The sequence below is a fragment of the Pseudomonas sp. Leaf59 genome (genome assembly GCF_920984685.1).
Lineage (GTDB): Bacteria > Pseudomonadota > Gammaproteobacteria > Pseudomonadales > Pseudomonadaceae > Aquipseudomonas.
In genome coordinates, this window is record NZ_CAKLBR010000001.1 from 346,030 (window position 1) to 401,913 (window position 55,884).

Here is a 55,884-nt window from a genome sequence, read left to right on the forward strand (position 1 = left end):
TCCAGCGATCGAATATGTTCGAGTGTGTTGAGGACCACCGCGCCCTGCCCGGAGGTGGTGCGATCCAGGGTGTCGTCATGGATCACCAGCAGGGCGCCATCACGGGTGAGCTTGACATCGATCTCGACCCACTGCGCGCCCATCCGCGCCGCGAGTTCGATGGCCTCCAGCGTATTTTCCGGTGCGAAGGCACTCGCGCCACGATGCGCAATCAAATTGCTTTGAACGACGCGTGATTTAGCTTTCATAGCGAAACGTTATCCTGAACTAGGGATGAAGAGATGCGTTGCCCAGAGGCCCCATCGAACAGCAAGGCCTCGTCGGCTGGGAACCACAGGTTGAGGGTCGAGCCGACGGAGCACGGCTGCGAGTCGGATTGACTGACCAGTACCGGCTGCCCCGCAACCCGGCAATGAATGACACGATGACTACCCAACTCCTCGACGGCGTGAACGGTGGCACTCACGCCGGGGCTGGCGACTTTCAGGTTCTCGGCACGAATGCCCAGGAACAACGGGCCAGACGTCGCCATGGCGGCCTGTACCTTCAACGGCAGCACTTGGCCGTCGCCCAGGGTCAACACGCCTTCAGGGCTGCCTATCACCTCAATAAGGTTCATCGGCGTCGAGCCAAAAAAACGCGCAACAACGATAGAGTGCGGACGTTTGTAGAGCGCATGGGGCGTGTCGATCTGTTCGACACGGCCCTTATTGAGCACAACGACCCGATCAGCCAGGGTCATTGCTTCGGTCTGGTCATGCGTCACGTAGAGCACGGTGGCGCCGGTGTCCTGATGGATGCGCCGCAACTCTGTGCGCATCTCCTGGCGAAGGCCGCTGTCGAGGTTGCACAGCGGCTCATCGAAGAGCAGCACCGGAGGCTTGCGCACCAGCGCTCGACCAATGGCTACGCGCTGACGCTGGCCACCGGACAACTGCCCGGGCTTTCTTCCCAGCAAGGCGTGCAGCCCCAGTGTGCTGGCGATCGCCTGGACCCGCGCTGAGCGCTCTTCCCGGCCGATCCCGGCGAGTTTGAGCCCATAGCCGATGTTGTCTTCGACGGTCATGTGCGGATACAGCGCGTAGTTTTGAAAGACCATGGCGCAATGGCGCTCGCTGGGCGGGCGCCGTGTAACGTCGACACCGCCGATATGGATGCTGCCCGCATCGGGGCTGTCCAGGCCAGCGACCAGACGCAACAATGTTGACTTGCCGCACCCCGATGGGCCGAGGATGACGCTGAACTCCCCGGCGGGAAATTCCACGTCCAGCGCATCGATGATGGCCGGGCCGTGCTTGGTGTAACGCCTGGACAGCCCACTGACACGAATGTTTGGCGCTGCGTTGTCGCATGTGGACCGAGTCATTTACCTACCCCTACAAGCCCCTTCACGAACCAGCGCTGCATCACAGCGATGACCACAATGGGTGGAATCAGACTGAGCAAAGTGGCGGCCATCAGCAGCGACCACTGCGGAAGTTGAGTGGCATCAGCGGGCGCAAAGTTGGCGGCCCCCAGTACCAGCGTGCGCATGTTGGTGCGATTGGTGGCCACCAAGGGCCACAGGTAGTCCTTCCACGCCGAAATGAACACCAGGGTGCCCAATGCGGCGAAATTGGTTTTCGACAGCGGCAGCAGAATGTCGACGAAAAATCGCCAGGGGCTGGCGCCATCCATGCGTGCGGCCTCTACCAGATCGGACGGCAGCGTCTGATAGAACTGCCGGAACAAAAAGGTGCCTGTCGCCGACGCGATCAGTGGCAGAGCGAGCCCGGGATAGGTGTCCAGCACGTTGATATGCGGCACAGGGATCGCCCCTATGCCCAGCAGGTCGAGCAGCGAGCGCAGTGGCCCCAGGAGGTCGCCCGCCACTGCGTAGGTCGGGATGATCCTGATCTCCAGCGGTAACAGCAGTGTGCCGAGGACCGCGACAAAGATCAGCGATTTGAACGGCGTCCGGAAATACACCACTGCAAATGCGGTCAGTGCCGAGAGCGCCAATTTGCCGATCACCACCAGGCCCGTCACGATCAGGCTGTTGCCCATCAACGTGACCACATCGAGCTTGTGCAGGACCTCGCCAACGTTGACGAACAGTTGGTTGCCTGGCAGCCAAGGCATTCCGTGGGCAAGAATCTGTTCGTTGCTGACCGACGCTGCGCAAAGCGCCAGATACAACGGACCGAGCGCAAACAGCGCGCCCAGAAGCAGAAGGACGTAGGCCAGCGCCGTCGAGAGCGGGTGACGTTCAACCATGGTGTTCTCTCCGGCGATTGCGCCAAGACAGGTATCGATACTGAGTGACACTGAGCACGACGACCACCACCAGCATGAGCACCGACAGGGTCGACGAACCGGCCAGATCGATGCCGACAAAACCATCCTGATAGATCTTGAACGCCAGGATTTCAGTGGCATTGCCTGGCCCGCCGTGCGTCAGCCGGTCGACCAGGCCAAAGCTGTTGGACAGGCTGTCCAGCAACCCGACCACGAACACGAAAAACAGATAGGGCGCGACCATCGGCAATTGGATGTCACGCAACCGCTGCCATGGCGTCGCGCCATCGAGTGCCGCCGCCGCCAGGCAATCCTCTGGCACTGACTGCAGGCTCGCGACGATCATTACGATGTTGAAGGGCAACTGGCACCAGGCGTAGGCAAACACCAATAGCGTCATCGCCTGCCATCCTTTGGCAGACGGCGCCCAGGCTTCGGGGACCAGGTGATTGATCCACGCCAGCGGGCCGAAGATCGGATTGGCCAGCACTTGGAAGATAATTCCAAGGGTCGCCCCCGAGACCGCATAAGGCCAGATCAGCACATTGCCGAAAATCTTGTACCCGCGAACTTTCAGTTGCAGGCAGGCCGCCAGCGCCAGCGCCAGGCTCAATGCAAGCAGCGTGCTGCACAGGCTGAAGACCAGGGTTGTGCCCAGCGATGAGAGTACGCTTGGGTCGTGAAGGACCCTGACGTAGTTGGCGAGCCCCGCAAAGATTTCGCTGCCGCCAAACGGCTGCACGTAATGAAACGACCACCAGAACGCCTGCACGGTCGGCCAATAGAAGAACAGCAGAACCGCCAGCAATTGGGGCAATGCGAGGAACAAGGGCAAGAAGCGCTGGGAGAACTGCGCGTTGTGGCTCATGGATTGACGCCTTTATCCGTCTCGCGGGGGCCGTAGGTGTTCTCGAACACCCGCAGCAATGAGTCACCCTTCCCCGCCGCCTGGTGCAACGCAACGTCCATGGGTTTCTGCCCGGCGAGTGCGCTCCATACCGCCTGTTGCCAGGCGAGCCGCAGCAAGGTGGTAAACCCCGGACGTACCTCAAACGCCGTTGTTCGGTCACCTTGTGTCATAGCGTTAAGACCCACCACGGTCGCACTGTTGGCAGGTAATTGCGCCAGGTACGCCGTGGCCGCGCCCTGCGTCACGGGCAAATAACCGGTTGCGCCGCTAAACAACGTTTGTATCGACACATCACGCAGAAACATCAAAAACTCGGCGACTGTCTGGTATTGCGCATCGCTCTGCCCGCGCAACACCCACAACGCCGCACCGCCCGGGAGCGAAGCCGCACGTTGCTGACCGGCGAACACCGGTAAAAGGTTGGCTTTCACGTCACTGGGATTAACGCTGTAGATCAGCTTGGACGCGCCGGTCGAACCCAGCAGCAGCGCGCAGTCCCCGGCGGTGAACGCCAACTCCTGACCGCCGCTTCGGGTGGCGGCCTGATCGATCAGCAAGCCTTCAGCCACCCACCGCTCGACCTCTTCCATAAGGCGCAGGTGCAGGCCTTGGTCGAATGCCCAGTGCGTTGCGTCCTTACTCAGCAATGGCGCGCCCATGACCGCGCTGCTTTGTTCGAGCCAGACCCAGGGGCCTAAATCCGTCACTGCGGGGCATTTGCTGCCATGCGCCTTGAGGGCAACCAAGGCCGTGCCAAAGGCTTCCCAAGTCTCTGGGGCTTGAGTTATCCCGGCTGCCGCGAGCTGATCGGCGTGGCTGTAGAGCACTGCAGTGGACGTTGCAAATGGCTGTGCCCAGACGTTGCCGTCGGCATTGCTGTAGTAGGCGGCGACGGAGGGTAACAACGGGTCCTCAGACACCTTGTGCTGTGATTGCAGGAACCCATCCAGGCCCAGAACTGCTCCGCTATTGAGCATTTCCGGCGTGGCGACATCATAGATTTCAACCAGTGCCGGGGCCTTGCCCGAGCGGTAGGCGGCCACGGTCTTTTGCAGGTTCTGCTCATAGGAGCCCTGAGCAATGCAACGCATCGGCAGCGACTGCCGGTGAGTGGTGTTGAAGCGCTCGCAAATGTCCTGGATCGCCGCCCCGGCCGCGCCCGAGTGGCCATACCAGAATTCGACATCAGCATCGGCGGCGTAGGCCTGGCCGGCACCCGCCACCCAAACGATGGCCGCCGATAAAAGTGATCTGAAACGCATTGTTTATACCGCTGAAGTGAGTACTGGTTGCGTCAGTAAGGTGTGCGGCTCATGCAGCTTTCGCCTTACTGACTTTGCGTAATCACCGACAGCCGAGTGATCTCTGCCTTCTGCACGAGCGCCAGCACCTGAGCAACGCGGCCGTACCCCGTCAGGGTGTCGGCACGTAACGTCAGCGAAACCTCGGGGTCCCTGGTTTTGAGGGCAACCAACGCTTGCTCCAACTCATCAAGCGGCTCTGCTTTGTCATCGATGAACACGCCGCCCGCCGCGTCGATACTGATCGCCACCGGCTTGCTATCGTCCAGCGCCTGCGTGGCGACGGTCTGGGGCAGATTCAGCGGGATCGCATTGTTCAACAATGGCGCCGTTACGATGAATACAACGAGCAGTACCAGCATCACATCGACCAAGGGCGTGATGTTGATATCGCTGATGGTGCTCTCGTCATTGCTCGTGGTGAAGGCCATCTCAGGCTGCTCCGCTCAGTTGGCGCTGGGTCTCGGTGACGTGCCCGTCGCCGAGCTCAAAGCCATGACGTTGCGCGCGGTTCATGAGGTTAAGGGCGAAGCTCTCGAGATCGGCAATCATCAATTTCAAGCGACGACCGAGGAAGTTGTAGGCCAATACCGCAGGCACGGCGACCGCAATACCGATGCCAGTGGCGATGAGCGCGTCGCCGATCGGGCCCGCGACGACAGCGATGCTGGCTGACTTGGCGGTGCTGATCGCTTGCAGCGCATGGATGATCCCAAACACGGTGCCGAACAAGCCGATAAAGGGTGCAGTGCTGCCAATCGAGGCCAGCACGATCATTCCGTGTTCCATCAAATGGCGTTCGCCGTGAATCTGCTTCTGCAGGGAGCGTTCGAGCACTTCCTGACGGCTCCAGCCGTCGACCGGGCAAGGCCCTTCGCGGCCTTTGCTGAGCGCCAGGTGCGTGGCGTTGGCCAAACGCGCCAGTTGCCCCTGGTGCTCTTCTGCGGTCACGGAGGTCTTGAAGCTGGCGGTCGACCAGAAGAGTTCGGCGTACCGTTGGTTCTGGCGGCGCAGTTTTACCAGTTGAATCCATTTGGCAATCAGCACAGCCCAGGTGGCCAGCGAGAACAGCACCAAAATGCCCATGGATGCCTGGTGAATCAGAGTTGAATAATCGTTCATGGCAAAACCTCAACGAGATAGTTTGAACTCAAGCGGCACGGTGACCCAGCCATCAATGGCGGTATCGCCCCGTTTAGCGGGAATGAAAGTCCACTGGCGAACGGCGGCCAATGCCGCCTCGTCCAGCGCAGGAGAACCGCTACTGGACGCGATCTCCACGGTGTCGGGTCGCCCATTGGGCATAACGTGCACGCGTAATTGGGCGGTACCTTCCTGGTGTCTGCGCGCCGCCGCCGGCGGATACGCAGGTGCCGGGTTATTCAGGTAGCCCGCTCGCCCCACCGGGCCGGTGACCGGCAACGACGCGGTGGGTTTGGGCGCGGGCGTTGCAGTGGCACTGGGCGTGACAGCTTTTGCGGGCGCATCACGTGACGGCGCAGGGGCGGCGACTTGCCTGGGCTCGACAGGTTTGGGCGTTGCCTTGGCAACAGGCTTGGGCGTCGGACGCGGCTTCGCTACAGGCGGTGGTTCCACTGGAGGTGGCGGCGGGACAGGCGTCGGCTCTGGCTTAGGCGCCTGCACGGGTGCTGGAGGCGGCGGCGCAACCATCTGCATCGCAATGGCGAGGGGCTTGGTGGGCACCTCCAGTGGTTTGGACGGTCGATCGGTTTGCAACCAGACCAGCAGCGCGATGTGAGCGCCTACGGCCACCCCCACCCCAATCACATACACCTGCCATCTGACGGCGGGGCGGTTGGCGTCGGGTATCGGCAGCGCAGCAAATACCGCTGGCGACAACATTGCACCCGTGGCAGGCCTTCCCCGAAGCAACGGCGGGCGGCGCGATAAAAAATGCGAAAGCATGGCAATACCCATCTGTGAACAACGTGCGTAGCCGTTATTGGAGGCGGAGAACATATTACTACGCTTAATGTGTATTAATTATGACGTAGCGGCCGCTCCAGGTCTTCGCGACCATCGGACAGGCGCAGGCGACCGTCATCCAGCACCGTGAGCGGCATCGGATCGGTGATTTCGCCGATGAATGAACCGGTTTCATCATGGTTACGAAAAGCCATTAGACAAAGGCTGCCCCGGCCATCGACCAGCAGCTTCCCTGCGTACAGGCTGCAATGCGCGTCACCCTGCAGAAAATCCTCTTCCGGCAGGTGCCAGGGGCCCAGCGGATGCTCGGCCATCAGGTAATGGATGCCGCCCTGCTTGCCTTTCATATGGCGTTCGGCGTGGACCGGGTCAATGTGGGTATGCGCAACGCAAAACACGCAATACCAACGTCCCTGGTATTCCATAGGCTGGGGCACCTCCATGTGCCCATAGCGTTTGGAGCGGAAGATCGGCGGACCTTGCTCCCAATGCCGAAGGTCCGGTGAGTGCGCGTGCCCGATGACTCCACGAGCATTGCGCTCGCCCTGTGGCTCACGCGCGGTGAAAAACATGTGCCAGCCATCGCCCTTCGGATCGGGGAATACCCACGGATCACGGAAGGCCTGCTCATACCAAATGTTTAGATCCAGTGACTCGTAGTAGCGCAGATCGGCCTGTAAAAGCGGCGTTTTGGTGGGGCGGCGCCACACGATCAAGTCATCGGAACAAGCGACGCCGATACGCTGTACGCAACCGTCTTCGGCCTTGCTGGTGCCGGTATAGAACATCATCCAGTGCCCCGCTTGAGCGCGAACCACGCAGCCCGTCCAGGTGGTGTAATCGTCCCAACTGGGCGTGGCGGCTGGCCAAAGCGCGTCGGGGAGGATCTCCCAGTTTCTCAGATCCGCAGACCGCGCATGTCCGATCCGCACATTCCAGTGGCGCAGGTTGGGATCGTCCAGGCTGCGAGGGGCAGATAAATAGAACAGATGTGTGTGGTCACCGTCCTGGACGAACCAGAAGTCCCACACCCAATGCTCAGCCAAAAATAACGCCATCAATCACTCCAAAAAAATTACTACTCTTTATGAGTTATATTCTGGCGCAGTATTGTTTCGTTTTTGTTGCGGTGCGTTGGTCATTCGGCTTCCGCTTGAGATCACAAGCGCCACACTGGCAAATACGCAGACTCCTTAACGGTTGAGATGAGCTTTGCAGCACGCATAGCCACAAACCAGAGGCCTAGTGGTGGTCAGCGCGTGAAAAGCTATGAGCGCTGTCGATGCTACGGTCATGGGAGAGTAGTGAGCAGTGGCATCGTGAAATGCAGATATCGGCCAATAGCGGCTATGCGCCTATGCCGGTATACAAGGGGGAGTTGCGGTACGCGCGCTACATCGACTCCTGGCTCGGCCTGCAGGGGGCTGAAAGACGCGCGATCTTTCGTGCCAGCGGAAATGGTGGAACAATCTCGCACGGATCTTTAGAGCACCTTCAGTACACTTCCACCTATCCATATCCAATGGAGTTCACGACTCCCACGCTCCGAGCGCCCACGCATGAAGCCATTCAATCGCCGACGCTTCCTCACTACGACGTTGCAGGCCATGGTCCTCGCGCCGCTTTTGCGTGTTCGCCCCGCGCTTGCCGACGACACCTTTCGGCCCTTACGCGCAGTCGCTGCGCAACACGGGCTCTCGTTCGGCTTCGCGGTAGATCCCGCCCTGCTCGATACCAACCCGTCGTATCGGGACGTCGTGGCCCGGCAAGCGGGCATCGTGGTGCCGGAAAACGCGTTGAAATGGGCCCAGGTCCATCCCGCCCCGGACCGCTACACCTTCGCCCCCGTGGACCTTATCCTCGCGTTTGCGCAGGCGAACCATCAGCGCATGCGCGGCCACACACTGTGCTGGCACCGCGCCCTGCCCGACTGGGTCACCCGCACGGTGACACCCGCCAACGCGAAGGAGGTACTGACGCAACACATTGCCGCGGTGGTCGGCCGCTACCGTGGCAGGATTGCCTCCTGGGATGTCGTCAACGAGGCCATTCAAGTTGACGACGGGCAGGCAGGCGGGCTGCGCGACGCCTTTTGGTACCGGATGCTCGGTCCCGACTATATCGACTTGGCCTACGGAGCCGCGCACCGTGCCGATCCGGACGCCGCGCTCTGCTACAACGAATACGGACTGGAAAGCGACTCCCCCGCTGGCACGCGCAAGCGCGCCGCCGTGCTTGCCCTCCTGCGAACCCTGAAGCAGCGCGGCGTGCCGGTGCATGCGCTGGGCATTCAGTCCCATTTGCGCGCCGCGGACCCGCATGGCTTCGGCCCCGGGCTCGCCGCGTTCCTGCGGCAAGTGCATGACTTTGGCCTCAGCATCTACATCACCGAACTCGACGTCGACGACAGCCACGTGACGGGCGACGCGAATCAACGCGACGCCATCGTGGCCGGCACCTACAAGCGATACTTGGACCTCGTGCTCGGCACGGGCACGGTATCCGCCGTTTTGACCTGGGGTGTATGGGATACCGCGCACCGCACCGGTGCTACCCCTTCGATGGGACCACTGGCGCAGCGACCGCTGGTGTTCGGTCCGCAGGGCGTGATCAAACCCGCCAGCTGGGTCGTCGAGCATAGCCTGGCATGGCGGGCGAGCTAGGCCTCAGCCCCAATTTTGAAGGACGTGCCCACGCGGCGGGCGAGTGAGATTGCCGATCTGTGCGATACGTCCACCTGCCTTTGTTGCAGCAATCGATTGATTGATGCCGTCACCGCCTGCCACATCCAGCAGGAGATCCACTCCCTTCAAACGGATCACGTTGTCCATCGAAAAGCCCAGCAGCAAGTGGGCACTGGGCTTTTCGCGTTTTCAGACGGCAGCAGCGATGGCCTTGCCCAGCGATTCGGTGTTGCCGGTGCCACCGATGTCGGCGGTCAGGGGCGCGTGCTCCGGGCCCATCGCAAGCACGGTTTCGATCGCTGTCAGCACGGCGGCGCCGGCTTCGGGATGGCCCAGGTGCTCGAGCATCATCGCACCGCACCAGATCTGCCCGATCGGGTTGGCGATGCCCTTTCCGGCGATGTCGGGCGCCGAACCGTGCACCGGTTCGAACAGGCTCGGGAAGTTGCGTTCCGGGTTGATGTTGGCCGAGGGCGCGATGCCGATGGTGCCGGTGCAGGCCGGGCCCAGGTCGGAAAGAATGTCGCCGAACAGGTTGCTGGCCACCACCACGTCGAACCAGTCCGGGTGCAGGACAAAGTTCGCCGTAAGAATATCGATGTGGTACTTGTCGACGTTAACGTCCGGATATTTCTTGCCCATTTCCACGACGCGCTCATCCCAGTAGGGCATGGTGATCGCGATGCCATTGGATTTGGTGGCCGAGGTCAGGTGCTTCTTCGGACGGCTTTGCGCCAGGTCGTAGGCGAACTTGAGGATACGGTCGACGCCGACGCGGGTCATCACGGTTTCCTGCAGCACGATTTCGCGAGCGGTCCCGGGGAACATCTTGCCGCCGACGCTGGAGTACTCGCCTTCGGTGTTCTCGCGCACCACCCAGAAATCGATGTCGCCGGGCTTGCGGTTCGCCAGTGGCGCCTTCACGCCGGGCATCAGACGGCAGGGGCGCAGATTGACGTACTGGTCGAATTCACGCCGGAACTGCAGCAGCGAATCCCACAGGGAAATATGGTCAGGCACCACGTCCGGCCAGCCCACGGCACCGAAGTAGATCGCATCGTAGCCCTTGAGGGTGTCGAACCAGTCGTCAGGCATCATCTTGCCGTGCGCCAGGTAGTAATCGGCGCTGGCAAAGTCGAACCAGTCCCATTGCAACTCGAGGTTGAAGCGGGCAGCCACCGCGTCAAGCACACGCACGCCTTCGGGCATCACTTCCTTGCCAATGCCGTCGCCGGGGATCACCGCAATTTTGTACTGGGTTTTGCTCATGGATTCGACTCCTGGGTTGATTGGGGCATGGATCTCAGTGTATGCAGTGTCCTGGGATTAATAATTAGCCTTGCTGGAAAGCCATTCTTAGTTTTCAGGAAAGAATCCATGAGCATGATCGATGACCTGAGTTTCTTTCAGCAGGTGGCTACGCGCGCCAGCCTGACGGAAGTGGCACGCCATCTGGGGCTGTCGCTGCCTGCCGTGAGCAAACGGCTCAGCCACCTGGAGGCCAGGCTTGGCGTGCAGTTGCTGCAGCGCACCACGCGTCGATTGTCGCTGACCCCCGAAGGCGTGCTGTACCTGGAGGGAGGTCGGCCGATTCTGCGCCAGCTCGAGGAACTGGAGAGCGCGCTCAGCAGCCGCCAGCCCACGTTGCACGGCCGGTTGCGGATCAATGGCACGCTGGGTTTCGGCCGGCAGCACCTCGCCCCCGTGGTCTCGAGCTTCGCCCGGCTGCACCCGGAACTCGAGATTTCTCTCGAGCTGACCAGCCAGCCACTGAGCATCCTGGACGATCAATTCGATATCGGCGTGTGCATGGGCGAGCCGCCGGACTCACGGTTGATCGGCATCCGTCTGCTGGAGAATCCACGCATTCTCTGCGCGTCTGCGGGATATCTAGAAGCGATGCCGGCACTGACGCACGTGGCGGATCTGGCGCGGCATAACTGCATTGTTTTGCGCCAGTTCGGCAGCGACTATGCGATCTGGCGCTTCAGCAAGGATGGCCAGGATTACTCGCACAAGGTCAGCGGGACGCTGTCGAGCAATGATGGCGAGGTCGCGTTGAGTCTGGCGCTGGACGGCCATGGATTGATTCTGCGGTCGCGCTGGAATGTTCAGCAATATCTTGAAAGTGGTCGCCTGCAGGCGGTACTGACCGATCACCAGGCGCCGAAGGCTGATATTTTTGCGGTGTATCAGCATCGGCAGCATATCCCCCAGCGCATCTCGGTCTTCGCCCGCTACCTTGCGCAGGCGCTGGCGGAGCGTTTGCCGTTCGCCGCCCTCAAGTGAACAATGACGGGTGCGGCGTGTTGGTCGGCCAGGCCACTGCGCTAAGCAGGTGCAGCGAAAAAACCCAGCACTGCTTCGAGCAGCACGTCAGGCACTTCTTCGGCGATGTAATGGCCGCAAGGTAGCGCCTTGCCGCGAACATCCAGGGCGACTTTGCGCCACTCTTCCAGCGCGTCGAAACAGCGCCCCACTGTGCCCTCCTCGCCCCAGAGTACCAGCAGCGGCAGCGTCAGATGATTGCCCGCCAGGATATCGGCGCGGTCGTGCTCCAGATCGATACCGGCCGAAGCGCGGTAATCCTCACAAATGCCCCGCGCACTGCCCGGACGTTGCAGGCAGCGCAGGTACTCGCCAAACGCCTCGTCGGTGAAAGGCTTGAGGCCGGCGCTACGGGAGCCCATCACACTGCGCAGATAGAGCTCGGGGTCGGCTTCGATAAGCCCCTCCGGCAATGGCGCAGGCCGAATGAGGAAGAACCAGTGCCAGTAGGCGCGGGCGAAGGCTTCGTTCGTTTGCGCGTACATCGACAGGGTTGGCGCAATGTCCAGCAGCACCATCTGCTGCACCGCGTGCGGATGGTCGAGGACCAGGCGATGGGCCACGCGCGCACCGCGGTCATGGGCCAGCACCCTGAACTGCGCAAAGCCCAACGACTTCATCAACTCGACAGCATCGAGCGCCATTTCACGCTTGGAATAACCTGCATGCCCGGCGTCGGCTGGCGGCCTGTCGCTGTCGCCATAGCCGCGTAGATCAGCGGCGACTACGGTAAAAACGCCCGCCAGCTGCGCAGCCACCTTGTGCCAGATCACGTGGGTCTGCGGATGGCCGTGCAACAGCAGCAGCGCGGGGCCACTGCCGCCAATGCGGTAACTGATGTTCACGCCGTTTACCTGGCGTTGTGCTTTCTGGAATCCGGCAAACATGATTCGACTCCGTAAAGGTGAAGGCTAACTACATAGCCGCAGAATAACCCGGATTACGATGACAGTTCAGGCACCAGACGACACCGGTAACAAGCAGTGCAATCGCCGCTGTTTCATAGGAGTCAGGCAACCGCTGCTCCCATAGAAACCCAAAAACCAGCGCCGCCAATGTCTCAATCACGAGCACTTGTCCGCTGAGTGCCAGCGGTAGAAGTCGGCTCGCCTGGTTCCAGCATGCGCCACCCACCACTGAAGACAAGATGGCTACGCCTCCTGCCACCAGCAAAAAATGCAGCCATTGGGCGCTGCCATGGGTTGCGGCCTGCAAGCCCAGAACAGGTGCCGCCAAAAGCAGCGACTGAGCCCCCGTCATCACCCCTGTCAGCAGTGCCCAGTCATGCGAGGAGACGCTGGCGACCTGAACCAGCCGCCGAGCGTTGCTTACGGCATACCAACTCCACGTCACCAGAGCACCCACCGCGCATGAAATCCCGGCGATGGTTGCCAGCGTATCCGGCCTGTCGCCATTGATCAGTGCATGCCAACTGATGAGCATGACGCCACCCACCGCGCAGCACAGCGAAGGGACGAGCTTGCGCAGGGAAACGGCGTCGGCGTCATGACGACCTGCCAGGGTGACGATTACCGGGATGAGTCCGACAATCAGCGACGTTGTGGCAATGCCAACCAGCTGCACGCCGGTGCCCACCAGCGTGTAGTAGATGAGGTTCCCTATCAGGCTGAGCCAGAACAGTGATTTCCAGTCAGCCATGCTCAGATGGGCGCATACGCGCCGCCAGCGCGGTATCAGCAAAACCGCCGAGACCGCGCCATAACAAAGAAATCTCAGCACTGCGAATTCCAGGCCGCTTAGCCCCGGGGTCAGCTGGGGGCCAAGGAAAATCACGCCCCAGCACAACCCTGCGCACACGCCGTAAACAATGCCCTTGAGCAGTGACCGATCAGCAAACATTTCACCCGTACTCCATAGCCTGATGGATGAAGTCTGATGCAGCTGATTCGGCAAATATTGTCGGTAACTGTGCAGTCTTTTACCCAGGCTGTTTCTGCGCTTTGCGATAAGCAGCCGGCGTTATGGCGCTGATACGCTGCATGGTCCGGGTCAGTGATGCCTGATCGGAAAAACCTGCCCGCAAGGCAATCTCGGCTATGGGTAACGAGGTTGCGCGCAGCCAGCGTTGAGCTTCCTGCAGGCGTAATTCAGTCAACCACGCTTGAGGGGTCATCTCGAACAATTGGCGAAACCGCTGGTGCAGTTTGCTCAGGCTCATATTGGCGACTCGAGCCATGCTTTCGTTGCTCCAGTTCGCGCCAGGGTTGGCCTGAAGACGGACGATCAATTGCTTCATGGGGTCTGCAACGCGGGGAGCATCAGCGCCCAGGGACGAAAGAAGCAAAGGGCCCAGCTGTGAGGCAGCGAGGGACAGTTGCGCGTTTCCTATCAGCTCGGCGAACTCCATCAGCCGACGAGTCGCGGCAGGAATAGGCACATAGATGCTCCGAGCCAGACGCTCGATCTGCAGCGTTTCCAGCGTCGTCGGCGCGCAGTCCAGAACCAGAAAGCGGTTATCGGCGTGCGTATGCTGCGAGTGCACCGCGCCGGGTGTCACAAGTGCTGCCAGTGACTGATCGATGTAGCCACCGCGCCCCCCTACGTCGATTTCCATTCGGCCACGAATCGGCAGTACCAATTGAGCATGCTCGTGATGGTGGTGAGGGGCTTCCCGCTCGTAGCTGCGAACTTCAAGATTCAGAAACATTTGACGCTATCGCCCTTATCGAAAGTTCTTTCATGCACCAACGGTCGGCGTTTACCTGACCCATTTATTGCTTCGCAACTAGGTGCTCAACTGTTCCTGGAGCCACGCCAGTAGCGCTTGCACTTCAATCCGTTCATCCCCGCCATTTTCTTTATAAACAGAAATGGCATGGGGCAGAGGCACATATTCTGCACAAGGTCGCACCAAAGCGCCCTCCTCAATAAGCTTTTCGGCAGTTCGACGCCATCCCAATGCGATGCCATGTCCCGCGACTGCCGCCTGAAGCATCAGCGGGTAGCTATCGAACACCGTACCAGGCACATGATTCGCGATCGTCTTTCCAAACACCTGCAACCACTCTTCCCAGACCATAAAGTCCGGGGACGTAGAGCGATAGTGTAAAAGATGGTGCAGACAAAGCGCTTCAGGGCCAATCAACGTGCCTGTGGCAAGGTAGCGCGGACTGCACACGGGGAAGACTTCGTCAGCAGCCGTAAACGCCAGAGCATGCAAGCCGCTGGCGCGCCCGGTGCTTTGCAAGGCAACATCGAAGCGGTCGTTGAATTCGGCAATAGGCCGTGTTGAGGTCACTACTTGAACCTCGATTCCCGCCTGTTGATCCTGGAACGTGGAGAGGCGTGGCATCAGCCAGTAAAAGGCTTCACATAACTGGCAGAGTAAAACGACACGATTTTTGCGCTGTGATTCTCGAAGCGTAACAGCATGGTCGCTGATCTTTCCCAGTGCCGCGCTCACCACGCTTCCCAACTGCCGCCCCTCCTCCGTCAAAAAGACCGCCCGATTACGCCGGACAAAGAGCTTCACGCCGAGATCTTCTTCAAGACCGCGGATTTGCCGGCTGACGGCGGCTTGGGTGATGTGCAACTCATCAGCGGCCCTCGAGAAGCTTTCCAGCCGGGCAGCCGCTTCAAAAGGCAGCAAACTGGTCAGCGCAGGCAATGTCTTCCTGAGGTTATTCATAATCAGTCGTTATGCATTCAGACCCGAGAACTCGTTTTTAACACACTGCGACAAAACGCAATATGGGCTGAACATCTGCCGGACCTCAGCTAATGATCACCGCTCGCACCACTATCATCACCGGCACGCTGCTCGCCGTTTTTGCGACGCTGGCCTGGGCTCTTAACTTCGTAGCCCCTTACGTTACTGGCGCCTACAGCATTTACGACCTTACGATCATCAGATTTCTGATCGCGGGCGCCTTGGGGTCGCTGGGGGTGATCCTGTGCCGTACTCAGCGGCGGTCTTTGCAACGTTCCCAGCAGTTGCTCGCCGCAGCGCTGGGCGCAATGGGGTATCTAGGGTACAGCAGCTGTATTGCAGCGGGCGTGATCTTCGGTGGCCCCGTACTGACGGCGGCGTGTGTCGGATTCGTGCCTGTTCTACTCGCCCTGCTCGGCAATGCAAAAGAGAAAACGGTGCAGTGGCACCGCCTTGCGTTACCCCTGACGTTCATGGTGGTTGGGCTCTTCCTTGCAAATATCGGCAGCATGAATCTGGCGCAGGCAGGCAGGGCGTCCTGGCTGACGGGATTATTTTTTTCTGTCCTGGCAGTGACCCTGTGGCTAGCCTTCAGTCTGCTGAATCAGAGCGCCATTGGAAAAATCCCCCATGCTGCAACGGGCATCTGGACCAGCTTGATGATGGCGGGTGCTGGCATGGGCACCGTGTTCCTGATACCCGTTGTACACATGCTGGGGCTCTTTAAACTCCCGAGTATGGGTTTCAATATCACCTCGGCGGGACATCTTTATGCCTGGGCTCTGGTCATTGCGGTTATGTCTTCGGTGATCGGTGCCTGGGCTTGGAACGCGGCGACAAAACGGCTGCCAATGGTGCTTTCCGGTCAGTTGATTTCGCTGGAATCTTTGTTCGCCGCTGTCCTCGGCTTGCTCTTTATTGGGAGGTTCCCAACACCCATAGAGGCGACAGGGCTTATTGCCGTGGTCATAGGGGCAGCAATAGCGGTTCACAGCATTCTCGGCGCGAATGAAACCATTACCTCTTCAGTGGTCACTCGCGCCAACCGACCACGCCCTTGATTTCCAGGAAGTCGTGAATGCCCCACCCCGCGTACTCGCGGCCATTGCCGGATTGTTTGTAGCCACCAAACGGCGCGAACGTGTCCCAGCTTGGGTAGTTCAGGTACACCGAGCCGGCACGCATCTGTTTGGCCACGGCGCGGGCACGCTCGATATTACCGGACTGTATGTAGGCCGCCAGGCCGTAAACGGTATCGTTGGCCATTTCGATGGCCTGCGCTTCGCTGTCATAGGCAATGATCGACAGCACGGGGCCGAAGATTTCTTCGCGGGCAATGGTCATCTGCGCCGTCACGTCGCCGAACACGGTGGGTCGCACGTAGTAGCCCTTGTCCAGGCCTTCAGGACGGCCCAGGCCACCGCTCACCAGGGTGGCGCCCTCCTCGATGCCGATGGCGATCAGGCTCTGAATCTTGGCGAACTGTGCGTCGCTGATCACCGGACCGAGATTCGTGCCGGCATCCAGCGGGCTGCCGGTCACCAACTGCTCGGCGGTTGCCTTGGCAATTTCCAGAACACGGGCAAGCTGCGCTCGCGGTACCAGCATGCGTGTTGGCGCATTGCAGGATTGCCCGGAGTTAGCAAAGCAGCGCTGTACCCCCTTGGCCACCGCCACGTCAAAGTCCGCGTCTTCCAGCAGGATATTGGCCGATTTACCGCCCAACTCCTGAGCCACGCGTTTAACCGTATCGGCCGCCGCCTTGGCGACCAGAATGCCGGCGCGGGTGGAACCGGTGAACGAGACCATATCGACTTTCGGGTGGCTGGTCAGGTAATGGCCCACGTCCGCACCGGTGCCGTTAAGCAGGTTGAAGACCCCGGCAGGCACACCCGCTTCATGCATGATCTCGGCGAAGATGATACCGGTCAGCGGCGCGATTTCGCTGGGTTTGAGCACCACGGTGCAACCGGCGGCAATGGCGGGCGCGACCTTGCAGATGATCTGGTTCAGCGGCCAGTTCCACGGCGTGATCAGGGCGCACACGCCGATGGCTTCACGCATCACCTGAGTGATGCCATGCACTTCGCTGAACGGGAAGGTCTCCAGGGCACTGATGGTCGATTCCAGGTGCGCGCGGCCACTCCAGACTTGCGAGTCACGGGCGAAATGCAGCGGCGCGCCCATCTCCTGGCTGACGGCCTTGGCCAGGTCTTCGTAGCGCAGGTTGTAGACCCGCAGAATTTCCTTGAGCAGTGCCAGACGTTCGCTGACGGGGGTTACAGAGAACGCGGGAAAGGCCCTGGCAGCAGCGTTGACCGCGCTGTCCACGTCCGCCGCGTTGCCCACCGCGATGCTGATGAAAGCTTGCTCGGTGGAGGGGTCGATCACCTCCAGCGTGTTGCCCGACTGGGTATCGACCCACTGGCCATCGATGTAGAACTTGAGCGCATTGTTCATGGTTTATCTCTGGATAACTCGGAAACAGGTGCCCTCAGCGCTCCGTTTCAGGACACGCTGACGGGCCAATTCTCATGCGTGAGTAAGGTACCAGCGCCAGTCCTGCTCGCCGACCTCGGCATTGAAGGTGCGGAACTCACGCCACTTGATCGCCAGGAACACCTTCAGGAATTCGGCACCCAGCGCCTCGCGTGCCCAGGTTGAACCCTGCAATGCCTGCAACGCAGTCAGCCAGTCGGTGGGTAAAAAATCGGTCGCCTGCTCATAGCCGTTGCCCACAATCGCCGCGCCAGGATCGCTCTGATGCGTGATGCCGTGGTGAATGCCCGCCAGTAACGCGGCAGCGGCGAGATAGGGGTTGGCATCGGCACCGCAAATGCGGTGTTCGATGTGCCGACTGATCGCGGGGCCGCCGGGCACGCGAAATGACACCGTACGATTGTTGACGCCCCAGCTTTTGGCCAGCGGCGCGTAACTGCCGGTCTGGAATCGGCGATAGGAGTTGGCATGAGGGCAAAATATCGCCAGCGCGTCGAACAAGGTTGCCATCATCCCGCCAATGGAGTGACGCAACAGCGGTGTGCCCTGGGGGTCTTCGCTCGCATACAGGTTGTTGCCCTGCTCGTCGGCCAGGCTGACGTGCAGGTGCAGACCGCTGCCGGCCTGATCGCTGAACGGCTTGGCCATGAAACACGCTTGCAGCCCGTGTTTGTTGGCCACACCCTTGACCAGGCGTTTGTAACGTACGCCTTCATCAATGGCCTGGAGTGCGTCGAAACGATGCTCCAGCGTCAACTCGAGCTGGCCCGGCGCATACTCGGAGATCGCCGTGCGCACCGGTAAACCCTGCAGCGCACAGGCTGCGTAGAGGTCATCAAGAAACGGTTGAACCTGTTCAAGTTCGTATACGCCATACACCTGCGGCGCGACCGGACGTACGCCATTGGTTTGCTGCGCCGGCTGCGGTCGCCCATTGACGTCGCGCTGTTGGTCCAGCAGGTAGAACTCCAACTCCACGGCCATGACCGGATGGAAGCCATCGGCTTTGAGCCGCTCGATGGTGTTCACCAGCACATGACGCGGGTCCGCCGGTGCGGCGGGAATACCTTGGGTCGGGTGCATGCTGACCTGCACTTGACCGGTGGGATGGGTGCGCCAGGGTTGCACGGTCAAGCTTCCCGGCAAGGGGTAGCTCCAGCAATCAGCGTCAGCGACATCCCAGACCAGGCCAGTGTCGTCCACGTCCTCACCCTGCACGGTCAGGGCAAGAATGGAACTTGGCAGCGGCCGCCCAGTGTCGTAGATCGCCAGCAGCTCATTACGATGCAACAGTTTGCCCCGTGGCACGCCATTCGCATCGATAAGGAACAACTCGATGCTCAGCACTTCAGGGTGTGCGGCGAGATAATCCTCGGCCTCTTTTCTATCAGCAAATTGCATGTCGAACCTCTTGGCGCTCATTCAAGCGCCCTGGCAGTATTTGAAAAAAACGGGGCGTCACCGTCCACTTAAGCGGAGGCGACCCGGGCTCCCGGCAGGGCAAGCAGCGTGGTCAGCGCGTTTTCCAACTCGCCGAGCAGCCTGTCGATATCCGCCTCACTGGTTTGCGGGCAGCACAGGGTCATGTTGTGAAAAGGCGTGATCAGGATGCCGCGATTGATCAAGTAGAGGTGCAGCGCCATTTGAAGGCTGTCATGAAAAGCCGCCTCGGCTTGCGCACCGGTCCTGGGCGAGGTGGCACAGAATTGAAACTCACAACGGGCGCCCAGCTCGGTGACAGACCAGTTCAGTTGATGGCGCTTGAACAACGCGCGAAATCCCTGCGCCAATCTTGAGGCGACAGACAGCATGTGCTGGTAGGCAGACTCCGTCATGACCTCTTCAAGGCTGGCGCGCATGCAACGCATCGCCAGCGAGTTGGCGGACAGCGTTGTTCCCATACCGCTGTGTCCATGATCGCCGCCCTCTGCGCTCGCCTGCACCTCGCGCATGGCCAGGGCAACTTCCTCGGTCATGCCAAACACCGCGCAAGGCACGCCCCCGGCGATGGGTTTACCCACCACGAAAAAGTCGGGTTCCAGCGCCCATTGGCGTGTGCATCCACCCAGGCCGGTGGAAATCGTGTGGGTCTCATCAATGACCAGCAGGCTGCCATATTGGCGGGTCAACTCGCGGCACTTTTGCATGAACCCAGGATCAGGCAGAACCATGCCGATGTTCGTCATCGCCGGCTCGCACATCAGCGCGCACACATCGCCCTGGGCTAACGCAGCCTCCAGTGCGGCGACATCGTTGAACGGGATGGATCGGCTGTATTGGCTCAAGTCATAGGCCTGGCCCACAAGCCCTGGACGGGGCACTGTCTTGCCGTCGCGGTAGCGCACCATCACGTCATCCACGGTGCCGTGGTAGCAGCCGTCGAACACCAGCAAGACGTTGCGTTTGGTAATCGCGCGCGCCCAGCGCAGCACATAACGGTTGGCGTCAGTCGCATTGGCCGTCACCTGCCAGTAAGGCAAATCGAATCGCTGAGCCAGCAACTCGCCGCAAACCACCGCGTCCTCGCCGGGCAGCATGGTGGTCAAGCCATTGTTCGCCTGCTCGGCGATGGCACGGGCAACAGGATCAGGTGAATGGCCGAACATCGTGCCGGTGTCGCCCAGGCAAAAGTCGATGTATTCATGATCGTCAACGTCGGTGAAGCGTGCGCCTTTGGCGCGCTGCACGAAGAGCGGCGAAGGCATCGACCAGTCGCTCATCCAGTGCATGGGCACACCGTTGAACAGATTCGCCCTGGCACGCTTGGCCAGCGCCATCGACGTTGGGTTGCTTTCTATGAAACGCTCACGCTCGGAGGCGGTAAAAACAGCAATCGCTGATTCATTGATTCCACTTTTCGACATGATTAAACACCCTGCGTTGATGACAAAAATCGGTTAAACGTCGTTGCCGCTCGGACAGGAACACTCAACTGTCCTCTTTCCTGACCTCAGGCTCGCGGAGCCTTGTTCTCGATCAGGCAGTTGCCGCCATCCACTACAATGACTTCACCGGTGATGTAACTGGATTCAGGCGACGCCAGAAATGCAACCGCCGCAGCTACTTCGCGAGGACTGCCTGCCCGGCCCATCGGGGTGAAGCGCCCCGCCTCGGCTTCAACGGGTGAGGTTGACCCCGTCGTGATCCAGCCAGGCGCAACGCTGTTGACGGTGATCCCTTGCCTGGCGACTTCAAGTGCAAGCCCCATGCTCATGCCCACCATCGCGGCCTTGGCGGCGCTATAAGCCGCCTCGCCCGGATTGCTGCAGCGGGTGCCTGTGATGGAGCTGATATTCACAATGCGCCCGTAATTTCGCGCCCTCATACCGGCCAGAACGGCTCGCGTCAGAAGAAAGGCCGTGGTCAGGTTTCTGCCCAGTGAAAGATTCCATTCCTGCAGTTCCATCGTTGCCAATTCCGAGAACACCTCGGGGCTTCCTTGCATGGCCATGCCGGCATTGTTCACCAGAATATCGACCCGTCCCCAAACGGACTCTGCCCAGAGGCTGAATTCGCGCACCTGACGTTCGTCAGTGAGGTCGGCTGGCCGGCCTTCAACTTCAAACCCTTCAAGGCGCAGCTCTTTAACCCGATCCGCAATGCGCTTGCTGCTGGCAGTGATGATCAACTTCGCCCCGGATGCACCCAGCCTGCGAGCAATGGCCATGCCGATCCCGGATTCACTCCCGGCACCACTGACGAGTGCAACATGCCCTCTCAATTGCGTATCCAACATGGCGTGCCCCAGGTCTTTAATTTGAAAGAGAGTAGAAACTAGGCGAATAAATCTGATACATAAAGACAATCATCATCAGAAAATCTGACAACCCCCATGGCGTTTACCAGTGAGTCACTTAAAATTTTCCTCTCGGTCATCGACAGCGGATCCTTTTCGGCGGCGGCGCGAAAATTAGGCCGGGTCCCCTCGGCCATCAACATGGCGGTGTCGCAGCTTGAAGCCGAGCTGGATTTGTTGCTTTTTGACCGATCAACCCGCAAAGCCATTCCTACGCCAGCCGCCAAGGCACTCGAGCCCCAGGCACGACAGGTCGCCAGCCAACTGAACCTTCTGGACGCCCATGCGCTGCAGCTTCATCAGGGGTTGGAAGAGCGCTTGGTCCTTGCGATGGCGCCGGAGTTGCAAACAGGCGTATGGAATCGTCCGCTCTCCATTATCGCCAGGGAGTTTCCCACGCTTGAAATCGAGATTCGCTCCGCGTCCCATCCGGAGGCCATGCGCATGCTCCATGAAGGGCGTGTGCAATTGGCACTTGGATTTGAACGACCAGGGCTCGACGAGCGAGAAACATTTCTTGAAGCGGGGAGCCAGTTGTTAGTAGCGGTTGCTGCTCCAGATCACCCTGCGGCCGCCGGCAAGAAAAGCCCCTTGAGCGAGGAGCAACTGGTCAACGTTCGGCAGATTATCGTCGCCACAGGAGGGCCTGCAGACTCTGACCCACGTGTCGTGCTGTCGCGGCGGATTTGGCACAGCGACAATTACCTGGCCACGCTGGACCTGGTGCAGCAAGGATTGGGTTGGGCCTATCTTCCAAAATCGCTGGTACACCCTCTCATCACGTCAGGCGCATTGACGGAGGTGGTGTTTGACTACATGCCGAGTCAGATGCGGCTATGGGTCGATATCATCTGGGTAAAAAACCGGCCCCTGGGGCTGGGCGCGCTTCGTTACCTGAGCCTGATTCGCGAAATTACCCAGGGGGAGCCTCGTCGTATTTGATGAGTAAAAGTGCACATTGAGGCTTGCGACGACGCCCACTCGCAGTAAAAACAGGCACCGCCGACTCACCCATTCCGCCTTTCGACATGATCATAACCTCATGTCCAAGATAGGCATCAATGGGCCACTGTCAGTTTCCAGCGGAGACGCCGCAATCAATCGCCATGTCCGCGCCAGTGATGGATCGCGCACCGGGTTGGGACAAGAAAAACGCCAGCTCGGCAACCTCTTCCGGCTGGATAAATCGGGCGCGGGCACCTTGGGGGTACTTGTCCAACAGATCCTGATAGTAGGCCTGAGGGTCTCCCTGCCCATATTGAGTGGCTTGAAATTTGAGCATTGGGGTTTCGATATCACCTGGGGAAATAGCGTTGCAGCGCACGCCAAAGGGTGCCAGGTCCAATGCCAGGGTTTTTGTCAGCAGGGTCACGCCGCCCTTGCTTGCGCAATAAGCTGCGGCGTTTCGATTACCTTGCCGGCCGGCATCGCTTGAAATATTCAGGATGGAACCCTCTGATAATTTCAGATGGGGAATAGCGGCTGAACACATGAAGAACGTTGCCTTTAGGTTTACGTCCAGAACGAGGTCGAAATCCTCTTCGGTAAACGCTTCAACCGGACCTTCGCGCCATACTCCCGCAGCGTTGATCAATACATCCAGTCGGCCCATCGCCATAACGGCTGCATTAACGGCTGCAGCACACACAGCGGGTTGACGGATATCACCGCAAAAAATGCCTGACACCTGATATTCAACCTGTAAGTCTGCGAGCTTTTTCGCATCCAGATCTGTCGCGAAAACCTTGAAGTCTTCATTTAAAAAACGCTCAACCAGCGCGCGACCAACACCACCTGCTGCGCCAGTGATCAGTACACTTCGAGGGGCCATGGAACCTCCTGCCAAGATGGAATTTAAGAACGTGTGGGATGCGTCCAGCTCACCAGACCGCGATATGCGAATCCGCCCGTGGCTCAGTGCCGCCGCACAACACGCCGGTGACCGGGTCACGCAGGATGATCTGCCCACGCCCGTAGTCGGTGAGGTCGCTGTCGGTCTGCACCTTGTGCCCGCGCCGCGCCAGCGCATTGACCAGGTCGCGCGAAGCTCCATGTTCGATGCCGACCTTCATGTCGCCCAGCCATTGCCAGCGCGGGGCGTCGAGGGCCGCCTGGGGGTTGAGGCCGAAGTCCACCAGGTTCATCACCATCTGCACATGGCCCTGGGGCTGCATGTAGCCGCCCATCACGCCGAACGGTCCAAGGGCCTCGCCGTCCTTGCTGAGAAAACCCGGGATGATGGTGTGGAAGGTTTTCTTGCCCGGTGCCAGGCAATTGGAATGGGACTCATCGAGGCTGAATTCCTGCCCGCGGTTCTGCAGGGCGATGCCGCTGTCGGGCAGCACCACGCCGGAGCCGAAGCCGTGGTAGTTGCTCTGGATGAACGAAACCATATTGCCTTCGGCGTCGGCGGTCGCCAGGTACACCGTGCCGCTGGCGTGGGGGTCGCCGGGTTTGGGCGGCTGGGCCTGCTCGCCGATCTGGCCACGGCGGCGGGTGCTGTAGTCGTCGCTCAGCAGGTCGGCCACCGCTACGCGCATGTGCGCAGGGTCAGTGATGTAATGCAGGCCGTCGCTGTAGGCCAGCTTCATGGCCTCCAGCTGGCGATGCCAGGTTTGCTGGCTGTCGCGGTGATCGAAGTTGAAGCCTTCGAGGATTTTCAGCGCCATCAGTGCGACCAGGCCCTGGCCGCTCGGCGGGATTTCCCAAACATCCACGCCCCGGTAATTGATGTGGATCGGCTCCACCCACTGCGCGCGGTAATCCTTGAGGTCGCTGGCGCGCAGGTAGCCGCCGCTGGCGCGCGAATGCGCATCCAGGCGCTCGGCCAGAGCGCCGCGATACAGGCTTTCGCAGCCGGTGGCGGCGAGTTCTTCCAGGGTACGGGCCTGGGCCGGGTTGCGGAAAATCTCCCCCGCCTGGGGCGCGCGCCCGTCGATCAGGAAGGTGTCGAACCAGGCTTGCAGCACCTCATCGCGGTGCGGGCTGAATTCGTTCAAGGAGATCTGCCATTGATGGGCAACCACCGGCGATAGCGGAAAACCGTCGCGCGCCAAGCTGATGGCCGGCTGCAGCAAATCGGCAAACGGCAATTTACCGAAGCGTTTGGACAACTCGGCCCACGCCGACGGGCAACCGGGCACCGTGACCGAGGTCCAGCCGTACAGCGGCATCTGTTGATGCCCCGCCGCCTTGACCGCCTCGATACTCAAGGCGGCCGGCGCATGGCCGTTGCCGTTGAGGCCATGCAACTGGCCCTTGCACCACACCAGCGCAAAGGCATCGCCGCCCAGGCCACAACCGGTGGGCTCGACCACGGTCAGCGCGGCGGCGGTGGCGATGGCGGCATCGATGGCATTGCCGCCCTTTTGCATGATTTCGATGCCGGCCTGGGCCGCCAGCGGTTGCGAAGCGGCGACCATGCCCCGACGCGCGAACACGCTCTGGCGTTGCGAGGAATAAGGGTATTCGTGAGCGGAAAATTTCAACATGGCAAAGGCTCTTCAAAAAAGGTCATAACACGCGGCTGAGAAACGCCCGGGTCCGCGGATGGCTGGGGTGGCTGAAAATCTGTTCCGGCGGCCCTTGCTCGATCAATTCGCCCTGATCGAGCACCACCACGCGGTCGGCCACTTCACGGGCAAAGCCCATTTCGTGGGTGACCACCACCATGGTCATGCCCTCCTCGGCCAGTTCCTTCATCACCTGCAGCACTTCGCCGACGGTTTCCGGGTCGAGGGCGCTGGTGGGTTCGTCGAACAGCATCGCCTGGGGTTTCATCGCCAGCGCACGGGCAATCGCCACCCGCTGCTGCTGGCCACCGGAGAGCATCGATGGATAGTGGCTGGCCTTGTCCGCCAGGCCGACCCGCGCCAGCAAGCCCCGGGCCTGCTCCAGCGCCTGGGCACGCGGCACACCCAGCACCTGGATCGGCGCTTCGATAATGTTTTCCAATGCAGTCATGTGCGGGAACAGGTTGAAGCGCTGGAACACCATGCCAATGTCGCGGCGCTGGCGGGCGATGTTGCGCTCCGAATCGCGCACCAGACTGCCATCGGCGCGTTCGCGATAACCCATGGCGCGGCCGTTGACCCGAATGCGCCCGCCCTGGATGTCTTCCAGCAGGTTGATGCAGCGGATAAAGGTGGTCTTGCCCGAGCCGGAGGCGCCGATCAGCACCACCACTTCGCCACGCCGTACCTGCAGGGAGATGCCCTTGAGGATCTGCAATTCGCCGAACGACTTCTGGATATCCTGTGCGTCAATGATCAGCTCTTCACTTTGGTGCGCCATGGTTAACGTCCCCTCAGCAGTTTAAGGGTGCTGCGACCGAACATGCGGCTGGCGGCCGGAGGTGGCGCCGAAGGTCGATCGGACTGGCCGAAACGGTTTTCCAGCCAGCGTTGGAAAAAGCCCCACAGGGTGGTCAACGTCAGGAAGTAAATCGCGACGACCAGGTACAACTCGAACACGCGAAACGTCGCCGAGGTCACCATCTGCGTGCTGAGCAACAGCTCCTGCACGCCGATCACACTGACCAGCGTGGTGTTCTTGAGCATCACATTGAACTCATTGCCCAGCGGCGGCACGATCACTCGAAACGCTTGGGGCAGCACGATGCGCCGCATCAGTTTGCCGAACCCCATGCCCAGGGAACGTCCGGCTTCGTACTGGCCCTTGTCCACCGCGCCGATGCCGGCGCGAATGATCTCCGCCATGTACGCGCCTTCATTCAGGCCCAGGGCGATGATCGCCGCCTGGATATTGCCGGGGATGATCAGCCCGAACAGCTCGATGTCCTCGAAGCGGAAGATCCCGCCCGCTGCCAGTGCGGTGTACAAAAACACGATCTGCACCAGCAACGGCGTGCCGCGCATCAGCCACACGTAAAGGCGTACCGGCAGGTGCAGCAACGGGTTCTTCGACAGGCGCAACAGCGCCGCCGCCAGGCCCAGCGCGCAGCCGAGCAGCATCGCCAGCACGCTGATCAGGCACGTCAGCCACAGCCCGGTGAGGTAGACCCCACTGGGTTGCAGCAGGTATTGCCAGAACACATCCCAATTGAAATTCATCGTGGTAGAACCTCAGTCCAGTGTGTCGCTGCTGACATGCCATTTGTTGAGCAATTGCACATAGCTGCCATCGCTGCGCATGTCGCTGATGATCTGCTGCACGGCGGCGGTCAGTTGCGGGTCGTCCTTGCGCATGCCCAGGCCGGTGAGGATGCGGCTGAATGCAGGCACCCCTTCCTGGAACAGCTCCGGGGCCATCGCCGCGTAGTAACCGGCGGTTTCCACGGTGGTGCCATAGGCGTCGACCTGGCTGATGCGCAGCGCCTGGAAGGCATCGGTGTCGGTGTTGTAGACCACCAGTTTCATCGGTGGCTTGCCGGCCTTGGCGAGGCTCTCGTTCTGGGTGTCGAGCAGGGTCTTGATGGTGGAACCGTTGAGCACCGCCACCTTGTGCGCAGACAGGTCATCCAGGGTCTTGATGCCTTTGGGGTTGCCCTTGGGCACTACCACCGCCTGGCTGGAGTACATGTAGTTGACGATGTCGATCACCTGGCGGCGCTCGGGTTTGTCGAACAACTGGTCGACGATCATGTCGCACTGCTGGGCAAGCAGCGCCGGCACCAGGCCGGAAAACGGAATGACCCGCCATTGCACGGTTTTATTGCCCAGGCGCTTGGCGATTTCCAGGCCGAGGTCGACGGTGAGCCCGCGCGGTTTCTGGGATTCATCGAAGGACACCAGGGGCGGTGAATCCATCCCCGAGCAGTAGGTGAGTTTGTCGACGCTTTTGAGGCGCTCAGGCACCTGGACTGCGGCGCAGGCCCATTGTGTGCAGAGACCCAGGGTTACAGCCACCAGCAAGGCGCGGTGTTGTTTATGCATGACCAGACACTCCACTTCGTTGAATAACGGGGCAGGAATCAACGTCTAAACCTGGACGGGTTCGGACCCGCCTCTCTTATTTTTCCAGTTGCAGAAATTGAATCAGCAGCGGCACGGTGCTTTCGATGTGTTCGCGCACCACGGCTTCGGCGCGGGCGGCGTCACCGGCGCGAATCGCGTCGAGGATCACCGCGTGTTCCTGACGCGCGCTGAGGGGTTTTTCGCTGTGCTGCAGCCACAAGCGCATGGGCGCTTCCACCAGCGAATACAACGCCGAAATCTGCTTGAGCAAGCGCGGCCGGCCGCTGAGCCCGCACAGGTATTCGTGAAAGGCGCGGTGGCGACGGACCCACGCGGCGCTCTCGTCGCGGTAGTCATCCATCTCGTCCAGCAGCCGCTCCAGAGCCGCCATCTGGCGCTCACCGATACGGCTGACCGCGACGCGCACCGCCAGGCCTTCAAGCGCGCTGCGCATCTCGAACACCTCGTGCAGCTCAGCGATATCCAGGCCACTGACAATGGCCCCGCGATTGGGCCGCAGCGTTACCAGGCCCTGGGCATCCAGGCGGCGGAATGCTTCGCGCACCGGCATGCGGCTCATGCCGATCTCGCCGGCGATATCCTCGGCAATCAGGCGGTCGCCCTTGCGGAAACGGCCGCCGCAGATGGCGTCGAGGAGGAAGTTGTAGGCTTCCTCTTCTGCAGTGAGAGGCTGGCGGTCAGCGTAAGCGGGAGCAAATTGCATGGGCAGCCTCTTTGTATTTTTGTATCCAATTATCCATGGATGCAATAAAGCATGGGCCGTGCCAACAACCTTGGTGCAGCGTTAACTGACTGATTCGAATGTAATCTTTGGTTTGTAGGCAGGAGAGCCGTCGCAGGAACATGGGGCCATGTGCTACCAAATGGCACAGCGGCGACCTGTTTGTGTGCAGGGAGGTAGCGGGTGTGCGCCGAGTGGGTCTTTGCGGAGCGCTTCCAGCAGAGGCTGATGACGACGGACGTGGCGGGAAGGTTTACCGGAACATCCGCTTTTCAATCCTTGCTCAATTTGGGTATGGCCATACGACTACCCGCCTTGATTTCACGCAACGCCAGACTCGACTGAATAGACGCGATACCGACCTGGCGCCTCAGCACCTGCTCGATAAAGTCGCTATAGCTATCCAGATCCTCGGCCAACACTTGAAGCACGTAGTCGGCATCTCCGGTGATCTTGTGGCAGGCCAATACCTCTGGCAACTGCGCAATCACTGCCTCGAAGGCGTCCGGAGCGTGATCGGCATGGGTGGAAAAGCGAATGTGCACGAATGCCATGATATCCAGCCCCAGCATTCTTCGATCAAGGGTTGCCTGATAACCCTTGATCACGCCCGCCTCTTCCATCCTCTTGCGCCGTCGCCAGCAAGGCGTGAGGCTCAATGAGAGCCGCTCACTGAGTTCGGCATTGGAAATGCTCGCGTCCTCCTGCAACAGCTCGAGAATGGCCAGATCGGTCTCGTCGAGGCTGATGCGTTTGGATATATTTTTCTTCATTACGCCATTACCGAGTTAAATCGCCCGATAAATATACAGAAGCACGAAAACAAAGCAAAGAACGCCCGTCCTGACCAGAACAGAATATTTGCACTGGCTCACATTAACGGATGCGCAGAATGTTTACAGTTTTCAGTGATTCCCACCGTCTGCACCACGGCACCGAGTTGAAGGATGGCGTGCTCAAGCCGTCGTTCGAGCAGCCCAGTCGGGCCGACACCGTTCACAACCGCGTCAAGCAAGTAGGCCTTGGCCAGATAGTCGAACCGCGCGTGTTTGACCGCGCGTGTTACGTCAACGCGCACAGCGAGCGCTACGTGAGCTTCCTGGAAAGCGCCTGGTCGCAATGGAGCGCCACAGGCCGCACCCATGATGCGCTGCCACTCGTATGGCCTGTACGTGACCTGGCCAACGATCAGGTACCCACGTTCATTGACGGCAAACTCGGCTTCTATGCAATGGATGCAGGCTCGCCGATCACTGCCACCACCTGGCAGGCGGTCAAGACCAGTGCCGATATCGCCCTGACGGGCCTGGCGCTTATCGATGAAGGCCACGACAGTGCCTTTGCCCTTTGTCGTCCGCCGGGCCATCACGCGGCGCGTGAATACATGGGGGGTTACTGCTACCTCAACAACGCGGCCATTGCTGCACAGCAGGCAATCACCCAGGGCGCCAAACGTGTTGCGGTACTTGACGTCGACTTTCATCACGGCAACGGCACGCAGAACATTTTTTACCAGCGCAGTGACGTGATGTTTGTCTCGCTGCACGGCGAGCCGGCCGTGTCCTATCCCTACTATTCGGGGTTCAGCGGTGAAGTCGGCGCCGGCCCCGGCGAAGGGTTCAACATCAACTACCCGCTGCCGAAAAACACCGCCTGGGAAACCTACCGCGACGCCCTGCTGCATGCCTGCAGGAAACTTCAGCAATTTTCGCCGCAGGTATTGGTGATCTCACTGGGCGTCGACACCTTCAAGGACGACCCGATCAGTCACTTCCTGCTGGAAAGCGAGGATTTCATCGGGATCGGCGAGCTGATCGCGAGTGTTGGCTGCCCCACCCTCTTCGTGATGGAAGGCGGCTACATGGTCGATGAGATCGGCATCAACGCGGTGAATGTACTGCATGGCTTCGAGAGCAAACGCGCCTGAACACCCCTGCTTTACAACGTTTAACTGGATGGATTGGAGAATAAAAAAATGACGCTCTTCCTAGATGTCGATGATGCCGCACGCTTGTTCGCCAAGGTGGGTATCCGCCGGGCGATCCGTGAGATGGCCACCTACATCGAAGCAGACTATTTACGCTGGGCGCAGTTTGACAAGTCGCCGCGCACGGCCAATCACTCCGCAAACGGTGTGATCGAGTTGATGCCTACCGATGATGGCAAGCAGTATTCCTTCAAGTACGTGAACGGCCATCCGGACAATGGTCAGCAGCACCTGCTGACGGTGATGGCATTCGGTCTGCTGGCCGATGTCCACAGTGGCTATCCGACCCTGCTCAGCGAGCTGACCCTGACAACCGCAGTGCGCACCGCTGCAACCTCGGCATTGGTCGCGCGTACACTTGCCCGTCCAGGGGCCACCTCGATGGCGCTGATTGGCAATGGCGCTCAGAGCGAGTTTCAGGCACTTGCCTTCCATGAAATGCTGGGCATCAGCGAAATCCGCATCTTCGATATTGATCGCGATGCCTCACTCAAGCTGCTGCGCAACCTGGCGGCTTTCCCGACGATCAACGTGATTCACGCCGACTCCGTACAGGAAGCGGTCAAGGGCGCGCACATTGTCACCACCGTGACCGCCGACAAGGCCTACGCAACGATCCTGACGCCCGAGATGATCGAGCCCGGCATGCATATCAATGCCGTCGGCGGCGACTGCCCGGGCAAGACCGAACTGCACGCCGACATCCTGCGCAACGCCCGGGTCATCGTGGAATTCGAACCTCAAACGCGGATTGAAGGTGATATTCAGCAACTGGAGGCTGACTCGCCCGTCGTCGAGTTTTTCCGGATTGTGCAAGGCGACGTCCAGGGACGCGAGAGCGATGAACAGGTGACGGTCTTCGATTCCGTGGGCTTTGCCCTTGAGGATTTCTCGTCGCTTCGCTACCTGCAGGCGATGGCGCACGAACATCAGGTCGGCCGGCACATCCACCTGGTACCCACGCCTGAAAATATAAAGAACCTGTTCCAGATGCTGGATCAGCAGCCGGCCAAAGCCGCCCATCTGCGCACGGCCAGTTGACCTGCGAGTGACGCCCCCGGCATTTGAACTGGGGCCGTCACTGTCTACATAAAACAACACCGTCACCCGCCATTGCCTCCTGACAATGGCGCTGGATATCCACTTTTCTGCCAAAACTCAAAAACATAAGATCAAGAGGTTTTGAAATGAAATCGAATTCATCAGAGCGGGCTGAGCAGCCTGCGCTGCAGCGCACGCTCAGCAATCGTCACATCCAGTTAATGGCCATGGGCGGCGCCATTGGCACGGGCTTGTTCATGGGCTCCGGAAAGATCATCGCCCTCTCCGGCACCTCGATCATCCTTATCTACATGATCATTGGCCTGTTCGTTTACTTCGTCATGCGTGCCATGGGCGAAATGCTGCTTTCCAACTTGAATTTCAAGACCTTTGCGGATTTCGCCGGCGCCTACCTGGGCCCCCGCGCCGCATTTTTTCTCGGCTGGTCGTATTGGCTGAGCTGGAGCGTTGCGGTGATCGGCGATGCCGTCGTGGTGGGAGGCTTTTTCCAGTACTGGTTCCCCCACCTGCCCGCCTGGATACCGGCTATCGGGATGCTCGCGACACTGTTCGCCCTGAACGTACTGACGGTCAGACTTTTCGGTGAAGTCGAATTCTGGTTCGCGATCATCAAGATCATCGCCGTGGTGACGCTTATCGGCGTGAGCATCGTGCTGATTGCCAGCTCGTTCGTATCCCCCAGTGGCGTGACCGCGTCCCTCGGCCACCTGGTGGATAAGCAGGCTGCGTTCCCTCATGGCGTGCTGGGTTTCTTTGCCGGCTTCCAGATGGCGATATTCTCCTTTGCCGGCACCGAACTGATCGGCACCGCTGCGGCAGAAACCCGGTCTCCGGAACGGACCCTGCCCAAGGCAATCAACTCGATTCCGCTGCGAATCATTCTGTTCTACGTGTTGGCATTGGGCTGCATTATTGCCGTGACGTCCTGGCAACAGGTGTCACCTGTAAAAAGTCCTTTTGTCGAACTTTTCCTCGTCGCCGGCTTTCCCGCAGCAGCCGGCATCGTTAACTTCGTAGTCCTGACATCCGCCGCGTCATCGGCCAACAGTGGCGTATTCTCCTCCAGCCGTATGCTGTTCGGGCTGGCGAATCAGGACAACGCCCCGGGTATTTTTCGGCGACTGTCGGGCAACAGTGTGCCGCTGCTGAGCCTGGCCTTCACCACCCTGTTGATGCTGGCGGGTGTACTCGTGCTGTTCATCGTCCCGGAAGTCATGACGGCATTCACCATCGTTTCCACCGTGTCAGCGATTCTGGTGATCTTCACGTGGTCGACCATCCTCGCGTCCTACATTGCCTATCGCAAAAAGCATCCTGAGCTTCACGCCAAGTCGGCTTACAAGATGCCGGGCGGCGTGCCCATGGCAGGGTTCTCACTGGCTTTTCTGGGCTTCGTTCTGTGCCTGCTGGCATTGCGACCTGACACGCGCGTTGCCTTGATGGTCATGCCGGGGTGGTTTATATGGCTGGCAATTGCTTATCAGCTGACACGCAGCAGGAAGCCTGCTTGCTCGGGTGCTCAGGTGACGATAACCCGGGGCCTGTGACGCTAGTCGTCGAGCATCGTGCGGATTTTCCTCGGCAGGTCCTGCGGCTGATAGGGTTTGGGCAGCAGCTCGAACTCATTCACCTGTATATCCGCGCGTTCCAGCGAGTCTTTCGCGTAGCCCGTGGTGAGTAATACGCGGGTATGCGGGTACAGCCGGGCAACCTCACGGGCCAGTGCCGCGCCGTTCATGGCGCCCGGCATGATCAGGTCACTGAACACCAGGTCATAGCGGGCGTTCTCCAGCATCGCCAACGCCTGCTCCGCATGGGTCGCGGTCGCGGTCCGGTAACCGTAGTCAGTCAGTATCACCTGGACCAGCTCGGCCACTTCGGGTCGGTCCTCCACGATCAGGATGTGCTCAATGCCTCGCAACGAGGTGGTGTCAGACGGCGGCTGTTCGACCCAGGGCTGGCTGTCGTCGGCTGGAAAGTAGAGACGTATCGTCGTTCCGGCGCCCGGGGATGAGCGGATCCGCGCAGCTCCGCCCGATTGCTTGACGAACCCGTACACCATCGACAGCCCCAGTCCCGAGCCCTTGCCCTCCTCCTTGGTGGTAAAGAACGGCTCGATGATTTTTTCCTGTATGCCCGGCTCTATGCCGTTGCCATTGTCGGTCACCGACAGGCTGACGTATCGGCCCTCGGGCACCCCGTTTTCAGGCGACTCAACGTTGCAGGTAGTGAGGGTGATCGTCGGCTCGACGCACCCCTCCAGCGCATCCTGGGCGTTCGATAACAGGTGCTGCACCGCCAGCTCTGCCTGGGCAGGGTCGATGCGGCAGTTCCACAGGTTCGGCGCGAGGTCCATCTGCACATTGGCGTCATGCACGGCACGCCGCATGAAATCGGGGCGCGTGAGCAGGCAGTTCAAATTGATCACGCGGCTGTCGAGCCGCTGTTTGCGCGAAAACGCCAGCAACTGTTGTGTCAATGTCTGTGCTTTTTCAGCCGCCGCCCTGGCACGACCGGCGCTGTTGAAGATGCGCTGCAGATCGCCGTCGGGGCGCTTCGCGCTCTGCTGGATCAAGTCGAGATAGCCGACCATCACCTGCAGCAGGTTGTTGAAATCGTGGGCGATGCCGCCGGTGAGTTGTCCCAGCGCTTCCATGTCCTGGGCGCCACGCAGGCGCTGCTCGGCATCGTGGCGGCGGCTCACGTCCAGCTGTGAAGCAAAGAAGTACACCAGTTGCCCCGCTTCGTTGAACAGCGGCGCGATGAAGATTTCATTCCAGAACGTCGAGCCGTCCTTACGGTAATTGAGCACCTCCACACAGACTTCATGGTGACGCTCGATCGCCCGCTGCGCGTGCGCAAGGGTGCTCTTGTCGGTTTCGGGGCCCTGCAGGAACCTGCAGTTGCGTCCGATGATTTCGTCCTGTTCAAAGCCGGTCAGGTTCACGAAGGCCTGGTTGGCAAAGATGATCGGATTGTCGGGCTGCGCGGGATCGGTCACGATCATCGCGCTGTGGCTGGCGTCCATGGCTGCCAAGAAGAGGTCTTTGCGGTGGGAGGACAGCGTCGCTACAGCGACACTGTCGACCACGGGCGTGTTCTTTTTTGCCAAGGTTCACCTCCGGGGCAGTGGTGCGTTTTCCATGGACCATGAAAACGCCGCGGAGTGCGACCCTGTGCCTGGCCGCTCGGCCGCTAGCCCACCTGCGTGGCAAACCTGCCCACGGCATCCACCACCCGCTTGGCGCCGTCCTGAATCTCGACAATCACCTGGCCCGCCTGCGTGGCCAGCTCCAGGCCCTGCTCGGCCTGGGATTTGCTGTTGGCCATTTCGGCAACCGTTTCATCCACCAGCTTCTGGTTCTGCAACACCACTGAGGCGATCTCTTCGGTGGCCGTGCTAGTGCGTCCGGCCAATTGGCGAACCTCATCGGCCACCACGGCAAAGCCTCGACCCTGCTCGCCCGCGCGCGCCGCTTCGATGGCCGCGTTCAACGCCAGCAGGTTGGTTTGCTGGGCGATGCTGCTGATGGTCTGGATGATCGAGCTGATCAACAGCGACTGCTTGCCAAGGGCTTCGACGCCGCCGGAAGCGGCCTGCATGTCTACCGAGACCTTACGCATGGTATGCATCGTGTCATTGACCACCACGGCACCGCGCTGGGCCGTTACATCGGTCTGCCGGGAGATTTCAAAGGCAGTCTGGGCCGCTTCGCTGACCTGTTGTTCGCGGGCCACCTGGTCGGTGACCACCGTGGCGAACTTCACCACCTTGCACAGCGTGCCTTCGGTGTCATACACCGGGTTGTAGGTCGCTTCCAGCCAGACCGTCTGGCCGCGGCTGTCGATACGCTCAAAGCGGCCGCCGACAAATTCGCCCCTGTTCAAGGTGGCCCAGAAATCCTTGTACTGCTGCGACGCGGCGTCTTCCGGCTTGCAGAAAATACGGTGATGACTGCCTTTGGCCTGGCCCAGGTTGTAGCCCATCGCCTTGAGGAACTGTTCGTTGGCCATCAGCACATGCCCGGAGAGATCAAACTCGATCACCGCCGTCGAGCGCAGCAAGGCATCGATGAAAGAGGTGTTTTCCGAAGCTTTTTCCAGCCGGGAAGTGATGTTGGTCGCGTAGCACGTGACGTGGCTCAAACTGCCACTGGTATCGGTGATGGGCTGCCAATGGGCATGAATCCACACCAGCGAGCCGTCCGCATGCAGGTAGCGGTACTCGTCCGTGATCGACTTGCCGGCGGCAACGGCGGCGCGAAAGTTCTGATAGCACGGCAGCCTGGAAACGTACTGCGGAACGACATCAGTCATCGCCCGCCCCAGGAGCTGCTCCGGGGTGTAGCCCAGGGCGTGGGCAAAGTTGTCGTTGCAGGCGGTGATTTTAAACGTCGGATCGATACTCAACGTCAGCATTTCATGGTTCAGGCCGTCGCGCAGTTGGCGCAGCTGGGCCAGCTCGGCAGACTGGGCATTGAGCTGTTGCTTGATTTTGGAGTTGAACATTGGGCAGCGCCTCTTGGGTCATACCCACGCTATCGGCAAGGTCGGCAGCATATTGAGGCCCCGTGCAAAAGCGGCTGATGGACTGTCGGCGCACGTTGCAAGTGCGATTCTTTGCGCCTATCGTGTCAGACAACCTATACAGAGCGATAAATCTTGTACAAGAAAACCCAATGGCCTCTGACCCTCTACTTTGATGGCGATTGCCCACTTTGTGCGCGAGAGATCAAGCTGCTCAGTGCCAGGGCAACGCCGGATCGCCTGCTGTTCGTTGACATCAGCGCTGAGGCATTCGACGCGACGCCCCTGGGGTTCACCGCAGCGGACATGGCCTCGTCACTGCACGCCAGGTTCGCCGATGGAACCTGGGTCACCGGCCTCGACGCGACGCTCTGGAGCTGGCGGGCAGCGGGCCTGGGCGCCTGGGCCGCACCGTTGTCCTGGCGCCTGACCCGGCCGCTGCTGAACATCGGCTATCGCCTGTTCTGCCGCTGGCGCCCGCACCTGGCCTGGCTGCCGCACCCTGACGGCAGCGCTCGCTGTGGCGCGGATGGCTGCGCCGTTCCCGGCGGCCGCGCGACCAGTGCGGAAAAAAAGACCTAGACGTCCAACAGGCTATCAAGGAACGCGATGACCAGCCGGTTGAATGTCTCGGCCTGATCGTCGTGCACATAGTGGCTGGCGTCCGCGACTTCGGCGGTGCGCACCAGCGCGTTGCTGTCGCGCATGGCTTGCAGCGTCGCTGCCGGCAGGAAGTCCGAGCGCGCGCCGCGAATGAACAGCGTCGGGCAATCCAGGGCGCGCACCGCCGGCCACAGGTCGGTCGGCTCGATACTCAAGCGTGCCTCGGCGATGCCTTGCTGATCATGGCGCCAGGTGATCACGCCGGCGCTTTCTTTCATCGAGTGTGCCAGCCGGGAGGCCAGGCCCTGCTCCGACAGGCCGGGGCGTGAGATCTGCCAGAACGCGCGGGCGGCGTTCCAATTGTCGAACTGCAGCGGGGTCTGGTTCATCTCGCGGCGAATGCGCGCGGCGCCGTCCCCCTGGCTGGAGGAGCCGGGGCCGATGTCTTCGATGATCAGACCCATCAGGCGGCCGGGGTTTTGTCGGGCGTATTCGAGGGCGTTGGCGCCGCCCAGGGAGTGGCCCAGCAGGAGGAAGCGCTGCAGGTCGGCGTGGGCGACCAGGTCCTGCAGGTCGTCTACGTAGGACTGTGTGTGGTAGCTGGTGGGTGGTGCCCAGTCGCTCAGGCCGCGGCCGCGTTGGTCCAGGGCGTAGACGCAGTAGGTGGGGCCGAGCGCCTTGACCAGTGATTCCCAGGTTTGTGCGTAGGCGCGCAGGCCGTGGAGCAGGACCAGGGGGGTGCCGCTTGGGTGGCCCCAGCGCAGGATGTGCAGGTTGAGGCCGGTGCGGTTGGTGAAGAAGCTGCTGGTTGGGGGCATTGGGGGGTCCGCCGTGGGTTTAATGTGGGAGCTGGCTTGCCTGCGATAGCGGTCTGACGGTGTACATATGCGTTGTTGCGGTAACGGCTGATTACGGTTCCGCCCTTACGGCGGGTCACTTTGGAAAAGCCCCAAAGTAACCAAAGGGCTCTTGCCCCACCACTCGGCACCTCGCTCAGGCTCGGTGTGCCCGCACGCAGGCTTGAATCCGTGGGCCGCCGCAATGGGCCATCCATGGCCCAGTGCGGCTAACCCGGCGTCCTGCCGGGTTACCCACGGATTCAAGCCTGCGTTCGGCCAGCGTGGTTGGTGGGGCGCCTGAGATCAAGATCAACAGCAAGATCAACAGCTTGATGGTTAGAAACGGTCGAAGCGGTATGGGCTTGGGTCGATGATGGGGGGATGGCCGCTGATGAGGTCGGCGGCCAGTTGGCCGGCGGCCGGTGAGGTGCCGAAGCCGTGGCCGGAGAAGCCGGTGGCGACGGTGAGGCCGGGGATTTTTTCGACGGGGCCGATGACCGGGTTGGAGTCCGGGGTGACGTCGATGGTGCCGGCCCAGGCCTGGGCGATTCGGGCTTGCTCGAACACCGGCCAGGCGGCTTTGAGGTTGTTCAAGGCGTCGTTGTTCAGGCGTGGGTTGGCGGCCGGGTCCTGGGTACGCACGCGTTCGAACGGGCTGATGCTGTCGGCCGACCAGCGTCGCGACAGGGCCAGGTCGTTGAAGAAGTATTTGCCCAGGGACACGTTCAATACGCTGCGTTGCGCACGGAATTGGGGCATGTATTGCCGGGCCAGCAGCAGGTGGTCGAGGGTCAGGAACGCATCCAGCTTGCCGCGCTGGGTGATGATGAAGCCGCCGTCCTGGTGTTTGCGAAACGAAAAGTCCGGCGCGCCCACGGCAATTTCGGTGGGGCCTTGCATCGGATGGGTGCGCATCACCGAGCAGGTCAGGGCCAGGGTCGGCAATGACACGCCGAGGTTGCCCAAAAAGCGTCGCGACCACATGCCGCCAGCGAGCAATACCTGGTCGCAGCGGATTTCGCCCTTTTCAGTGACCACGCCGCTCACCTTGCCCGCCGACATCTGCAGCGTGCGCACTGCGCACTGCTCGATGATCACTACGCCCAGGGCCATGGCCGCCCTGGCAATCGCGCTGCTGGCCAGGGTCGGTTCGGCGCGGGCGTCGGACGCGGTGTAGATCCCGCCGGCCCACTCGCCCTGCCCGCCCGGCACGCGTTGCGCGATTTCGCGATGACTGAGCAACTGCGAGTCCAGGGAAAGGTGCTCGACCGACTTGAGCCAGCCTTCATGCATCGCCATCTGCGCCTCGTTGCGGGCGACGAACATGATGCCTTCCTGGCGATAACCGACATCCGCGCCGACCCGTCCAGGCATGTGCGCCCACAGGCGGTCGGCGGCCAGCGCCAGCGGAATGTCATGGGCGTGACGGCTGGTCTTGCGTACCCAGCCCAGGTTGCGCGAGGACTGCTCGCCGGCGATACGGCCCTTTTCCAGGACCACCACCGGGATATTGCGCTCAGCCAGTGCCAGCGCGGCGGTCAAGCCAATGATCCCGCCGCCGATGATGACAACGCCGGTCGCGGAGGGGAATTCGGTGGACGTGTTCACGGGCGCAATAGTCGGGGCCATGATCGAGACTCGCAAAACAGGAAAGGTCGGCCGCGCGAATACACGGCCGCGTAACGGATTACTGCGCCAGGCGAATCACTTCGACTTGAGCGTTGGAGGCGTTGCGGTAAGCCGTCACCTCCAGTTCCACCTTGTAGACCGTCGAGCCCAGCGGCGGGCAGGTCACGGTACTGGCCGGGTCGACGCCGCGAAACTTTTCGCCGATCAGCCCCATCACCGCCGGCACGTCCCTGGGGTCCTGGATGAACACCCGCGAGCACACCACATCGGCCAGGCTGGCATCGACTGCCTTCAAGGCCGACTCGATGTTGGCAAACACCTGGTGCGTCTGCTCCAGAACGTCTTCGGGGATCAGTTTGGTCTGCGGATTGCGGCCGGCGGTATTGGAGACGTAGATCCAGTTGTCGACCACCACCAGGCGCGAATAGCTGGCCTGGTCTTCAAACGGCGAACCAGTCTTGAGCTTGATGATTTTTGTCATGTCGAAGGTCTCTTCAGTTGGGTAAGGAGTGGTTCAGCGCAGCTCAGGGGTTTCCCACAGGTTCAGCTTCACGCCGATGCCCTGTTTGATCGCATTGCGGTACACCACCGTGCCCCACGCCACGTCCTCGACCGGCATGCCGCCGACCGACATGATGATGATCTCGTCATCGTTGCGACGGCCCTGGGCATGGCCGGCGACGATCTTGCCGATGTCTTCCAGCTCTTCGCGCTGCAGCGTGCCTTCGGCAATCATGTCCATGAACCGCACGCCAATCACCGGCACGCAATGGTGCGCAGGCTTGGGCAGTTCGTCGAACCAGGCTTCGTAAAGACCGGTGTTGTCCAGCACCTTGCGCACGTCGGCGCGCTCCATGCCCTCGTCCAGCGAGCAGGAGGCGGGCATTGCCATGAAGCAGCCCGGCTTGACCCACTCGCGCTTCACAATTGGGTAGTTCGAGGGGTCGCCTGTCTCACCGGAGCTACAATAAGTAACAAGGTCGGAATCACGGACCACCTCTTCAAGGCTGTCGACCACATTAATCGTGGTGATCTGCGGATAGGTTTGCTTCACCCAGCCCAGAAAATCATTCAGGCTTTTCTCGCCACGACCCTTGATCTTCAAGGTGTCGATATGCGGGCAAACGGCGATGAACGCGGCGAGCGTGGTCTTGCCCATCACGCCCGGGCCGAGCAGGCCGACCACTTTGGAGTCCTTGCGGGCCAGGTGGCGCGCGCCGACGCCGGGGATCGCACCGGTGCGATACGCCGACAACAGGTTGGCGGACATGTGCGCCAAGGGGGCGCCGGTGTCAGGGTCATTGAGGGTGAACATCAGGATCGAGCGTGGCAGGCCTTTCTCGCGGTTGGCGATGTTGGAGCCGTACCATTTCACCCCTGCGGTGCAGAAGTTGCCGCCCAGGTAGGCCGGCATCGCCATCATGCGGCGGTCGGCGGTGGGTTTGGGCATGTTGGGGAACGGCGAATCCTTCGGGAAAATCACCATCGCGCCATGGGAATCGTTGTTCGGCCCGGCCATGCGGTAGTCTCCGCTGTACAGAAGGCCGAACATTTCCTCCATGGTATTCACACAAGCGAGCATGTCGGTCACGCCGGCGCGGATCATGTCCTGCTCGGACAAGTAGATGAAGTCTATTCTTGCAGTAGTGGCCATTATTATTCTCGACTCAAAGAGATACCGCTGCGGTAGGCGCTGCTCCCACGCTATCGAGGTCGAGTATCGGGCTGCGTGGGTCGGCGGTATTGTAAATTTCGGACATCACGGTTCGGCGCACAGCCAGGAGTTGGCGCGATAAGTGCGTGAATATTCCCGCCTATTTCCCTGGTAAGGTCCGGTCATGCTCAACCTGTGTTCACCGCCCGTACGGCGGCACACCGCTTATGAACAACCGTGGTTCGTGCTCAACTCATCGCGGTATTCGGTAGTGCCTTGCGAACACCCGGCGATTTCGCATTTCTACGCCTTCGACGTCGCCCACTCGGCTGACCTGCTGGCGGTGCCGGATGGCTGCGTGGACATCGTGTTCGACTGCGATGCCATGCGCCCCAGCGTGAAGATCTGCGGTACGCCGCTGCAAGCCCAGCGGGTCGAACTGCTGCAGGGCCATCATTACTTTGGTGTACGCTTTGCGCCGGGGGTCATTCCAGGTTTCATCAATGTCATGGCCGAGGACCTGACCGAACAGGAATGGGACCTGCTGCAAGTGTCGGCATTTGCCCAGAGCATTTTCGAGAACATCGTCAATGCCCCGCTGCTGCAGGACCAGATCAAGCTGTTCAACGACTACCTGGCCCCGCGCCTGATGGGCCGCACCTCGAAGCTGACCGCCATCGTTATCCAGCAGGCGCTGGCCCATCGCGGCGACCTGCGCATCCAGCACCTGGAAGACCTCAGTGGCTACACCAGCCGCACGATTCATCGCCAGTTCAGCCAGGACACCGGCGTGTCGCCCAAGACTTTCTTCCGCATCATTCGCTGCCAGGCCGCCCTGGACACGCTGAACAACCAGCGCGACGTGTCGTTCTCGGACCTGGCGCTGGACCTGGGCTTTTCCGATCAATCGCACTTCCTGCGCGACTTCAAGAAGCTCGTCAGCACCACGCCCTGCGAGTACCAGCGCAAAATGCTGCAGAACGCCTACAACGAGCGCATCCGTTTCGCCTGAAACCCTGCCCTTCCCCGCTGCACGTTGTTTGCGGCCTCCATGCGTTCTCCATGATTCCTTCACTGATCCTGCACGCTTGCCAGGCATCATCGGCACCCGCTGAAATACCCAATGCGCTCCACAGGTGCCCCATGCCCTCCGTCACACCACCGATCCTTATCGTAGCCAGTGAAAAACTCGCCCAGCAATCCGCCAGCCAGACCCTCAAGGCCATTGCCCGGACCTACCCCGGCAAGTTGTTCGCCACCTTGTCGCTGGTCGCGCTGGAGAACGCATTACTGTTGGCCTACCCACTGTTCGCCGGCTTTGCGGTGGACTCGATCATCCGTGGCGATGCCGCCAGTGCGTTGCTGTATGCCGGCGTGGTGCTCGGGTTTTGGGTGGTGGGCGCGGCGCGCCGGGCACTGGACACGCGCACCTTCACGCGCATCTACGCAGACCTTGCCGTGCCGGTGATTCTCAACCAGCGCCTGCAACGCCACAGCACCTCCAAGGCGGCGGCGCGGGTAGTGCTGGCGCGGGACTTCGTGGATTTCTTCGAAAAGCATGTGCCGATCATCGCCACCGCGCTGGTCTCGATCATCGGCGCAGCCGGCATGCTGTTGGTGATCGAGCCGTGGGTCGGCCTGGCGTGCCTGGTGGCATTACTGCTGTGCCTCACGGTCATGCCCGGTTTTGCCCGACGCAACCAGCGTTTGCACGAGCGCCTGAACAATCGCCTGGAAAAGGAAATCGGCCTGGTCGAAGCCGTGGGTGAGCACACATTGCACCGTCACTACCACGTACTGTCGCGCCTGCGCATTCGGCTGTCGGACCGTGAAGCCGTGGCCTTCCTGTGCATCGGCGTAGTCTCGGCGCTGCTGTTCGTGGTCGCCATCAGCCAACTGGCGTTGGCGCCTGCGGTAAAAGCCGGGCATATCTACGCGGTGATGACCTACCTGTGGACCTTCGTCAGTTGCCTGGATGAGGCGCCGTCGATGATCGACCAACTGGCGCGCCTCAAGGACATCGGCAAGCGCGTGGACCCGGGACTGGCTTGAGCGCCTGACCAATAACTCAGGCCGAATCCGATCCAAATGTGGGAGGGGGCTTGCTCCCGATGGCGGCGGGTCAGTTGAGACTTCTTGGGCTGACACACTGCTATCGGGAGCAAGCCCCCTCCCACACTTGATCGGCTGTGTGTCAGTCAGCATTTTTTCAATGGCACTGGCGCAGCACTTCACCTTCTGCCACTGACACAACGCAGGCAAAAATGTGGGAGGGGGCTTGCTCCCGATGGCGGCGGGTCAGTTGAGACTTCTTGGGCTGATACACCGCTATCGGGAGCAAGCCCCCTCCCACACTTGATCGGCTGTGTGTCAGTCGGCATTTTTTCAATAGCTCTGGCGCAGCATTTCACGGTCAGCTACTGACACAGCACAGTCAAAATGTGGGAGGGGGCTTGCTCCCGATGGCGGCGGGTCAGGTGTATTTCTTTGGCTGACATCCCGCTATCGGGAGCAAGCCCCCTCCCACACTTGATCGGCTGTGTGTCAGTCAGCATTTTTTCAATAGCTATGGCGCAGCATTTCACCTTCTGCCACTGACACAACGCAGGCAAAAATGTGGGAGGGGGCTTGCTCCCGATGGCGGCGGGTCAGGTGAATTTCTTTGGCTGACATCCCGCTATCGGGAGCAAGCCCCCTCCCACACTTGATCGGCTGTGTGTCAGTCGGCATTTTTTCAATAGCTATGGCGCAGCATTTCACGGTCAGCTACTGACACAGCACAGTCAAAATGTGGGAGGGGGCTTGCTCCCGATGGCGGCGGGTCAGTTGAGACTTCTTGGGCTGACACACTGCTATCGGGAGCAAGCCCCCTCCCACACTTGGACTGTAGTGCATCGGATCTGTACCGATGGCCGGGCAACACTTCAGTTCGAGGCCCGGCGCGTTTCGGAGGGCGACTCGCCAAACAGCTCGCGGTAATGCGTTGCGAAGTGGCTCAGGTGGAAAAAGCCCATGGCCACGGCAATCTCGCCGACGTTCTTCTCGCTCGCCGACGTCGCGATCAACTGCCGCCGTACTGCGTTGAGGCGCAGGTTGCGCAGGTACTCGACCGGGCGCATGTCGGTCACCGCCTGGAAACTGTTCTGCAGGGTGCGGCGGCTCACGCGCAGTTGCTCGCACAGATCCAGGATGCTCAACGGCGTATCGCCGCTGGCGATGATCAGCTCCTGGCTACGCCGGACCAGGTACGCGCTGACCGCGAAATTGCCGCGGCGGCCGCGCACTTCATCGCCGGCGTGGCTGAACAGATCGAGAAACGCCCCGAGCAGTTCATCTTCCAGCATCTTCTCCGAGGCCGGGCTGATGGCGTGCGCATGTTCCAGAAAGTGACGAAACAGTGGGTGGATGCGCTGACGAATGCGCAGCAGTAACGCTTCATCCACGCTGAGCGCCGACACGCTGGTCAGACGCTTGAGCTGCTCGGCGGACAACTCGAACGCCGCCAGTTTGGCAAAGCGCACCGCATCGACGTTGAGCGAAAAAAAATGCGTGCCCTGGGGCGCATGCAGCACGAACTCCTCGGCATCGCGCAGCAGCACCACACTCTGCGCACTCACCTGCTGGCCCTGCACCACCGGCGGGCTGCCCAGCGACATCGCCGCGCACAGGCGGCCCTTGGGCGAGCGGCCATGCTGCACGACGCGCTTGTCGAGCACCTCCTGGAAAATCTGAAAACGATCCCCGGACAGCTGGCGCAGCTCGCTGTTCAGGCAGCCGCGACCGAGCTGGTCGTAGACCTGCTGCCAGCCCTGGATAGAGCCGGCGTGCTGTTGGGAGTCATTGAAGGTGCGCACTTCGGCAAGCATAAGTGTCATTCCTCGGCGGCCTGAAGCGGGGTTCAGTCGTCCGTGACGGCAGCGGACGTTGGCGCAGGCGCGATGCCGGCGTGAAAATCCAAAGCCAGTTCCGTGCCAAGCATGTGCAAACGATACGCTCCCGGTTCTATCGCCAGCGGCGCCAGCAACGCACCGGACAACACCACCTGCCCGGCCTCCACCGGATGACCATCAGCCAACAGGCGTCGCACCAGCCAGCACAGGTTGAACAACGGGCTGTCCTCCCGCGCCTGGGTGTCGCCGCTGCCCAGCAAGATGCCCCCGTGCTCCAGCCGATAGGCCACGCAGGCATGCCGCGTCGCGTCGAACGGCACGCGCGCGCCCACACAGTAAAGGCCTGCGGCGGCGTTATCGGCCAGAAATGCGCCAAGCCCGAACTGCCAGCCTTGCCAGCGGCAGTCGGCGATCTCGAACGCTGGCGCCACCTCGGCAATCGCCGCCAGAATCTGCGCATCGCTGTAGTCACCCGGCGCCAGCGTCTGCCCGAACACCAGGGCCAGTTCCACTTCCAGCTTGGGCTGGATCAGCCGCCCGCACGCCACCGCACTGCCCGGCGCCACCGCCATGGCCTGGGTAAGCGCGCCGTACACCGGCTCATCGAGACCAAAGCGCGCCTGCGCGGCGCGGCCGGCAAACGCCACTTTCCAGCCGCTCAAGCGCTCGCCGCCTGCCGTGCGTTGTGCCAGGCCCTGGCGCAGCAGCGTGTAGCCTTGCTGCTTGTCGAGCGCCTCGGCCGGCAACGGCGCAATGGCCTGCACAGCGTGCGCGGCCTGCTGCAAGTGCGCGAGCACAGCGTTAACGCCGCTCATGACAGTTGCTCCGCCAGTTTGCGCAGTACGCCGTCGAGTCGCTCAGGCGTAGTGATGGCGGCGACAAAACGGTCCGGACGCACCACCACGATGCAATCACGCACCCTGGAGAACCATTCACCCAGGCGGTTATCCACGTCCTCCACACTCAGGGCGTCGCTGGCGGTCAACGGCTGGTTGCGTCCCACACCGCTGCGCGAACGATTGACCTGAATGAAACGCGTGCCCCACCCGGCCCAATACTCGGCCATGGCAGCGCTCAAGTGCTCACCCGGGTTCACCCGATACCCGAGCACCGCATAGCCATCGCCGAGCATTTCGTCGAGGCGTCGGCGCTGGCCCTGGGCATCTTCTATGGACGGCTGGATAAACAACTGGCCGACCAGGTCGTCCTCGCGCAACTCGGCGCGCTCGTGGTGGACCAGGCCTTTGGTGATGGTGGCCTTGGGTTTGAACTTGAACTCCAGCAAATGCGAACGCAGGTTGTCGACGCTGTTGACCGCCTGGAACAGCCAGTCGCGCACCCCGGCCATCAGCGGGTTGGTCAAGCCGAGGACGGCGCCCATGTTGTCGGCCAGAGCCACCAGTTCGGTCGCGTGGCCACGGCGCTCCTGATCGTAACTTCCAAGGATCGACGGTGCCGCGCGGCCCTGGATGATCGCCGCGAGTTTCCACGCCACATTGGCCACGTCGCGCAGGCCGGAGTTGAGGCCCTGCCCGGCCCAGGGCGGGGAGATATGCGCCGCATCGCCGACCAGCGCCACACGGCCTTCGACAAAGCGCGCCGCGACCCGCGAGTGGTGGGTGTAGGCGCGAATACGGATGATATCGAGGTCGTTGACCGCATCGCCGATGTGCCCGTGGATCAGCCGGCGAATGGTCGCCTCTTCGCACATCTTCGCCTCGTCCTCGCCCTCCATCAGCATGAATTCCCAGCGTCGCTGCTGGTAAGGCAGGTAGATGCACACGAAGGGCCGCTGCGGGTCGGCATGCAGTGCGGTGAACGGCGCATCGAGGGTATCGTTGGCGGTGTCGACCACCACCCATTTGCGCGGGTGGGTCAGCCCGAGCAGCTCGATGCCCAGTTGTTTGCGCACCGTGGAGCGCCCGCCGTCGGCACCGATCACGTAGTCGGCCTGCAACGCATAAACGTCGCCGTCGGCACCGCGCACCTGCAGGGTCACGCCCTCCCCGTCCTGGGCCAGCTTGAGCAGTTCGTGGCCCTGGCGCAGCTCGACGCCAGCGTGCCGGCCCAGGTGTTCACGCAGGGTGCCTTCGAGCAACTGCTGCATGAAGATGTTGCGCATCGGCCAGCCGTAATGCGCGGTACTCGGCTTGACCTCGGCAAAGCACACGCCGCGCGCGTTGTAATAGCGCAGCGGCACGTCGCAGATCATGTCGCGCACAGCCAGGTCGGCCATGCCGATGCCCTGCAACACGCGCAACGCTTCGTCGTCCATGCCCACGGCGCGGGGATACGGCAGGATGCCGTCGGCCAGTTCGAGGACCACGCAGTCGATGCCGTACACCCCCATGTAATGCGCCGCCGTGATCCCGTTGGGGCCACCGCCGACGATGACCACCTGGGTCTTCTCCTGCTTCATCGCTATTCACCGCTGTTCTTGTTGTGGTTGGGGTCCGCCAGCGCTCACGCCTGCGCCGTTATCAATGCAGCCCGTCAAGGCCCTTGACGTCTTCGGCGCGCAGGCCGCCCAGCCGTGCATGCAGACGCCCACGGGTGGCGAAGGCCCAGATCACCACCAGCTCATCCGGCGAAGGTCCGTCGCCGAACGTTATGGAAAAACTGTCGTAGTGCGAACGCACGTACAGCGCGTCCTTGTGCGCCAGCGGCACGTCGATGGTCGAACCCGGGCCACCGCGCTTGCCGGTGGACGGCACCCACGACTTGCCGCCGCCCAGCGCCACACGAATCGGGTCGGCCGCCGGGTTGGTCAGAAACGCGTTGCCGTGCTCGTACTCGCCGGCGCTGCCCACCAGGATAGCCTTGCCATAGCTTTCAATCCGGCGTGAACCGGCAAGTGCCAGGATGCGCCGGCCGAACTCTTCACCCAGCAGCGGCGACGGCTCGATCAATTGCGAAAGGTCTTCACTGTAGCGGCCAGCATAGGGGTTGGCGATCACGGCGGCCACGGCGTATTTGAACACCGGCTCGCCATCGGCCAGTTGGCCGGTTTCATTGGCCAGGGTTTCTTCGACGAAGCTGTACCATTTGCGAATGTGGTAGCTGGCGAAATTTGCGGTTTTCATCAGGTGAACCTCGGTTCAAATCGGGTCAAGGGGGTCAAGCGTGATATTGCGACTCGGCGCACCGGCGGCCTTGAAGCGGGCCTTGCCGCACGCATCGTCATGCTCGGTCTCGAGAAAGAATTCCATGCGATTGTCATCGGGGTCGTTGAAATACAGACCGTTGCCGATTTCATGATCGGTAATTTTCACCACCTCCACCCCCTTCTCCAGCAACATGCCGTAGAGCTGGCGCAAGGTGGTCATGTCACCGTCGATTTCCAATCCGTAGTGTTGCAGGCCCAGCCCGCCCTGATGGGCGCCAGGCTCTGCACGAATCAAGGCGATGTCGTGATGCTTGGTGCCAAACGCCATCATGACCCAGCTTTCGCCCCGGGCACTTTCGTGCATGCCCAGGATGTCGGCGTACCACCGTGCCGACACATCAGGATCACTCACAAATAGCGATAAGTGGGTCCGAAGGATTTTGACTTTCATCACCGGTTACCTCAGTTCTTCTTGACGATGGATTGATGCCCGGCCTTGATCTGCGCCACGGCAGGCGTCCACAGCACATCGGCGATCTCGCTGAACTCGCGCCAGTGCTTCTGCCAGCCGTCACCGCCGTTGTCGGACGTGAACAAGTGCCCGTACTTGGTGCCGGCGACGATCTGGTGCGGGTTGGCCGGGTTGAAGGCAATCGCCCAGACGCAGGAATTGGGCTGCTGCGGCAGCGGCAATACTTCCCAGCTGACGGCGGCATCGCGGGAGATCAGGACCTTGCTGGTGGTGCCCGGCGTACCGTCGGAAATGCTCAGGTACAGCGTGTCCTCGCTGCCCGGCGGCGCGTTCATGGCGCGCAGGTAGTACAGGCCGAAGGCTTCGCGGCCGACGATGCCGGTCCAGGTCAGGCCTTCATCGACGCTGCGGTACACCGCGTTGACGCACACCACCACGATGACCTTGTGGCCATGGTTGGGCAGTACCACGATGTTGTGGATGTCCGAGTTGAAGTCCCACAGCAGGCGGTCATCGATACGGGTCCAGCTGTCGCCGCCGTCGCGGGAGTGGAACAGGCCACCCTCCTCCAGGCCGAACCACACCTGGTTGCGGTCGGTGGGGTCATAGGCGAAGGCCAGCAGTCGCGGGCGACTGACGCCGTCGCAGAATTCCGGAATTTCCACCGGTGCGCGGTCCCAGCTCGCGCCGCCGTCCAGGGTGCGCCACAGCACGGCGCGCGAGGGCGCACCGGTGCCGACAAAAATCCGCTGGGCGTCCTGCGGGTCCACCGCCACCTTCCACACGGTCTGGCCATTGAACGGTGAATCGACCTGCTGCCAGCGCCCGCCGGTGTCATGGCTGACGCACAAGCCGATGTCGGTGCCGGCGTAGATCACCTCGGGCGTGCCGGGGTGCATGCTCAACGAGCGGGTGATCGCATCGAATTCCAGGTCCTGCCCCAGGCCCAGGCGGTGCCAGGTCTTGCCATCGTCGGCGCTGCGGATCACCGCCTGGCCGACGGTGGCGACTAAAAGGGTGCCGTTACTCATCGCATTTGCTCCTCAGATGAAGATGCCACGGGTCAGGCCGCCGTCGATGCCGATGGATTCACCGGTCACCGCGCCTGCCTTGGGAGACGCCAGGAAGCCGATCAGCCAGCCCATTTCAATCGGGGCCAGGGTGCGGCGAATCGGCGTCGCGTCAATGTAGCCTTGCTCGACCTGCTCCGGGGTCTTGCCCTGCTTGATCCCTTCGCGCTCGTACAGCTCGTGGATGTGCGGAGTGTCCACCACGCCCGGATGGATCAGGTTGACAGTGATGCCGAAGGCGCCCAACTGGTCGGACAGGGTCTTGGTCATGTGCGCGATGGCCAGGTTGCGCATGCCTGACAGCACCTTGCTGCTGCGTCCGGTGAGGCCGCCGATATTGATGATGCGTCCGAAACCGCCGGCCTTCATGTGCGGGGTCACCGCCTTGGCGCAGCGGAAGTAGCCGATCACCTTGGTGTTGAGGTCCGACAGCAGCTCGTCGTCGCCGGCGTGCTCGATGTCATTGCGCACCACGCCGGAGGGCGCCGCCGCGCCGTTGACGAGAATGTCGATACGGCCGAAGTGCTTGTGCGCCGCTTCGACCATGTCCGACACCGCCGACATCTGGTTGGTATCGCAGTACAGCGGCAGTACTTCGTTGCCAGTCTGCGCGGTGATCTCGGCAGCTGCCTGCTCGAGGAACTCCATGCGCCGCGCGCAGATCACCACCTTGCAGCCTTCCTCGGAAAGAAACCGCGCGACTTCCTTGCCGATGCCCATGCCGCCGCCAGTGACGATTGCCACGCGGCCTTTCAATTCCAGATCCATTGCCATTTCCTCTTGTGATTATTCGTTTCAGGCCAGATCGACAAAGACGCTTTTGGTCTCGGTGTAGGCGTCGATCACGTTCTTGCCCATTTCCCGGCCCCAGCCGGATTGCTTGTAGCCGCCGAACGGCGAGGCCGGATCGACCACGTTCCAGCAATTGATCCACACCGAGCCGGCCTTGAGCTGCGCGGCTACGCGGTGCGCCGAGCGCAGGTCGCGGGTCCACAGGCCGGCGGCGAGGCCATAGGGCGAATCGTTGGCGCGCAGCACCAGCTCGTCGATCTCGCTCCAACTCATCACCGTCAGCACCGGGCCGAAGATTTCTTCGCGGGCCACGCAGGCCCGCTCGGCGCGGTCAAGGAAGATGCTCGGCTCAATGAAGTGGCCGCGCTCAAGGTGAGCGGGACGACCGCCGCCGCAGATCAGCTCGGCGCCCTCTTCCTGGCCGCGCTGCAGGTAGCCCTTGACCGTGTTCAACTGCCGACCGGACACCAGCGGGCCCATGGTGCTGGCCGGGTCCAGGCCGTTGCCGAGCACATGGGCGGCGGCATGGCGCTGCAGTTCTTCAAGCACCTGGTCGAGCACGCTGGCGTGCACATACAGGCGTGAACCGGCGGTGCACACCTGGCCCTGGTTGTAGAAAATGCCATCGGCGGCACCCTTGGCGGCGCGCACGATGTCGGCGTCGGGCAGGATGATGTTCGGCGACTTGCCGCCCAGTTCCAGCGAAACCTTCTTCATGTTGCCGGTGGCCACCTGGGCGATCAGCCGACCGACCTGGGTGGAGCCGGTGAAGGCGATCTTGTCCACGTCCGGGTGCTGCGCCAGCGGCGCGCCGGTGTCGGCACCCAGGCCGGTGATCAGGTTGACCACCCCCGCCGGAAAGCCTGCGGCCTCGATCAACTGCACCAGACGGATCGCCACCAGCGGCGTCTGCTCGGCAGGTTTGAGTATTGCTACACAGCCGGTGGCCAGCGCCGGGCCGAGCTTCCATACGCACATGGTCAGCGGGAAGTTCCACGGCACGATCAGTGCGCACACGCCCACCGGCTCGCGCAGGGTGTAATTGAGCATCGGCGCGCCACTGGCCGGCGATACCGGCAGCGTGCTGCCTTCGATCTTGGTCGGCCAGCCGGCGAAGTAGCGAATGATGTTCGCCGCGCTGGCCGCTTCGCCCCGCGCGTTGGCGATGGGCTTGCCGTTTTCCAGGGTGATCAGCTGCGCCAGTTCCTCGCGGTGCTGGTCCAGCAGGTCGGCCAGGTGCGACAGCAACAGGCCGCGCCGCGCAGGTGACTGCAAGGCCCAGGTGCCGGTAAAGGCAGCGCGGGCGGCCGCGACCGCTGCGTTCACATCACGCTCGTCGCCTTGGGCGACTTCGGTGAGGGTCTGCTCGGTGGCCGGGTTTTCCACGGCAAAGCGACGACCGCTGGCGGCGTCCTGCCAGCTGCCGCCGATGAACAGGCGACCGGGCTGGGCGAGGAACGTCTGGACGGCGGGTAACAAGTGGAACGTGTTCATGGTCGGCTCCTTCACAGCGCCATTTCGATCAGGCAAGGCCCGGCGTCGGCGGCGGCGTTGGCCAGCGCCCGTTGCAGTTCGGCATTGGTGTACACGGTGCAGGACGGCACGCCGTAGCCGGTGGCCAGGGCCTTCCAGTCAATGCGCGGGCTGTCGAGCACGGTCAGCTTGAGTGCCTGCGGGTCGAGTTCGGTCATGCCGAAGCGGCGCAGTTCGTTCTGCAGGATCGCGTAGCGATGGTTGGCAGCGATCAGGATCACCACCGGCAGTTGCTCGCGGGCGATGCTCCACAGGGTCTGGATGGTGTACTGGGCGCTGCCGTCCGATTGCAGGCAGAACACCCGGTTGCCGCGCTCGGCCAGTGCAGCGCCGAACCCCACCGGAATGCCCTGGCCGATGGCGCCGCCGGTATTGGTCAACACGCGGTGGCGGGCAGCGCCGGCTGAGGCGGTGAAAAACGGATAGCCGCAGGTGCCGCCTTCCACCGAGACAATGCAGTCGTGGGGCAGCGCGGCAGCCAGCAGTTGCCCGACCGATTGCGCGCTCAATGCCGCTTCGCCCGGCGGCAGCTCGATGTGCTGAGGCGTGGGGACATAAGCCGGCGCATTCAGCGCGTCGGCCAGCGCAGTCAGTGCACCGGCCACGTCATCGCCGACCTCGGCCAGCGACAGCAGGCGCTCGCGCTCGGCCAGCCGCGACGGAATGCCTTCGTAGCCAAAGTAACTGATGGGCTCCAGCACACCGGCGCACACCACCTTGTCGTATTGCTCGAGAATCTCGATGGCCACTTCCGGGAAGTACGGCAGGCGGTCCAGGTCGGGCAAGCCGCCGCCGCGATAGCTCAGGCGCGGGAAGGTTTCGGCGAACAGCCGCACGCCGGGCAGTTGCGCCAGGCGCCCCGCCGCTTCCAGGCCGGCCACCGACAGGCCCTGGTCGCCGACGATAAACACCAGCCGCTGGCCATCGCGAAGGGCCTGGGCCACCGCTTCGATGCGGTCGCCGGCAAAGCGTCGCACTGGCGCACGCAGCGGGCTGAACTGGCCGTGATGGGTGACTGGATTGGATTGCAGATCCATCGGCAGGATCAGGCTGGCGATCTGGCCCTTGGCTTGCCAGGCAGCGCGCATGGCTTCCTGCAGGTCTTCACCGACACCGGAGGCGGTGCGCGAGGTGCGCACCCAGCTGGACACCGTGCCGGCCAGGGCCTGGATGTCGCTGGCCAGCGGCGGATCGTAATTGACGTGCCAGGACGCGTGGTCACCGATCACGTTGACGATGGGCGTATTGGCGCGCCGTGCGTTGTGCAGGTTGGCAATGCCGTTGGCGAAGCCCGGGCCCAGGTGCGTGAGGGTCATCGCCGGTTTGCCGGCGATGCGGCCATAGCCATCGGCGGCACCGGTGCACACCCCTTCGAACAGCGACAGCACAGGCTTCAGGGCAGGTGCACTGGCCATGGCCGCCACCAGCGGAATCTCGGTGGTGCCCGGGTTGGCAAAGCAGTACTCGATACCGCTTGCCGCTGCCGCATTCACTATCAGTTGCGCGCCATTCATTGTCTGCCCTCTCGGTTGAGCGTTTTCTTTGGTGAGATTTATCACACACAAAAACATACCAAACAAGCATTTTTTACTTTTTATCTCTTAATTTGAGATTTATGCAATAATAAATCCTTCGACTATCTGTGGGAGTGCACCGTGGGATTTCCCACCTTGGATCCCTGGTGTTTTCGCCTATAGTGCTTACCCGCGAGCCATCCCTTCTCTAGGAACGAAATGAGCAGCCTGAGTAAATTGCTGAGTGTGCTGGACCTGTTCGGTCCGGCGACGTTAAAGATCGACCCGGAGACGATTGCCGAGCGCATGGGCCTGTCGCGCGCCACCGCGTATCGCTACGTCAAGGAGTTGTGCGAGGCCGGCCTGCTGACCCGCGTGGACGCCGGCCACTACGGCCTGGGGCCGCGCGTGATCGAGCTGGACTGGATGATGCGCCAGTACGACCCCATCCTCCTGGCGGGGCGCGAGCTGATGCACGAACTGTCGGCGCAGACCGGCCTGGCCGTGTTCGCCAGCGTTTTCTACGACGGACGCATCATCAACACCTACATTGCCGAACCCACCGACACCTACCACTTCTCTTTCGGCCGTGGGCACCCGCTGCCGTTTTTTCGCGGTGCGCAATCCAAGGTGCTGATCGCCTTCCAGAAAGGCCGCCGCCTGCAACGCCTGTTCGAAGACCACCTGGCTGGCGACCCGGACAGCCCCTACGACTGGGCGAGCTTTGCCAAGGCCACGAAAAAGATCCGCAAGGACGGCTACTGCATGACCCACGATGAACTCAACCTGGGCCTGACCGGCATCGCCGCGCCGATCATCCAGCCGGATATCGACGAAGTGATCGGCAGCTTGTCGGCCGTGGGCAGCACCCAGAGCTTCAAGCTGCTGCGTCAGGAGACCGTGATTGAAATGGTGATGGACACCACACGGCGCATTGCCGACAACCTGCGCAACCCGTCGCCGTCAGGCGCGGCGGACGCCTGAGTCAGAGTCGTCAGAACGGCACGGCGACGGTCAGCTGGCTGTAAACGTTGGTGCCGTTGCCCCCGACCTGATTGCCGCCGGTAGTGGCGTCCTGCTTGGGCTTATAGAGGCCGATCAGCGGCGTGATGATCAGGTGCGGGTTGACGGCCCATTCGGCATACACATCCAGCTCGCGCGCATCGAGGTTCAGCGCGTTGCTTTTGCGTACGGTGTCGAAGTCGAAGTACAGCGCGCCCAGAGTCAGGTTTTCCAGGGGCGTGGCCTTGAGCGCCACATGCTGGATGCTGGTGTTGCTGTTGAACGGCCCCGTGTAGTTGCCGGCGACTTCCCCCTGCAGCCAGGTGCCGTAGCCGCCGCTCACGCCGGTGAACAGCGAATCCCATTTCTGCGAGTAGCGTGTGTAGCGGTAGCTGACCTTCGGCGTCCAGGCGACGTCGGCAAAGGTGTAGCCGGCTTCGCCGTACCAGGCTTTTTCGGGGCCGCTGTCCTTGTCCTGCCAGGCGTATTCGAACGCCAGGCTGACGTTGGGCAGGCCGGCATCGCCTTCGCCGCGCACGCTGTACACGTTCATGCCCTTGCGCTGGCGCTGCAGATCAGTGGCCCAGCGCTCGTTCACATCGATGCCGTGCACCCAGGTCAGGCCCAGGGTGCCGGGTTTGGCGGTGTAATCAAGGGTGCCGGCGGCCACTTCGGTTTCTGCCTGGGCGCGGTTGTCGGACTTGAGCCACAGCAGGCTGCCATGCAGGCCATCCTTGCCGCCCAGGCGCAGCAACGCGGTCTGATCGAAGGCATGCCGCGCGGCTAGATAATACGCACCGCCACGGTTCATGCTGCCATTGGCCGGGCCCTTGCCCAGGTTGGGCCCGTCGTCGTTGACCAGAAAACCACTGCCAAGCTTGACCACCTGGCGCCCGCCGGAAAGGTCCACGCCGTCCTTGCCCAGAGCCGGGAACAGATCGCCGGAGCGCCAACCCAGGTAAGCATCTTCGATCTTGGTGGTGCGCTCGGAGCCCAGGGTATTGCCGGCCGGATCGCCCTCGCCCCAGGTCGCCGAGCTGACCAGCGCGAAGGCGCCGTAGGCGGTGCCGTTGCCCGCCAGCGTCTGGTCGCCGCTCAGGCCGTATTTGATATAGCCTTCGCGCCAGCTCGAACCACCCGGCGTGCCGTCGTAGTTCTTGCGGCTGTTGAACAGGCCGAACACGGCGGTCATGTCGGCATTCAGGTGCCGGCTGTCGTCGCTGTACAGCTCATAGGCCTGGGCCTGGCTGATGGCGCAGAGCGTCAAGCCACAGGCGAGCGTGCCGCAGAGAAATGAAGCGGATGAATGACGCATGGTCGAAGCTCCTTGGGGTTATTCAGCAGCGCGTTTATTGACGAACAACAATTGCTGGCCGGTGAATTCCAGCAGTCCCTCAAGGCCGAACTCGACGCCGAAGCCGGACATCTTGCTGCCGCCGAACGGCGTGTTCGGCTGGATACGCGCATGGCAGTTGACCCACGCCACGCCGCTTTCCAGGCGGCTGGCCAGGGCCTGCGCCTGCTCGCTGTCCGGCCCCCAGACCGAGCCTCCAAGGCCCATGTCGCCAGCATTGGCGCGGCGCAGTACGTCTTCCACATCCTCATAAGCGATCAGCGGCAATACCGGGCCAAACTGCTCTTCGTCCACCAGACGATGGCCGTCGGTGACGTCCGCGACCAGCGTCGGCGGGTAAAAAAACCCTGGCCGGTCCAGCCGTGCGCCGCCGCACAACACCCGTGCACCCTGGGCGCGCGCATCGGCAACCAGCGCCTGCACCAACTCCAGTTGATCGAGGTTCTGCACCGGGCCGAAATTAACGCCCGGCTCCAGGCCATCACCGACCACCTGGCGCTCGGCAATCTGCGTCAGCGCCTCGGCAAACGCCTGGTACTGGGACTGGTGAACGTACAGGCGCTTGAGCGCGGCGCAGGTCTGGCCCATGTTGAGGAAGGCGGCCTGGAAGATCTCTTCGGCCACCTCGTGCACGGGCGTGCCGGGCAATACGATTGCCGCGTCGTTGCCGCCCAGCTCCAGGGTCAGGCGCTTGAGGTTGACGGCGCCGCCGCGCATCACGCTCTGGCCGGTGGCGGTGGAACCGGTGAACACGATCTTCTGGATGCCCGGGTGCGCGGTG

At 61.6% G+C, this 55,884-nt stretch carries 53 protein-coding genes and 2 pseudogenes (2 of these 55 cut by a window edge); 11 read left to right on the forward strand and 44 right to left on the reverse strand.

The features are described 5' to 3' along the window. The 9 genes from LUB09_RS01345 to LUB09_RS01385 form a co-directional block, all read right to left on the reverse strand. On the reverse strand, positions 1 to 248 hold the 5' portion of the coding sequence (locus LUB09_RS01345) for a glycerophosphodiester phosphodiesterase family protein (RefSeq protein ID WP_231421353.1). It extends 514 nt beyond the left edge of the window; 248 of the gene's 762 nt are visible here — the first part of the coding sequence; its start codon is at positions 246 to 248; its stop codon lies beyond the left edge, outside the window. Beyond that, positions 245 to 1,366 carry an ABC transporter ATP-binding protein gene (locus LUB09_RS01350; protein WP_231421354.1) on the reverse strand — a complete coding sequence of 374 codons (1,122 nt, stop codon included), beginning with the start codon at positions 1,364 to 1,366 and terminating at the stop codon, positions 245 to 247. The genes LUB09_RS01345 and LUB09_RS01350 overlap by 4 nt, the downstream gene beginning before the upstream one ends. Next, a complete protein-coding gene (locus LUB09_RS01355) occupies positions 1,363 to 2,256 on the reverse strand; it encodes an ABC transporter permease subunit (protein ID WP_231421355.1) in 894 nt (297 codons plus the stop codon). The genes LUB09_RS01350 and LUB09_RS01355 overlap by 4 nt, the downstream gene beginning before the upstream one ends. Then, positions 2,249 to 3,145, reverse strand: a complete 897-nt coding sequence (locus tag LUB09_RS01360; RefSeq protein WP_057006920.1) for a carbohydrate ABC transporter permease — start codon at positions 3,143 to 3,145, stop codon at positions 2,249 to 2,251. The genes LUB09_RS01355 and LUB09_RS01360 overlap by 8 nt, the downstream gene beginning before the upstream one ends. Next, entirely contained in the window at positions 3,142 to 4,449 is a 1,308-nt protein-coding gene (locus LUB09_RS01365; protein ID WP_231421356.1) for an extracellular solute-binding protein, read from the reverse strand. Before LUB09_RS01365 ends, LUB09_RS01360 begins: the two co-directional genes overlap by 4 nt. A 65-nt stretch (positions 4,450 to 4,514) precedes the next feature. Then, positions 4,515 to 4,919: an ExbD/TolR family protein gene (locus LUB09_RS01370; RefSeq protein WP_209982226.1), complete on the reverse strand. Its 405-nt coding sequence runs from the start codon at positions 4,917 to 4,919 to the stop codon at positions 4,515 to 4,517. A 1-nt stretch (position 4,920) separates the two neighbouring features. Continuing rightward, positions 4,921 to 5,610 carry a MotA/TolQ/ExbB proton channel family protein gene (locus tag LUB09_RS01375; RefSeq protein ID WP_231421357.1) on the reverse strand — a complete coding sequence of 230 codons (690 nt, stop codon included), beginning with the start codon at positions 5,608 to 5,610 and terminating at the stop codon, positions 4,921 to 4,923. Between the two features lie 9 nt (positions 5,611 to 5,619). After that, positions 5,620 to 6,414 (reverse strand): TonB family protein, encoded by a 795-nt coding sequence (locus tag LUB09_RS01380; RefSeq protein WP_442964087.1) that lies wholly within the window; start codon positions 6,412 to 6,414, stop codon positions 5,620 to 5,622. 74 nt (positions 6,415 to 6,488) lie between these two features. Continuing rightward, positions 6,489 to 7,493, reverse strand: a complete 1,005-nt coding sequence (locus tag LUB09_RS01385) for a glycoside hydrolase family 68 protein (RefSeq protein ID WP_231421359.1) — start codon at positions 7,491 to 7,493, stop codon at positions 6,489 to 6,491. Between the two features lie 501 nt (positions 7,494 to 7,994). Between LUB09_RS01385 and LUB09_RS01390 the strand changes: the two genes are divergently transcribed. Beyond that, positions 7,995 to 9,098, forward strand: a complete 1,104-nt coding sequence (locus LUB09_RS01390; protein WP_231421360.1) for an endo-1,4-beta-xylanase — start codon at positions 7,995 to 7,997, stop codon at positions 9,096 to 9,098. A gap of 42 nt (positions 9,099 to 9,140) precedes the next feature. Here the strand turns inward: LUB09_RS01390 and LUB09_RS01395 are convergent. After that, positions 9,141 to 9,245, reverse strand: a pseudogene (locus LUB09_RS01395) (NAD(P)-dependent alcohol dehydrogenase); the annotation flags it as partial. A gap of 63 nt (positions 9,246 to 9,308) precedes the next feature. Beyond that, the gene (locus LUB09_RS01400; protein ID WP_231421361.1) at positions 9,309 to 10,388 is read right to left on the reverse strand and encodes a tartrate dehydrogenase; all 1,080 of its coding nucleotides are present in this window, start codon (positions 10,386 to 10,388) and stop codon (positions 9,309 to 9,311) included. A gap of 108 nt (positions 10,389 to 10,496) precedes the next feature. Between LUB09_RS01400 and LUB09_RS01405 the strand changes: the two genes are divergently transcribed. Then, positions 10,497 to 11,408 carry a LysR substrate-binding domain-containing protein gene (locus LUB09_RS01405; protein WP_231421362.1) on the forward strand — a complete coding sequence of 304 codons (912 nt, stop codon included), beginning with the start codon at positions 10,497 to 10,499 and terminating at the stop codon, positions 11,406 to 11,408. 41 nt (positions 11,409 to 11,449) lie between these two features. Here LUB09_RS01405 and LUB09_RS01410 read toward each other — a convergent pair whose 3' ends face one another. The 4 genes from LUB09_RS01410 to LUB09_RS01425 all read right to left on the reverse strand — a co-directional run bounded on the left by LUB09_RS01410 (position 11,450) and on the right by LUB09_RS01425 (position 15,096). Continuing rightward, positions 11,450 to 12,334, reverse strand: coding sequence for an alpha/beta fold hydrolase (locus tag LUB09_RS01410; RefSeq protein WP_231421363.1), 885 nt, complete (start codon positions 12,332 to 12,334; stop codon positions 11,450 to 11,452). A gap of 28 nt (positions 12,335 to 12,362) precedes the next feature. Beyond that, the gene (locus tag LUB09_RS01415) at positions 12,363 to 13,307 is read right to left on the reverse strand and encodes a DMT family transporter (RefSeq protein ID WP_231421364.1); all 945 of its coding nucleotides are present in this window, start codon (positions 13,305 to 13,307) and stop codon (positions 12,363 to 12,365) included. 79 nt (positions 13,308 to 13,386) lie between these two features. Further along, positions 13,387 to 14,115, reverse strand: a complete 729-nt coding sequence (locus LUB09_RS01420) for a helix-turn-helix transcriptional regulator (protein WP_231421365.1) — start codon at positions 14,113 to 14,115, stop codon at positions 13,387 to 13,389. 78 nt (positions 14,116 to 14,193) lie between these two features. Next, positions 14,194 to 15,096, reverse strand: coding sequence for a LysR substrate-binding domain-containing protein (locus tag LUB09_RS01425; RefSeq protein ID WP_231421366.1), 903 nt, complete (start codon positions 15,094 to 15,096; stop codon positions 14,194 to 14,196). A 92-nt stretch (positions 15,097 to 15,188) separates the two neighbouring features. Here LUB09_RS01425 and LUB09_RS01430 point away from each other — a divergent pair, with 92 nt between their 5' ends. Then, positions 15,189 to 16,178, forward strand: a complete 990-nt coding sequence (locus LUB09_RS01430; RefSeq protein ID WP_231421367.1) for a DMT family transporter — start codon at positions 15,189 to 15,191, stop codon at positions 16,176 to 16,178. Here LUB09_RS01430 and LUB09_RS01435 read toward each other — a convergent pair. The 4 genes from LUB09_RS01435 to LUB09_RS01450 all read right to left on the reverse strand — a co-directional run bounded on the left by LUB09_RS01435 (position 16,150) and on the right by LUB09_RS01450 (position 21,352). Next, positions 16,150 to 17,577, reverse strand: coding sequence for an aldehyde dehydrogenase family protein (locus LUB09_RS01435; protein ID WP_231421368.1), 1,428 nt, complete (start codon positions 17,575 to 17,577; stop codon positions 16,150 to 16,152). The two genes, LUB09_RS01430 and LUB09_RS01435, sit on opposite strands and share 29 nt — an antisense overlap. 72 nt (positions 17,578 to 17,649) lie before the next feature. Continuing rightward, complete coding sequence (locus tag LUB09_RS01440; protein WP_209982326.1) at positions 17,650 to 19,017, reverse strand: glutamine synthetase family protein; 1,368 nt, start codon at positions 19,015 to 19,017, stop codon at positions 17,650 to 17,652. Between the two features lie 68 nt (positions 19,018 to 19,085). After that, entirely contained in the window at positions 19,086 to 20,480 is a 1,395-nt protein-coding gene (locus LUB09_RS01445; protein ID WP_231421369.1) for an aspartate aminotransferase family protein, read from the reverse strand. Positions 20,481 to 20,566: 86 nt separating this feature from the next. Beyond that, positions 20,567 to 21,352, reverse strand: coding sequence for an SDR family NAD(P)-dependent oxidoreductase (locus tag LUB09_RS01450; RefSeq protein WP_231421370.1), 786 nt, complete (start codon positions 21,350 to 21,352; stop codon positions 20,567 to 20,569). 96 nt (positions 21,353 to 21,448) lie between these two features. Between LUB09_RS01450 and LUB09_RS01455 the strand changes: the two genes are divergently transcribed. Continuing rightward, on the forward strand, positions 21,449 to 22,354 hold the full coding sequence (locus LUB09_RS01455) for a LysR family transcriptional regulator (RefSeq protein WP_231421371.1): 906 nt from the start codon (positions 21,449 to 21,451) through the stop codon (positions 22,352 to 22,354). 130 nt (positions 22,355 to 22,484) lie between these two features. On the opposite strand, the gene LUB09_RS01460 is transcribed toward LUB09_RS01455, so the two are convergent. From LUB09_RS01460 to LUB09_RS01490, 7 genes are all read right to left on the reverse strand, one after another. Beyond that, entirely contained in the window at positions 22,485 to 23,243 is a 759-nt protein-coding gene (locus LUB09_RS01460; protein ID WP_209982335.1) for an SDR family NAD(P)-dependent oxidoreductase, read from the reverse strand. A gap of 49 nt (positions 23,244 to 23,292) precedes the next feature. Further along, complete coding sequence (locus tag LUB09_RS01465) at positions 23,293 to 24,903, reverse strand: gamma-glutamyltransferase family protein (RefSeq protein ID WP_231421372.1); 1,611 nt, start codon at positions 24,901 to 24,903, stop codon at positions 23,293 to 23,295. A 22-nt stretch (positions 24,904 to 24,925) separates the two neighbouring features. Further along, entirely contained in the window at positions 24,926 to 25,705 is a 780-nt protein-coding gene (locus LUB09_RS01470; protein WP_053256191.1) for an amino acid ABC transporter ATP-binding protein, read from the reverse strand. Positions 25,706 to 25,707: 2 nt separating this feature from the next. Then, a complete protein-coding gene (locus LUB09_RS01475; protein ID WP_003236553.1) occupies positions 25,708 to 26,484 on the reverse strand; it encodes an amino acid ABC transporter permease in 777 nt (258 codons plus the stop codon). Between the two features lie 12 nt (positions 26,485 to 26,496). Beyond that, positions 26,497 to 27,306 (reverse strand): ABC transporter substrate-binding protein, encoded by an 810-nt coding sequence (locus LUB09_RS01480; protein ID WP_209982339.1) that lies wholly within the window; start codon positions 27,304 to 27,306, stop codon positions 26,497 to 26,499. Positions 27,307 to 27,382: 76 nt separating this feature from the next. Next, positions 27,383 to 28,051: a GntR family transcriptional regulator gene (locus tag LUB09_RS01485; protein WP_231421373.1), complete on the reverse strand. Its 669-nt coding sequence runs from the start codon at positions 28,049 to 28,051 to the stop codon at positions 27,383 to 27,385. A 290-nt stretch (positions 28,052 to 28,341) separates the two neighbouring features. Further along, entirely contained in the window at positions 28,342 to 28,842 is a 501-nt protein-coding gene (locus LUB09_RS01490) for an Lrp/AsnC family transcriptional regulator (protein ID WP_209982344.1), read from the reverse strand. 119 nt (positions 28,843 to 28,961) lie between these two features. Between LUB09_RS01490 and LUB09_RS01495 the strand changes: the two genes are divergently transcribed. The 3 genes from LUB09_RS01495 (at position 28,962) to LUB09_RS01505 (ending at position 32,665) form a co-directional block, all read left to right on the forward strand. After that, positions 28,962 to 29,996: a histone deacetylase family protein gene (locus LUB09_RS01495; RefSeq protein WP_231421374.1), complete on the forward strand. Its 1,035-nt coding sequence runs from the start codon at positions 28,962 to 28,964 to the stop codon at positions 29,994 to 29,996. 48 nt (positions 29,997 to 30,044) lie between these two features. Further along, entirely contained in the window at positions 30,045 to 31,097 is a 1,053-nt protein-coding gene (locus LUB09_RS01500) for an ornithine cyclodeaminase (RefSeq protein WP_231421405.1), read from the forward strand. Positions 31,098 to 31,243: 146 nt separating this feature from the next. Next, complete coding sequence (locus tag LUB09_RS01505; RefSeq protein WP_231421375.1) at positions 31,244 to 32,665, forward strand: amino acid permease; 1,422 nt, start codon at positions 31,244 to 31,246, stop codon at positions 32,663 to 32,665. A 2-nt stretch (positions 32,666 to 32,667) separates the two neighbouring features. Here LUB09_RS01505 and LUB09_RS01510 read toward each other — a convergent pair whose 3' ends face one another. The 3 genes and pseudogenes from LUB09_RS01510 to LUB09_RS23995 form a co-directional block, all read right to left on the reverse strand. Then, positions 32,668 to 34,230 carry a histidine kinase famiy protein gene (locus tag LUB09_RS01510; protein ID WP_269325472.1) on the reverse strand — a complete coding sequence of 521 codons (1,563 nt, stop codon included), beginning with the start codon at positions 34,228 to 34,230 and terminating at the stop codon, positions 32,668 to 32,670. 83 nt (positions 34,231 to 34,313) lie between these two features. Beyond that, positions 34,314 to 34,751, reverse strand: coding sequence for a methyl-accepting chemotaxis protein (locus LUB09_RS23990; protein ID WP_373460625.1), 438 nt, complete (start codon positions 34,749 to 34,751; stop codon positions 34,314 to 34,316). A 99-nt stretch (positions 34,752 to 34,850) separates the two neighbouring features. Then, a pseudogene (locus LUB09_RS23995) lies at positions 34,851 to 35,627 on the reverse strand (PAS domain-containing protein); the annotation flags it as partial. Between the two features lie 153 nt (positions 35,628 to 35,780). Between LUB09_RS23995 and LUB09_RS01525 the strand changes: the two are divergent. Continuing rightward, the gene (locus tag LUB09_RS01525) at positions 35,781 to 36,227 is read left to right on the forward strand and encodes a thiol-disulfide oxidoreductase DCC family protein (protein ID WP_209982358.1); all 447 of its coding nucleotides are present in this window, start codon (positions 35,781 to 35,783) and stop codon (positions 36,225 to 36,227) included. Here the strand turns inward: LUB09_RS01525 and LUB09_RS01530 are convergent. From LUB09_RS01530 to LUB09_RS01545, 4 genes are all read right to left on the reverse strand, one after another. Next, positions 36,224 to 37,066 (reverse strand): alpha/beta fold hydrolase, encoded by an 843-nt coding sequence (locus LUB09_RS01530; RefSeq protein ID WP_231421376.1) that lies wholly within the window; start codon positions 37,064 to 37,066, stop codon positions 36,224 to 36,226. The genes LUB09_RS01525 and LUB09_RS01530 overlap by 4 nt on opposite strands. Positions 37,067 to 37,423: 357 nt before the next feature. Continuing rightward, the gene (locus LUB09_RS01535; RefSeq protein WP_231421377.1) at positions 37,424 to 38,716 is read right to left on the reverse strand and encodes an NAD(P)/FAD-dependent oxidoreductase; all 1,293 of its coding nucleotides are present in this window, start codon (positions 38,714 to 38,716) and stop codon (positions 37,424 to 37,426) included. 58 nt (positions 38,717 to 38,774) lie between these two features. Further along, a complete protein-coding gene (locus LUB09_RS01540; protein WP_209982363.1) occupies positions 38,775 to 39,197 on the reverse strand; it encodes a RidA family protein in 423 nt (140 codons plus the stop codon). 33 nt (positions 39,198 to 39,230) lie between these two features. After that, entirely contained in the window at positions 39,231 to 40,370 is a 1,140-nt protein-coding gene (locus tag LUB09_RS01545; protein WP_231421378.1) for a tyramine oxidase subunit B, read from the reverse strand. A 184-nt stretch (positions 40,371 to 40,554) separates the two neighbouring features. On the opposite strand from LUB09_RS01545, the gene LUB09_RS01550 reads away from it, so the two are divergent. Beyond that, positions 40,555 to 41,382: an AraC family transcriptional regulator gene (locus LUB09_RS01550; RefSeq protein WP_231421379.1), complete on the forward strand. Its 828-nt coding sequence runs from the start codon at positions 40,555 to 40,557 to the stop codon at positions 41,380 to 41,382. 131 nt (positions 41,383 to 41,513) lie between these two features. Continuing rightward, entirely contained in the window at positions 41,514 to 42,422 is a 909-nt protein-coding gene (locus LUB09_RS01555) for an ABC transporter six-transmembrane domain-containing protein (RefSeq protein WP_209982368.1), read from the forward strand. 872 nt (positions 42,423 to 43,294) lie between these two features. Here the strand turns inward: LUB09_RS01555 and LUB09_RS01560 are convergent. The 9 genes from LUB09_RS01560 to LUB09_RS01600 all read right to left on the reverse strand — a co-directional run bounded on the left by LUB09_RS01560 (position 43,295) and on the right by LUB09_RS01600 (position 52,747). Next, complete coding sequence (locus LUB09_RS01560; protein ID WP_209982370.1) at positions 43,295 to 44,236, reverse strand: helix-turn-helix domain-containing protein; 942 nt, start codon at positions 44,234 to 44,236, stop codon at positions 43,295 to 43,297. Between the two features lie 32 nt (positions 44,237 to 44,268). Then, positions 44,269 to 45,075: a 2-keto-4-pentenoate hydratase gene (locus LUB09_RS01565; RefSeq protein ID WP_231421380.1), complete on the reverse strand. Its 807-nt coding sequence runs from the start codon at positions 45,073 to 45,075 to the stop codon at positions 44,269 to 44,271. Next, on the reverse strand, positions 45,072 to 46,679 hold the full coding sequence (locus LUB09_RS01570; RefSeq protein ID WP_231421381.1) for a bifunctional 3-(3-hydroxy-phenyl)propionate/3-hydroxycinnamic acid hydroxylase: 1,608 nt from the start codon (positions 46,677 to 46,679) through the stop codon (positions 45,072 to 45,074). The genes LUB09_RS01565 and LUB09_RS01570 overlap by 4 nt, the downstream gene beginning before the upstream one ends. A 61-nt stretch (positions 46,680 to 46,740) precedes the next feature. Then, complete coding sequence (locus tag LUB09_RS01575) at positions 46,741 to 47,343, reverse strand: amino acid synthesis family protein (RefSeq protein ID WP_209982377.1); 603 nt, start codon at positions 47,341 to 47,343, stop codon at positions 46,741 to 46,743. A gap of 15 nt (positions 47,344 to 47,358) precedes the next feature. After that, positions 47,359 to 47,817, reverse strand: coding sequence for a VOC family protein (locus LUB09_RS01580; RefSeq protein ID WP_057008841.1), 459 nt, complete (start codon positions 47,815 to 47,817; stop codon positions 47,359 to 47,361). Positions 47,818 to 47,828: 11 nt separating this feature from the next. Further along, positions 47,829 to 48,869 (reverse strand): VPS10 domain-containing protein, encoded by a 1,041-nt coding sequence (locus LUB09_RS01585; RefSeq protein ID WP_231421383.1) that lies wholly within the window; start codon positions 48,867 to 48,869, stop codon positions 47,829 to 47,831. A 12-nt stretch (positions 48,870 to 48,881) separates the two neighbouring features. Continuing rightward, positions 48,882 to 49,676 (reverse strand): SDR family NAD(P)-dependent oxidoreductase, encoded by a 795-nt coding sequence (locus LUB09_RS01590; protein WP_209982381.1) that lies wholly within the window; start codon positions 49,674 to 49,676, stop codon positions 48,882 to 48,884. A 27-nt stretch (positions 49,677 to 49,703) separates the two neighbouring features. Further along, positions 49,704 to 51,194, reverse strand: a complete 1,491-nt coding sequence (locus tag LUB09_RS01595) for an aldehyde dehydrogenase family protein (protein ID WP_231421384.1) — start codon at positions 51,192 to 51,194, stop codon at positions 49,704 to 49,706. 11 nt (positions 51,195 to 51,205) lie between these two features. Next, complete coding sequence (locus LUB09_RS01600) at positions 51,206 to 52,747, reverse strand: acetolactate synthase large subunit (protein ID WP_231421385.1); 1,542 nt, start codon at positions 52,745 to 52,747, stop codon at positions 51,206 to 51,208. Positions 52,748 to 52,966: 219 nt separating this feature from the next. Between LUB09_RS01600 and LUB09_RS01605 the strand changes: the two genes are divergently transcribed. Then, complete coding sequence (locus tag LUB09_RS01605; protein ID WP_209982388.1) at positions 52,967 to 53,731, forward strand: IclR family transcriptional regulator; 765 nt, start codon at positions 52,967 to 52,969, stop codon at positions 53,729 to 53,731. A gap of 10 nt (positions 53,732 to 53,741) precedes the next feature. Here the strand turns inward: LUB09_RS01605 and LUB09_RS01610 are convergent, their stop codons facing one another. Together LUB09_RS01610 and LUB09_RS01615 are read right to left on the reverse strand one after the other, a co-directional pair. Beyond that, the gene (locus LUB09_RS01610; protein ID WP_231421386.1) at positions 53,742 to 55,064 is read right to left on the reverse strand and encodes an alginate export family protein; all 1,323 of its coding nucleotides are present in this window, start codon (positions 55,062 to 55,064) and stop codon (positions 53,742 to 53,744) included. 18 nt (positions 55,065 to 55,082) lie between these two features. Next, positions 55,083 to 55,884 carry the 3' portion of an aldehyde dehydrogenase family protein gene (locus LUB09_RS01615; protein WP_231421387.1) on the reverse strand. 620 nt of this gene lie beyond the right edge of the window, so 802 of the gene's 1,422 nt are visible here — the last part of the coding sequence; the start codon falls outside the window, past its right edge; it ends in the stop codon at positions 55,083 to 55,085.

What these genes read in the sequence shown, in the direction of transcription:
- LUB09_RS01350 (WP_231421354.1), bottom strand. Translation starts at nt 1,366, where the DNA reads ATGACTCGGTCCACATGCGACAACGCAGCGCCAAACATTCGTGTCAGT.
- LUB09_RS01355 (WP_231421355.1), bottom strand. Translation starts at nt 2,256, where the DNA reads ATGGTTGAACGTCACCCGCTCTCGACGGCGCTGGCCTACGTCCTTCTG.
- LUB09_RS01360 (WP_057006920.1), bottom strand. Translation starts at nt 3,145, where the DNA reads ATGAGCCACAACGCGCAGTTCTCCCAGCGCTTCTTGCCCTTGTTCCTC.
- LUB09_RS01365 (WP_231421356.1), bottom strand. Translation starts at nt 4,449, where the DNA reads ATGCGTTTCAGATCACTTTTATCGGCGGCCATCGTTTGGGTGGCGGGT.
- LUB09_RS01370 (WP_209982226.1), bottom strand. Translation starts at nt 4,919, where the DNA reads ATGGCCTTCACCACGAGCAATGACGAGAGCACCATCAGCGATATCAAC.
- LUB09_RS01375 (WP_231421357.1), bottom strand. Translation starts at nt 5,610, where the DNA reads ATGAACGATTATTCAACTCTGATTCACCAGGCATCCATGGGCATTTTG.
- LUB09_RS01380 (WP_442964087.1), bottom strand. Translation starts at nt 6,414, where the DNA reads ATGCTTTCGCATTTTTTATCGCGCCGCCCGCCGTTGCTTCGGGGAAGG.
- LUB09_RS01385 (WP_231421359.1), bottom strand. Translation starts at nt 7,493, where the DNA reads ATGGCGTTATTTTTGGCTGAGCATTGGGTGTGGGACTTCTGGTTCGTC.
- LUB09_RS01390 (WP_231421360.1), top strand. Translation starts at nt 7,995, where the DNA reads ATGAAGCCATTCAATCGCCGACGCTTCCTCACTACGACGTTGCAGGCC.
- LUB09_RS01400 (WP_231421361.1), bottom strand. Translation starts at nt 10,388, where the DNA reads ATGAGCAAAACCCAGTACAAAATTGCGGTGATCCCCGGCGACGGCATT.
- LUB09_RS01405 (WP_231421362.1), top strand. Translation starts at nt 10,497, where the DNA reads ATGAGCATGATCGATGACCTGAGTTTCTTTCAGCAGGTGGCTACGCGC.
- LUB09_RS01410 (WP_231421363.1), bottom strand. Translation starts at nt 12,334, where the DNA reads ATGTTTGCCGGATTCCAGAAAGCACAACGCCAGGTAAACGGCGTGAAC.
- LUB09_RS01415 (WP_231421364.1), bottom strand. Translation starts at nt 13,307, where the DNA reads ATGTTTGCTGATCGGTCACTGCTCAAGGGCATTGTTTACGGCGTGTGC.
- LUB09_RS01420 (WP_231421365.1), bottom strand. Translation starts at nt 14,115, where the DNA reads ATGTTTCTGAATCTTGAAGTTCGCAGCTACGAGCGGGAAGCCCCTCAC.
- LUB09_RS01425 (WP_231421366.1), bottom strand. Translation starts at nt 15,096, where the DNA reads ATGAATAACCTCAGGAAGACATTGCCTGCGCTGACCAGTTTGCTGCCT.
- LUB09_RS01430 (WP_231421367.1), top strand. Translation starts at nt 15,189, where the DNA reads ATGATCACCGCTCGCACCACTATCATCACCGGCACGCTGCTCGCCGTT.
- LUB09_RS01435 (WP_231421368.1), bottom strand. Translation starts at nt 17,577, where the DNA reads ATGAACAATGCGCTCAAGTTCTACATCGATGGCCAGTGGGTCGATACC.
- LUB09_RS01440 (WP_209982326.1), bottom strand. Translation starts at nt 19,017, where the DNA reads ATGCAATTTGCTGATAGAAAAGAGGCCGAGGATTATCTCGCCGCACAC.
- LUB09_RS01445 (WP_231421369.1), bottom strand. Translation starts at nt 20,480, where the DNA reads ATGTCGAAAAGTGGAATCAATGAATCAGCGATTGCTGTTTTTACCGCC.
- LUB09_RS01450 (WP_231421370.1), bottom strand. Translation starts at nt 21,352, where the DNA reads ATGTTGGATACGCAATTGAGAGGGCATGTTGCACTCGTCAGTGGTGCC.
- LUB09_RS01455 (WP_231421371.1), top strand. Translation starts at nt 21,449, where the DNA reads ATGGCGTTTACCAGTGAGTCACTTAAAATTTTCCTCTCGGTCATCGAC.
- LUB09_RS01460 (WP_209982335.1), bottom strand. Translation starts at nt 23,243, where the DNA reads ATGGCCCCTCGAAGTGTACTGATCACTGGCGCAGCAGGTGGTGTTGGT.
- LUB09_RS01465 (WP_231421372.1), bottom strand. Translation starts at nt 24,903, where the DNA reads ATGTTGAAATTTTCCGCTCACGAATACCCTTATTCCTCGCAACGCCAG.
- LUB09_RS01470 (WP_053256191.1), bottom strand. Translation starts at nt 25,705, where the DNA reads ATGGCGCACCAAAGTGAAGAGCTGATCATTGACGCACAGGATATCCAG.
- LUB09_RS01475 (WP_003236553.1), bottom strand. Translation starts at nt 26,484, where the DNA reads ATGAATTTCAATTGGGATGTGTTCTGGCAATACCTGCTGCAACCCAGT.
- LUB09_RS01480 (WP_209982339.1), bottom strand. Translation starts at nt 27,306, where the DNA reads ATGCATAAACAACACCGCGCCTTGCTGGTGGCTGTAACCCTGGGTCTC.
- LUB09_RS01485 (WP_231421373.1), bottom strand. Translation starts at nt 28,051, where the DNA reads ATGCAATTTGCTCCCGCTTACGCTGACCGCCAGCCTCTCACTGCAGAA.
- LUB09_RS01490 (WP_209982344.1), bottom strand. Translation starts at nt 28,842, where the DNA reads ATGAAGAAAAATATATCCAAACGCATCAGCCTCGACGAGACCGATCTG.
- LUB09_RS01495 (WP_231421374.1), top strand. Translation starts at nt 28,962, where the DNA reads ATGTTTACAGTTTTCAGTGATTCCCACCGTCTGCACCACGGCACCGAG.
- LUB09_RS01500 (WP_231421405.1), top strand. Translation starts at nt 30,045, where the DNA reads ATGACGCTCTTCCTAGATGTCGATGATGCCGCACGCTTGTTCGCCAAG.
- LUB09_RS01505 (WP_231421375.1), top strand. Translation starts at nt 31,244, where the DNA reads ATGAAATCGAATTCATCAGAGCGGGCTGAGCAGCCTGCGCTGCAGCGC.
- LUB09_RS23990 (WP_373460625.1), bottom strand. Translation starts at nt 34,751, where the DNA reads ATGCATACCATGCGTAAGGTCTCGGTAGACATGCAGGCCGCTTCCGGC.
- LUB09_RS01530 (WP_231421376.1), bottom strand. Translation starts at nt 37,066, where the DNA reads ATGCCCCCAACCAGCAGCTTCTTCACCAACCGCACCGGCCTCAACCTG.
- LUB09_RS01535 (WP_231421377.1), bottom strand. Translation starts at nt 38,716, where the DNA reads ATGGCCCCGACTATTGCGCCCGTGAACACGTCCACCGAATTCCCCTCC.
- LUB09_RS01540 (WP_209982363.1), bottom strand. Translation starts at nt 39,197, where the DNA reads ATGACAAAAATCATCAAGCTCAAGACTGGTTCGCCGTTTGAAGACCAG.
- LUB09_RS01545 (WP_231421378.1), bottom strand. Translation starts at nt 40,370, where the DNA reads ATGGCCACTACTGCAAGAATAGACTTCATCTACTTGTCCGAGCAGGAC.
- LUB09_RS01550 (WP_231421379.1), top strand. Translation starts at nt 40,555, where the DNA reads ATGCTCAACCTGTGTTCACCGCCCGTACGGCGGCACACCGCTTATGAA.
- LUB09_RS01555 (WP_209982368.1), top strand. Translation starts at nt 41,514, where the DNA reads ATGCCCTCCGTCACACCACCGATCCTTATCGTAGCCAGTGAAAAACTC.
- LUB09_RS01560 (WP_209982370.1), bottom strand. Translation starts at nt 44,236, where the DNA reads ATGCTTGCCGAAGTGCGCACCTTCAATGACTCCCAACAGCACGCCGGC.
- LUB09_RS01565 (WP_231421380.1), bottom strand. Translation starts at nt 45,075, where the DNA reads ATGAGCGGCGTTAACGCTGTGCTCGCGCACTTGCAGCAGGCCGCGCAC.
- LUB09_RS01570 (WP_231421381.1), bottom strand. Translation starts at nt 46,679, where the DNA reads ATGAAGCAGGAGAAGACCCAGGTGGTCATCGTCGGCGGTGGCCCCAAC.
- LUB09_RS01575 (WP_209982377.1), bottom strand. Translation starts at nt 47,343, where the DNA reads ATGAAAACCGCAAATTTCGCCAGCTACCACATTCGCAAATGGTACAGC.
- LUB09_RS01580 (WP_057008841.1), bottom strand. Translation starts at nt 47,817, where the DNA reads ATGAAAGTCAAAATCCTTCGGACCCACTTATCGCTATTTGTGAGTGAT.
- LUB09_RS01585 (WP_231421383.1), bottom strand. Translation starts at nt 48,869, where the DNA reads ATGAGTAACGGCACCCTTTTAGTCGCCACCGTCGGCCAGGCGGTGATC.
- LUB09_RS01590 (WP_209982381.1), bottom strand. Translation starts at nt 49,676, where the DNA reads ATGGATCTGGAATTGAAAGGCCGCGTGGCAATCGTCACTGGCGGCGGC.
- LUB09_RS01595 (WP_231421384.1), bottom strand. Translation starts at nt 51,194, where the DNA reads ATGAACACGTTCCACTTGTTACCCGCCGTCCAGACGTTCCTCGCCCAG.
- LUB09_RS01600 (WP_231421385.1), bottom strand. Translation starts at nt 52,747, where the DNA reads ATGAATGGCGCGCAACTGATAGTGAATGCGGCAGCGGCAAGCGGTATC.
- LUB09_RS01605 (WP_209982388.1), top strand. Translation starts at nt 52,967, where the DNA reads ATGAGCAGCCTGAGTAAATTGCTGAGTGTGCTGGACCTGTTCGGTCCG.
- LUB09_RS01610 (WP_231421386.1), bottom strand. Translation starts at nt 55,064, where the DNA reads ATGCGTCATTCATCCGCTTCATTTCTCTGCGGCACGCTCGCCTGTGGC.